General features: G+C 41.0%; 55 protein-coding genes and 3 pseudogenes (2 of these 58 only partly in view). 13 read left to right on the top strand and 45 right to left on the bottom strand.

The genetic code is table 11. The features are described 5' to 3' along the window. The 4 genes in view from EEL30_16585 to EEL30_16570 are tightly spaced (at most 14 nt apart) and all read right to left on the bottom strand, a layout consistent with a single transcriptional unit that may run on beyond the window. Positions 1-282, bottom strand: partial view of a hypothetical protein gene (locus EEL30_16585; GenBank protein QDX93772.1) — the 5' portion only. 435 nt of this gene lie to the left of the window's left edge; the window shows 282 of its 717 coding nt (coding positions 1-282); it begins with the start codon at positions 280-282; its stop codon lies off the left edge, out of view. Positions 283-292: 10 nt separating this feature from the next. Further along, complete coding sequence (locus tag EEL30_16580; GenBank protein ID QDX93771.1) at positions 293-637, bottom strand: NADH:quinone oxidoreductase; 345 nt, start codon at positions 635-637, stop codon at positions 293-295. A gap of 14 nt (positions 638-651) precedes the next feature. Continuing rightward, a complete protein-coding gene (locus EEL30_16575) occupies positions 652-951 on the bottom strand; it encodes a (2Fe-2S)-binding protein (GenBank protein QDX93770.1) in 300 nt (99 codons plus the stop codon). Between the two features lie 11 nt (positions 952-962). After that, on the bottom strand, positions 963-1,151 hold the full coding sequence (locus EEL30_16570) for a DUF2768 family protein (protein QDX93769.1): 189 nt from the start codon (positions 1,149-1,151) through the stop codon (positions 963-965). A gap of 125 nt (positions 1,152-1,276) precedes the next feature. Between EEL30_16570 and EEL30_16565 the strand changes: the two genes are divergently transcribed. Then, positions 1,277-1,849 carry a hypothetical protein gene (locus tag EEL30_16565; GenBank protein QDX93768.1) on the top strand — a complete coding sequence of 191 codons (573 nt, stop codon included), beginning with the start codon at positions 1,277-1,279 and terminating at the stop codon, positions 1,847-1,849. Between the two features lie 133 nt (positions 1,850-1,982). Here the strand turns inward: EEL30_16565 and EEL30_16560 are convergent, their stop codons facing one another. From EEL30_16560 to EEL30_16490, 15 genes are all read right to left on the bottom strand, one after another. Beyond that, positions 1,983-2,246, bottom strand: coding sequence for a hypothetical protein (locus EEL30_16560; GenBank protein QDX93767.1), 264 nt, complete (start codon positions 2,244-2,246; stop codon positions 1,983-1,985). 84 nt (positions 2,247-2,330) lie between these two features. Next, complete coding sequence (locus EEL30_16555; GenBank protein QDX93766.1) at positions 2,331-3,365, bottom strand: NAD(P)H-dependent glycerol-3-phosphate dehydrogenase; 1,035 nt, start codon at positions 3,363-3,365, stop codon at positions 2,331-2,333. A gap of 12 nt (positions 3,366-3,377) precedes the next feature. Beyond that, positions 3,378-3,983, bottom strand: coding sequence for a glycerol-3-phosphate 1-O-acyltransferase (plsY, locus tag EEL30_16550; GenBank protein ID QDX93765.1), 606 nt, complete (start codon positions 3,981-3,983; stop codon positions 3,378-3,380). 18 nt (positions 3,984-4,001) lie between these two features. Next, the gene (locus tag EEL30_16545) at positions 4,002-5,315 is read right to left on the bottom strand and encodes a ribosome biogenesis GTPase Der (protein ID QDX93764.1); all 1,314 of its coding nucleotides are present in this window, start codon (positions 5,313-5,315) and stop codon (positions 4,002-4,004) included. A 55-nt stretch (positions 5,316-5,370) separates the two neighbouring features. Further along, complete coding sequence (locus EEL30_16540) at positions 5,371-5,553, bottom strand: hypothetical protein (protein ID QDX93763.1); 183 nt, start codon at positions 5,551-5,553, stop codon at positions 5,371-5,373. After that, entirely contained in the window at positions 5,550-6,464 is a 915-nt protein-coding gene (locus EEL30_16535) for a hypothetical protein (GenBank protein QDX93762.1), read from the bottom strand. Before EEL30_16535 ends, EEL30_16540 begins: the two co-directional genes overlap by 4 nt. A 6-nt stretch (positions 6,465-6,470) precedes the next feature. Next, positions 6,471-7,127 carry a hypothetical protein gene (locus tag EEL30_16530; protein ID QDX93761.1) on the bottom strand — a complete coding sequence of 219 codons (657 nt, stop codon included), beginning with the start codon at positions 7,125-7,127 and terminating at the stop codon, positions 6,471-6,473. A gap of 176 nt (positions 7,128-7,303) precedes the next feature. Beyond that, a complete protein-coding gene (gene rpsA, locus EEL30_16525) occupies positions 7,304-8,485 on the bottom strand; it encodes a 30S ribosomal protein S1 (GenBank protein QDX93760.1) in 1,182 nt (393 codons plus the stop codon). Positions 8,486-8,663: 178 nt separating this feature from the next. Further along, positions 8,664-9,257 (bottom strand): 1-acyl-sn-glycerol-3-phosphate acyltransferase, encoded by a 594-nt coding sequence (locus EEL30_16520; GenBank protein QDX93759.1) that lies wholly within the window; start codon positions 9,255-9,257, stop codon positions 8,664-8,666. Between the two features lie 14 nt (positions 9,258-9,271). Next, positions 9,272-9,922 carry a (d)CMP kinase gene (locus tag EEL30_16515; protein ID QDX93758.1) on the bottom strand — a complete coding sequence of 217 codons (651 nt, stop codon included), beginning with the start codon at positions 9,920-9,922 and terminating at the stop codon, positions 9,272-9,274. Between the two features lie 120 nt (positions 9,923-10,042). Beyond that, on the bottom strand, positions 10,043-10,228 hold the full coding sequence (locus EEL30_16510) for a hypothetical protein (protein ID QDX93757.1): 186 nt from the start codon (positions 10,226-10,228) through the stop codon (positions 10,043-10,045). Between the two features lie 33 nt (positions 10,229-10,261). Continuing rightward, complete coding sequence (locus EEL30_16505; protein QDX93756.1) at positions 10,262-10,945, bottom strand: glycosyltransferase; 684 nt, start codon at positions 10,943-10,945, stop codon at positions 10,262-10,264. Positions 10,946-11,058: 113 nt separating this feature from the next. Next, positions 11,059-12,435 carry a germination protein YpeB gene (gene ypeB, locus EEL30_16500; protein QDX93755.1) on the bottom strand — a complete coding sequence of 459 codons (1,377 nt, stop codon included), beginning with the start codon at positions 12,433-12,435 and terminating at the stop codon, positions 11,059-11,061. A 30-nt stretch (positions 12,436-12,465) separates the two neighbouring features. Next, on the bottom strand, positions 12,466-13,014 hold the full coding sequence (locus tag EEL30_16495) for a spore cortex-lytic protein (GenBank protein QDX93754.1): 549 nt from the start codon (positions 13,012-13,014) through the stop codon (positions 12,466-12,468). 295 nt (positions 13,015-13,309) lie between these two features. Next, entirely contained in the window at positions 13,310-13,984 is a 675-nt protein-coding gene (locus tag EEL30_16490) for a protease PrsW (protein ID QDX93753.1), read from the bottom strand. 88 nt (positions 13,985-14,072) lie between these two features. On the opposite strand from EEL30_16490, the gene EEL30_16485 reads away from it, so the two are divergent. Continuing rightward, the gene (locus EEL30_16485) at positions 14,073-15,044 is read left to right on the top strand and encodes an asparaginase (protein QDX93752.1); all 972 of its coding nucleotides are present in this window, start codon (positions 14,073-14,075) and stop codon (positions 15,042-15,044) included. Positions 15,045-15,128: 84 nt separating this feature from the next. Here EEL30_16485 and EEL30_16480 read toward each other — a convergent pair whose 3' ends face one another. Next, positions 15,129-16,418 carry a Glu/Leu/Phe/Val dehydrogenase gene (locus tag EEL30_16480; GenBank protein QDX93751.1) on the bottom strand — a complete coding sequence of 430 codons (1,290 nt, stop codon included), beginning with the start codon at positions 16,416-16,418 and terminating at the stop codon, positions 15,129-15,131. Positions 16,419-16,701: 283 nt separating this feature from the next. Here EEL30_16480 and EEL30_16475 point away from each other — a divergent pair, with 283 nt between their 5' ends. Further along, positions 16,702-17,451, top strand: coding sequence for a PIG-L family deacetylase (locus EEL30_16475; protein ID QDX93750.1), 750 nt, complete (start codon positions 16,702-16,704; stop codon positions 17,449-17,451). A 71-nt stretch (positions 17,452-17,522) separates the two neighbouring features. Here EEL30_16475 and EEL30_16470 read toward each other — a convergent pair whose 3' ends face one another. From EEL30_16470 to EEL30_16445, 6 genes are all read right to left on the bottom strand, one after another. Next, positions 17,523-18,116, bottom strand: a complete 594-nt coding sequence (locus EEL30_16470) for a genetic competence negative regulator (protein ID QDX93749.1) — start codon at positions 18,114-18,116, stop codon at positions 17,523-17,525. 583 nt (positions 18,117-18,699) lie between these two features. Further along, positions 18,700-19,605 carry an NAD(P)/FAD-dependent oxidoreductase gene (locus EEL30_16465; protein ID QDX93748.1) on the bottom strand — a complete coding sequence of 302 codons (906 nt, stop codon included), beginning with the start codon at positions 19,603-19,605 and terminating at the stop codon, positions 18,700-18,702. A 68-nt stretch (positions 19,606-19,673) separates the two neighbouring features. Next, positions 19,674-20,456 carry a LysM domain-containing protein gene (locus EEL30_16460; GenBank protein ID QDX93747.1) on the bottom strand — a complete coding sequence of 261 codons (783 nt, stop codon included), beginning with the start codon at positions 20,454-20,456 and terminating at the stop codon, positions 19,674-19,676. A 22-nt stretch (positions 20,457-20,478) separates the two neighbouring features. Further along, positions 20,479-21,069 (bottom strand): CPBP family intramembrane metalloprotease, encoded by a 591-nt coding sequence (locus EEL30_16455; GenBank protein ID QDX93746.1) that lies wholly within the window; start codon positions 21,067-21,069, stop codon positions 20,479-20,481. Then, entirely contained in the window at positions 21,066-22,688 is a 1,623-nt protein-coding gene (locus tag EEL30_16450) for a RecQ family ATP-dependent DNA helicase (protein ID QDX93745.1), read from the bottom strand. The genes EEL30_16455 and EEL30_16450 overlap by 4 nt, the downstream gene beginning before the upstream one ends. Then, positions 22,673-23,785: a hypothetical protein gene (locus EEL30_16445; GenBank protein QDX93744.1), complete on the bottom strand. Its 1,113-nt coding sequence runs from the start codon at positions 23,783-23,785 to the stop codon at positions 22,673-22,675. Before EEL30_16445 ends, EEL30_16450 begins: the two co-directional genes overlap by 16 nt. 105 nt (positions 23,786-23,890) lie before the next feature. Between EEL30_16445 and EEL30_16440 the strand changes: the two genes are divergently transcribed. The 6 genes from EEL30_16440 (at position 23,891) to EEL30_16415 (ending at position 30,364) form a co-directional block, all read left to right on the top strand. Beyond that, positions 23,891-24,817 carry a hypothetical protein gene (locus EEL30_16440; GenBank protein ID QDX93743.1) on the top strand — a complete coding sequence of 309 codons (927 nt, stop codon included), beginning with the start codon at positions 23,891-23,893 and terminating at the stop codon, positions 24,815-24,817. Between the two features lie 113 nt (positions 24,818-24,930). Then, a complete protein-coding gene (locus EEL30_16435) occupies positions 24,931-25,140 on the top strand; it encodes a ferredoxin (GenBank protein ID QDX93742.1) in 210 nt (69 codons plus the stop codon). Between the two features lie 780 nt (positions 25,141-25,920). Further along, positions 25,921-27,075 (top strand): alanine--glyoxylate aminotransferase family protein, encoded by a 1,155-nt coding sequence (locus tag EEL30_16430; protein QDX93741.1) that lies wholly within the window; start codon positions 25,921-25,923, stop codon positions 27,073-27,075. Next, positions 27,068-28,657 carry a phosphoglycerate dehydrogenase gene (locus EEL30_16425; protein ID QDX93740.1) on the top strand — a complete coding sequence of 530 codons (1,590 nt, stop codon included), beginning with the start codon at positions 27,068-27,070 and terminating at the stop codon, positions 28,655-28,657. Before EEL30_16430 ends, EEL30_16425 begins: the two co-directional genes overlap by 8 nt. 132 nt (positions 28,658-28,789) lie before the next feature. Then, positions 28,790-30,070 (top strand): hypothetical protein, encoded by a 1,281-nt coding sequence (locus EEL30_16420; GenBank protein QDX93739.1) that lies wholly within the window; start codon positions 28,790-28,792, stop codon positions 30,068-30,070. 15 nt (positions 30,071-30,085) lie between these two features. Next, on the top strand, positions 30,086-30,364 hold the full coding sequence (locus EEL30_16415) for a hypothetical protein (GenBank protein QDX93738.1): 279 nt from the start codon (positions 30,086-30,088) through the stop codon (positions 30,362-30,364). A gap of 128 nt (positions 30,365-30,492) precedes the next feature. On the opposite strand, the gene EEL30_16410 is transcribed toward EEL30_16415, so the two are convergent. From EEL30_16410 to EEL30_16335, 16 genes are all read right to left on the bottom strand, one after another. Then, the gene (locus EEL30_16410; GenBank protein QDX93737.1) at positions 30,493-31,758 is read right to left on the bottom strand and encodes an MFS transporter; all 1,266 of its coding nucleotides are present in this window, start codon (positions 31,756-31,758) and stop codon (positions 30,493-30,495) included. 114 nt (positions 31,759-31,872) lie between these two features. Further along, positions 31,873-32,541, bottom strand: a complete 669-nt coding sequence (locus EEL30_16405; protein ID QDX93736.1) for a hypothetical protein — start codon at positions 32,539-32,541, stop codon at positions 31,873-31,875. Positions 32,542-32,597: 56 nt separating this feature from the next. After that, entirely contained in the window at positions 32,598-33,734 is a 1,137-nt protein-coding gene (locus tag EEL30_16400) for an HAD family hydrolase (protein QDX95794.1), read from the bottom strand. A gap of 42 nt (positions 33,735-33,776) precedes the next feature. Beyond that, complete coding sequence (locus EEL30_16395; protein QDX93735.1) at positions 33,777-35,555, bottom strand: HAMP domain-containing protein; 1,779 nt, start codon at positions 35,553-35,555, stop codon at positions 33,777-33,779. Beyond that, positions 35,556-36,269 carry a DNA-binding response regulator gene (locus EEL30_16390; GenBank protein QDX93734.1) on the bottom strand — a complete coding sequence of 238 codons (714 nt, stop codon included), beginning with the start codon at positions 36,267-36,269 and terminating at the stop codon, positions 35,556-35,558. 143 nt (positions 36,270-36,412) lie between these two features. Continuing rightward, on the bottom strand, positions 36,413-37,639 hold the full coding sequence (gene ccsB / locus EEL30_16385) for a c-type cytochrome biogenesis protein CcsB (protein ID QDX93733.1): 1,227 nt from the start codon (positions 37,637-37,639) through the stop codon (positions 36,413-36,415). 18 nt (positions 37,640-37,657) lie between these two features. Continuing rightward, positions 37,658-39,319 carry a cytochrome c biogenesis protein ResB gene (locus EEL30_16380; GenBank protein ID QDX93732.1) on the bottom strand — a complete coding sequence of 554 codons (1,662 nt, stop codon included), beginning with the start codon at positions 39,317-39,319 and terminating at the stop codon, positions 37,658-37,660. Positions 39,320-39,340: 21 nt separating this feature from the next. Continuing rightward, on the bottom strand, positions 39,341-39,874 hold the full coding sequence (gene resA / locus EEL30_16375; protein QDX93731.1) for a thiol-disulfide oxidoreductase ResA: 534 nt from the start codon (positions 39,872-39,874) through the stop codon (positions 39,341-39,343). A 124-nt stretch (positions 39,875-39,998) separates the two neighbouring features. Further along, positions 39,999-40,751: an rRNA pseudouridine synthase gene (locus tag EEL30_16370; protein QDX93730.1), complete on the bottom strand. Its 753-nt coding sequence runs from the start codon at positions 40,749-40,751 to the stop codon at positions 39,999-40,001. 243 nt (positions 40,752-40,994) lie between these two features. After that, entirely contained in the window at positions 40,995-41,528 is a 534-nt protein-coding gene (locus tag EEL30_16365; GenBank protein ID QDX93729.1) for a spore maturation protein, read from the bottom strand. A gap of 14 nt (positions 41,529-41,542) precedes the next feature. After that, positions 41,543-42,133 carry a spore maturation protein gene (locus EEL30_16360; GenBank protein ID QDX93728.1) on the bottom strand — a complete coding sequence of 197 codons (591 nt, stop codon included), beginning with the start codon at positions 42,131-42,133 and terminating at the stop codon, positions 41,543-41,545. After that, a complete protein-coding gene (locus EEL30_16355) occupies positions 42,126-43,301 on the bottom strand; it encodes a D-alanyl-D-alanine carboxypeptidase (protein QDX93727.1) in 1,176 nt (391 codons plus the stop codon). The genes EEL30_16360 and EEL30_16355 overlap by 8 nt, the downstream gene beginning before the upstream one ends. A gap of 86 nt (positions 43,302-43,387) precedes the next feature. Beyond that, the gene (scpB, locus tag EEL30_16350; GenBank protein ID QDX93726.1) at positions 43,388-43,972 is read right to left on the bottom strand and encodes an SMC-Scp complex subunit ScpB; all 585 of its coding nucleotides are present in this window, start codon (positions 43,970-43,972) and stop codon (positions 43,388-43,390) included. Beyond that, entirely contained in the window at positions 43,962-44,723 is a 762-nt protein-coding gene (locus EEL30_16345) for a segregation/condensation protein A (GenBank protein QDX93725.1), read from the bottom strand. The genes scpB and EEL30_16345 overlap by 11 nt, the downstream gene beginning before the upstream one ends. Before the next feature lie 32 nt (positions 44,724-44,755). After that, entirely contained in the window at positions 44,756-45,433 is a 678-nt protein-coding gene (locus EEL30_16340; protein QDX93724.1) for a site-2 protease family protein, read from the bottom strand. Positions 45,434-45,603: 170 nt separating this feature from the next. Beyond that, positions 45,604-46,116 carry an HD domain-containing protein gene (locus EEL30_16335; GenBank protein QDX93723.1) on the bottom strand — a complete coding sequence of 171 codons (513 nt, stop codon included), beginning with the start codon at positions 46,114-46,116 and terminating at the stop codon, positions 45,604-45,606. Between the two features lie 580 nt (positions 46,117-46,696). Between EEL30_16335 and EEL30_16330 the strand changes: the two are divergent. The 3 genes and pseudogenes from EEL30_16330 (at position 46,697) to EEL30_16320 (ending at position 50,264) form a co-directional block, all read left to right on the top strand. Further along, positions 46,697-47,911 (top strand): annotated as a pseudogene (locus EEL30_16330) (transposase). Between the two features lie 201 nt (positions 47,912-48,112). Beyond that, positions 48,113-48,796 (top strand): isoprenylcysteine carboxylmethyltransferase family protein, encoded by a 684-nt coding sequence (locus EEL30_16325; GenBank protein QDX93722.1) that lies wholly within the window; start codon positions 48,113-48,115, stop codon positions 48,794-48,796. 126 nt (positions 48,797-48,922) lie between these two features. Beyond that, positions 48,923-50,264 (top strand): annotated as a pseudogene (locus EEL30_16320) (transposase). 85 nt (positions 50,265-50,349) lie between these two features. Here EEL30_16320 and EEL30_16315 read toward each other — a convergent pair. After that, positions 50,350-51,539 (bottom strand): annotated as a pseudogene (locus EEL30_16315) (IS3 family transposase). Between the two features lie 223 nt (positions 51,540-51,762). Between EEL30_16315 and EEL30_16310 the strand changes: the two are divergent. Beyond that, a complete protein-coding gene (locus tag EEL30_16310) occupies positions 51,763-52,410 on the top strand; it encodes a YHYH domain-containing protein (GenBank protein QDX93721.1) in 648 nt (215 codons plus the stop codon). Between the two features lie 196 nt (positions 52,411-52,606). Here the strand turns inward: EEL30_16310 and EEL30_16305 are convergent, their stop codons facing one another. Both EEL30_16305 and EEL30_16300 read right to left on the bottom strand, forming a co-directional pair. Next, positions 52,607-55,702 carry a cyclic peptide export ABC transporter gene (locus tag EEL30_16305; GenBank protein ID QDX93720.1) on the bottom strand — a complete coding sequence of 1,032 codons (3,096 nt, stop codon included), beginning with the start codon at positions 55,700-55,702 and terminating at the stop codon, positions 52,607-52,609. Positions 55,703-55,720: 18 nt separating this feature from the next. Then, positions 55,721-57,671: the end of an amino acid adenylation domain-containing protein gene (locus EEL30_16300; protein ID QDX93719.1), read on the bottom strand. The gene runs 2,552 nt beyond the window's last position; 1,951 of the gene's 4,503 nt are visible here — the last part of the coding sequence; the start codon falls outside the window, past its right edge — the gene reads right to left on this strand; the stop codon is at positions 55,721-55,723.

The raw sequence follows: 57,671 nt of genomic DNA, 5'->3' as shown, positions 1-57,671 counted from the left end.
TTTTTCAAAAGCATTAGCTGGGGCATCAGGCATATACTTAGGAACCAATCTGGTAAAATCCACTTCATATTTTTCAAAGTAAGGCGTCGATGCATCCTTTGTGACAATAGGTAAAATGCCATCTTGTTCCTGAAGTTGCTCAACCGCTTTTTGTGTCTGCTCTACATACATAGGGTGAGGCACTTGATTTTCGGATTTTCTATCTGCTGGGTATAAGCAACCGCTTACGAAACTCGAAACCAACAGTAAAACAGCGAAAAATCTAATCTTTTTCTGAATCATGCTGTTCCTCCTACCACTCTTCCTCCTCAAGGCGTTGACGCTCCAAGGCTTTCTCTACAACTGATTTCCATTTAGACTCAGGAACACGAATACAAACATCCTCTTCTGTCACACGCGTCTGACAAGCTAAACGTATCCCCCGCACTTGATCACGCTCAGATAGCTTACGTTTTTCGCTAGCGGAGAGCGGAGTGACATTGCCCTGTTCAATCGTAATTTTGCATAACATACAAGCAGCATTCCCATCACAACGGGTAGGTATGGCTACACGAGCTACCCGGGAAAGCTGCAAAATGGTTTGCCCAGAACGTGCTTTTACGGTTTTTTTACTTGGATAAAATGTTACTTTTGTCATGCTTGCTTCCTCACTTAGTATGGGGCATGCCATATTCGTATGGTTCCCTCTTCCTTCACTTGGATTTGGCACCCTAAACGAAAATGCTCCTGACGCTCTGCTTTCTTCAGACGTAGCTTCTCTTCTTTTGTGATTTCATTAAGAAATTCTGCCCCCTCCAAAACTTTGGTGCGGCATTGTGCGCAGATTCCGCGTTCGCATGCATGACCCCATTGGATTTTATTTTTTTTTGCTAATTTTACAATAGTCATATTTTTTTCGATAGGCACTTCATGAGAAGTCCCTAGCTTAGTAACTAATGTCATTTCTTTCATTCTATCATCTCCTAGACTAGCAACACGATTAAAATCATACCAAACACAAGCAACAGCATGAGAAATGCCAAGATTTTCAGAATGATACCTAGGAATGTCCCCGCTTTTTTACGTGAGAATAATAAGAGTAAATTGCACACAAACATAAGAAAAATCGCAAGAAGCGAAATATTCATTTTAGTCATGGGGTCAATGTACATATTCTTTTGCGTCCTTTACTTTTTCTTTTTAGCCTGATTATAGCATAATTATCCGGGTCACGAACCCATTTAAGAGCAGTGGCATATGATATTGAGATAATCCACGCCCATTTGGAGGGAGTTGCATGAGTAAGCGGAAATGGCGAAATCCTTACGTCACCATTAATAAAAAACCTTCTCGTCCGAGTGCCAATAAAGCCAAAACAAAAGCCAAAGAAGCTGTAACTGTCGCTGTACAAGAACCAATCGTGCCAGAAGTTCCTCAAAAAAAGGGAATTTTATCAAAACTGCCAACACTGGATGTTCTCAGTAACCTTGATCTGCGAACTTCTGTCACAAAAGTGAGAAGTAACATCAGAGGAATCAGCACGACAATTCGCCAAATGGAAGATACAATGGAGTCGATCTTTGGTGCGATGGAGATGTTGGAATCATTCGGGAAGATAAACAAGACAGAGAGCAGTGAACCAGCGAGTGTAGCAACCCCTAGCAAGCGAAAAAAACAGCAACAAGAGTCTGCCTTCCTCTTTGAAGACGAGGAGGAGAGTGAAGAGGAAGGTCCTGTCAAAGAAAATGCATCCAACCCATTTAGCGGACTAGACATTGGACAATTGTTGGGGTTGTTACAATCTCCATTGGTGCAAAGCCTTCTGACGCAATCCTCAAGTGATTCTGGCAAACGAAAAAAAGAGGGGTAATCAGCCCCCTCTTTTTTTCTTGCTTGGTTAGAGCAGCCATGTCCCTGTAGAGCCATGATTGTTCCTATTTTACTCTATGTGATTGTGTAAGGCTGGGAACTAGCGTAGCGGCCCATTTGTTGATAAAAGGAGCCTATTTCATCTTATCAAGCATGCCAGAGAGGTCATCGGGATTAAAAGAACCATTTTGAACCATTCCCATGATCTCCTCTTCCTTTTCCGGACTGATAGCCACTCCACTCATCATGGACACCATCTGAATCAACTGGCGTAGCTTCTGTTCGTCTTGAATATCCTCTTTATTAAAAGAACTAGCAAGCTGGAACAGCTGTGATTGATCTACGTTAACCTTGCCCGTTAACTTGTTTAATAAGCGTCTAGATATTCCATTATTCATGTTTTAACTCCTCCTCATACGTCCCAATGATTACAATGGGAACTCTCTTTAGTGTATGAGGCAGGAGCAAAAATGGTGTAATGCCTATTTTTCTTTATAACGAACGATATCTTCTAGCTCAAGTCGACGACCTCGCCCCATCAACTCTTCAACTGCTTGACGTGGGGAGCAATCTCCAAAGAACACATTATAGAATACATTGGTGATTGGCATGTCTACGCCTTCTCGCTTTGCTAGAGCTTGCGCAGCCTTGGTGGTCCGCACACCTTCTACAACCATTCCCATATGAGCAAGTACTTCATCGAGATTTTTTCCCTGACCTAGCATATAGCCAGCTCGCCAGTTGCGACTATGCTTACTGGTACACGTCACCACCAAGTCACCTACTCCAGCAAGCCCAGCAAACGTCAAAGGATTAGCCCCCAATTTGACACCTAAACGTCCAATTTCAGCTAAACCACGGGTTAACAAAGCAGCTTTTGCATTATCCCCATATCCTAATCCGTCGCTAAGCCCAGCTCCAAGTGCAATGATATTTTTCAAAGCACCAGCAATTTCAGCACCAATCATGTCAGGATTCGTATAGACACGGAAGTAGGAGTTCATCAAAATATCTTGAGCTTTTAGCATGCTGTCTTCACACTCAGAAGCTACAACGACTGTTGTTGGTGATTTTTGAATCACTTCTTCAGCGTGACTTGGTCCTGTCAATACGACAATGCGATCTCCAATCTCCTTTGGTACCTCTTCTCTGATCACTTCTGACATGCGTTTCAAGCTCTCTAGCTCAAAACCTTTCGTCGCATGAATGAGCGTCACATTAGGGTCCAACCACGGAGATAATTGTTTTACTACCTCTCGCATCGCTTTTGAAGGCAACGCCAAGATAATGCCCGTCTTTCCGGTCACAGCTTGTTGTAGATTCGTTTCTGCCACAATCGTATCAGGTAACGTAATTCCTGGTAAGTATTTTTCGTTGGTATGGTTTATGTTGATTTCATGTGCATTTTTTTGATCACGAACCCATAATGTCACGTGAAAATCATTCGCTGCACAGACGGAAGCTAGCGCGGTACCCCAACTGCCCGCTCCAATCACTGCTATGCGTTTGGTCAACATTCTTCCCTCCACTCAGCTTAGTTTCCTATTCGATTTATCACCAAGTTTGCGTTCTGTTCCGTTCCACAAATTAACAAGGTTGGAATAATGCCGATAATAAGCCAATGCAGGAATCGCCAAGGTAATCCAAAAAACATAAATGTCCTGTTTAAAAAACCAAATCAATACAGGAAATAATGTAACAAAAAGCAATGATCCCACAGAGACATACTTGGTAATAGCAATACAAATAATAGTCAGAATCGTACAAATCAAAAATGCTAGTGGCGATAAGGCCAGAGCTACCCCAACTGTTGTAGCAATACCCTTTCCACCGCGGAATCCATAAAAAATTGGCCAATTGTGGCCTACGATCGCTAAAACACCAGAGAAGGCGTACGCCACGGCATTCCCATCGGTAAGCCAATGGGTAATGAACATTGCTAGCACTCCTTTTAACAAATCCAATAGCAAAACAACGATCGCAGGACCTTTACCGAGAACGCGGAGCGTATTAGTCGCTCCAGCATTCCCACTACCGTGACTTCGGATGTCGATACCCGCCATTTTTTTTGCTACTAAATAACTAAAGCTAACGGAACCGAGCAAATAACTGATGACGAGAGAAATCAGCACCATCATTGCATTCTCCACTCCCTATGTTTTCTTACGGGTTAAAATACGGATTGGCGTTCCTTCAAATTCAAACGCTCCACGAATTTTATTTTCTAAATATCTTTCATAGGAGAAATGCATTAACTCAGGATCGTTTACAAACACAATAAACGTTGGTGGTTTAACAGCAACCTGTGTCGTATAATTAATTTTAAGACGTTTTCCTCTATCTGTCGGCGGAGGAGCCATGATAGTTGCGTCCGTAATCAAATCATTTAATACTGACGTATTCACGCGCATAGTGTGGGAATCTGCCACGGCATTTACTTTTGGTAAAATGGTATGAACGCGTTGTTTTGTCTTAGCAGAAACGTAAACAATCGGTGCATACGACAAATACTTGAACTCATCGCGGATCAGTTCCGTAAAGCGTTGCATTGTTTTATCGTCTTTTTCCAAGGCATCCCATTTGTTAACAACGATGATAACCCCACGACCTGCTTCATGTGCATATCCAGCAATTTTCTTATCTTGCTCGATAATGCCTTCCTCTCCGTTAATTAAAACGAGTACGACATCGGAGTCTTCAATCGCTTTAAGCGCACGCATCACGCTATACTTCTCCGTGCTCTCGTACACTTTGCCTTTTTTACGCATACCAGCTGTATCTACTAACACGTACTCCTGACCATCACGTTCAAAAGGCGTATCGATAGCATCGCGTGTTGTTCCGGCTACTTCACTAACAATAACTCGCTCTTCACCCAATATTGCATTGGTTAAAGAAGATTTTCCTACATTTGGACGACCAATAATGGAAACGCGGATCACGTCATCGCGTTTATCCTCTTCACCCATAGGAGGAAGGTGATGTAAAACCTCATCTAGCATATCACCTAGTCCAAGACCATGTGACCCTGAGATCGGGAATGGCTCTCCCACTCCAAGCTGGTAAAACTCAAAAATATCATTACGCATTTCAAAATTATCCACTTTATTGACGGCTAATACAATTGGTTTGCCTGTTCGGTTTAGCATGCGTGCTACGTTCAAGTCAGCATCCGTCACTCCAGAGCGTACATCTACGATCAAAATGATGACATCCGCCTCATCGATCGCCAATTCCGCCTGATAGCGCATCTGCGTTAAAATTTGATCTGTCTCGGCAAACTCAATTCCACCTGTATCAATAACGTGAAATTCACGGTTCAACCATTCACCTTTTCCATATAAACGGTCACGTGTAACACCTGGCTTGTCCTCTACAATAGCAACTCTTTCGCCAACCAATCGATTAAAGATCGTTGACTTACCCACATTCGGGCGACCAACGATTGCAACTACTGGTAATCCCATACTACACAACACTCTCTCTCTGCTAACTTATTTCATCTATTAATCATACCATATTCTACTTGTGCCTAACAATGACCAGGATTTCTGGTGTAATTTGATGAATCATTGCATCTGTTATTTTTTCTAGTGTAAACGCGATATCTTGCATCTCCTTGCTATCCTTTGCAAAAAAGATGGGAGCTCCACCTGCTACATCCCCTTTTCTCGTTGTAATGATTGCCAGAATGCCAGCACTCATGATGAACTCCCCTTTGGCTGATTGACCTTTGCTTCACTAGGCATACGAATGGCACTTTCGATAACAGGCGTATTTTCAAGTACACTCTGTCCTTTTTTTACTCCCTGCTCATAAGGCAACAAAAAGACTCCCATGCGACCAGTTTTCAGATCACGCTTTATAAGAGGAGTAAGAGATGGTTCGCCTTCGTCTGAATAAATCCCTAGTATGGTTGAGGCATCGTGCATAATCGCCTGACGCTGGCCTGGATGTGAAATAGTTACTTTCGCATTGGCATTCTTAGGAATAAGCACATAACCTACACCACGTTCCCTGATAATCTCTTGAGCCTCTGGAGATCCCACGTTCATCATGTATATGTCATCTACATATAAATCCACGCCATCTAGACGAATGGTAGCAGGCTCTACATCCGCTAAGTATTTCAGGGACTTTCCCGATTTGAATATGCGAGAAATCAACAAGGTGAGCATACCTACTATTACACCTCCGTACCAGTTGAACAGTACGGTTGCAAACGTAGTACAAAATGCAGAGAAAATAACCAGATAATTACGCCCTTCAAATACCATGGCGATCCCTTCAATATAACTACCACCGCGTGGAACGAGCTCGTGTTTATCTATTTCCGTCAATGTCGCTCGCTCCATGTTACGAACATCCCTAAATTGTTGGGCGGCAAGGGCTAGAAACGTAATAGCCGTGTAATCCTCCTTTAAAAAGGATGGTACAGCAACCGCACCCAATCCGGAGGCGATAATCCCAAGTGCTACATGGATTAGCTTACCATGAGGATAGGTAGGATATTGGCGGTAATCTGTCCGAAGTAAATACAGTCGTGTTACAATTCCAGCAAAAATCCCAATTAAGAGGGGAACGACATACTCATTAGAAAGCAGTTCTTTGATCATCGTTGTTCACCTGTTCGTAGGAGATTTGGACTTAAATCGAAACATAGGGGCAATCCGTGTGCGCAAGAGCAAGCCCGTCTTCTGTACCAGTTGACAAACCATATAACAACCTGTCCACATAGCAAATGACGTCCAAAATAAATCTTGCTGATATTCTCCCCCAATGACGCAACGCTCGGTCAGTGATAAAAATGAAGCCTGATAGAACGCATCTGATAGTGGCAATGCAACACAAAGTAAAAACCAGTGATAGATAGCATGCCTTGTCATAATAAAACACAAAATTACACAAAGTACCGGTAAAATTATCACTTCATCAATGAATAAAAGTACCGGGTCCCAAAAAAATAATTTACGTAACAAAATAAGAGAAAGTGTCAACAATACAGCACTTGTCAACATATATTTCCGCCGTTGTTTTTTGAGAAAGTACCATAATACACCTCCCATCAATATTGGGAGAAGCATCCCGCTCACATTTACTTCCACAGGGATTACATAGAGTCTCCACTCACTGTAACTAGTAATAAGAAAAGCCGTTAGTACCAGCAATGCAGTTGAACGCTTCCATCTCATTTGATGTAAAAACTGATCGGTAATTCCCATCCACACCACACATAGTAGCGTCCACTCTACTATCATGGCTACTGTTCCATCATTCATCTGACAACACCTTCATTAGTTAACATAGGCTTAATAGGTAGTAATCCTAGTATGACTCAGATGCAGGTCTAGTAACCACATTTGGAAAAATCTACTAAAAAAGAGGCAAACCACTACATTAATCTAATGATTAATGCGGGCTTGCCTCTCCCTATTATTTATACGGTATTACAAGCTTATTTCAGCTTGTCTCGTAGGTCGCCGAACAAATCGCCCAGCGTCACACCCATACCTTGTTGATTGTTATCTTGTGTATATTGTTGCAGTTCTTTACGAGATACACGTTCTGCCTCTTCATCACGATCTTCTTCAACCGCACGAATACTCAAGCTTACACGTTGCTCAGCAGGGTTGATTTCAAGGACTTTTACCTTAACCTCTTGCCCTTCTTTTAATACCTCGCTAGGTGTTTTTACACGGCGATTTGCGATTTGTGAGATATGCACCAAGCCTTCTACGTGAGGAGCGATTTCTACAAATGCACCAAAGCCTGTTAGACGCTTCACCGTACCGGTAACCACGTCACCCTTTTTGAACTTCTCAGCAACATCATGGTAAGGACCTGGTTGCGCTTCTTTCATACTCAAGCTGATGCGCTCATTTTCCTTATCCACTTTCAAAACCTTCACTTTTACCTTGTCGCCCTCTTTTACCACATCAGCTGGCTTATCTACATGCTCCCAAGCTAGTTCAGATACATGAACAAGTCCATCTACGCCACCAATGTCAACAAACACGCCAAAGTCAGTCAAGCGTTGTACGGTACCATCAAGGATATTTCCTGCTTCGATGCTTTCCAGTACTTTGCCTTTGCTTAATTTGGCTTCCTCTTCCAAAACAGCTTTATGAGAAAGGATCACTTTGTTCTTTTCTTGATCCAGTTCCATAACCTTTAGAGTAAGCGTGCGTCCTTTGTAGTCGCTAAAATCCTCTACGAAATGACGTTCTACCATAGAAGCAGGGATAAAACCACGTAGACCTACATCTACTACAAGTCCACCTTTTACTACGTCTTTTACTTCAGCTTCAATTGTTTCTTTGTTCTCTTGTTTCTTAGCTAAGTCTTCCCATGCTTTTTGGGCATCGATTGCTTTTTTAGAAACAACGAGCTCTTCTTTTTCCTCATTCAGTTTTGTTACTTTTACAGTAAACTCATCGCCTTCTGAAACTACATCAGAAGTTTTTTCTACGTGAAGACCAGAAAGCTCACTGATTGGGATAAGACCATCATATTTGTAGCCTACATCGACCAATACTTGTTTTTCTTCTACCTTTGTCACTTTTGCCTTCACAATGTCCCCTACGGACAGAGTTTGAACATCTGTTAGACTTACGTTGTTATCTGTGCCATCGACCATTGAACAAACCTCCTCGAATGCCAACATTGACATGTAAGTGTTATTGAAGCCAATCTGTGAACAAAATATATCAAACCCCGCCAATGGCGTGTGGTCTTCCAAAATTCAAGCAGGTGAGAGTAGCTATTAGTATATGATGATACTGGAAAAACCATACAAATTCCACGTATCCAACTTACTACTGTTGATGAGCATCTTTCAATTTTTGAATTTCGCTCATAATCACCTGCGTTACCTCGCGCATAGTTTCACTACTGCTTTTAGCCTCTCTATACTTCGAGAGGTCTATCGGCTTTCCATACACGACTTTTACCTTATGGAACAAACGATATGGTCCAATTACTGCTACAGGAACGACATCTGCCTGTGATTTGAGCGCAAACATTGCTATTCCTGTCTTCCCTTCTCCTAATTCGCCGGTTTTGCTTCGCGTTCCTTCTGGAAAAATACCAAAGACTTTTCCTTGCTCCAGAATTTGTAACGTAGCACGAATGGCACCACGATCATTCCCACCACGCTTAACAGGAATAGCGCTGAAGCTTTTCATCACATAGGACACAACGGGAAGCTTAAACAATTCTTCTTTTGCCATATAACAGACTTGTCGCTCTATTCCACATCCTAGCAAAGGCGGATCCCAATTGCTAATATGGTTGGAACAAAGAATAACAGGACCTTCATCGGGTACATTCTCATATCCAATGGATTCAAAACGATATAACCCCTTAAGAGCAATACGGAATGCACCTCGAAAAAATTTATAAAGAATCAATATATTTCACCCAATCATTTGCATAGCGCAAGAATTTTACTGACAACCTCATCAAGTGGCATTCCAGTGGTATCTAACAAGATAGCATTTTCAGCCTGCTTAAGTGGCGCTGTTTCTCGCTCCCGATCGCGTTTATCACGCTCTGCAATTTCCTTTTGTAATTCAGTTATATCAGGGTGCTCTCCTTTTGCAACAAGATCACCAAAACGACGTGCAGCTCTTTCTTCAATGGAAGCAGTCAGAAATACTTTCACTTCGGCTTCAGGTAACACATGCGTACCTATATCACGACCATCCATAACTACATTTCCTTGCTGAGCCATCTCACGTTGCAAAGTCAGCATCGTAGCACGAACTGCTGGATAACTGGCCACTACAGAAGCATAATTACTTACTTCCTGTGTACGAATTTGGTGAGTGATATCCTCATGATCCCAACAAACACGTTGACCTTCCTCCGTACGCTTTAACTCAATCTTGGCTTGTTGTAACAGACTAACAACAGATTCTTGATCTTCAATAGCTGTGTTACTCTTTAAAACAGCCCAAGCTAAAGCTCGGTACATCGCTCCCGTATCAATATAAACGTACTGTAATGTAGCCGCAACTAGTTGGGCTACGGTACTTTTCCCTGCACCAGCAGGTCCATCAATTGCAATATTCATTATGTAAATTCACCTACTAGAGTTTAAATACGTTAATAATGAAGAAAAGCCTCGAGCGAAGACAGTTCGTCGAAGCCAAGCTATGGTACATTGTACCACAACAGCCTACATGAAGCAAACTTAGCGGATAGCAGGAATGCCTTCCAATCGTTCAACGCGAACGAGATAGGGGCGTATTGAACTCCATGACAAAATGGTTTGGGCCAGCAGTACGGAAGTAATAAAAATAATAATAGCTCTAATTAGAGTTTTCTCCAGACGACTGGAAAGCGTTACAAACCGGGCATCAAACGTTGATTTTTTCATGGAGTAGCGCTCCTTCATGTTGATAGTCAACTGTTATTCAACTATACCTTTTTGCCTTATTTCCAACTGGCGTTCATAACAAACACGAACAATTTTAGCTCGATCTGCTTCAGATATGGCTACAAATTGCAAAGATATCCAATTGAAATCACTCAGTTCTTGTTCTTGCACGCGCGCCACCAGTGCTGTGGCAAAGGCATGACTAACAGAACCAGTTTTGGAAGGCAAACTAATCCACATTTCAACTTCCTGCTGTTCTTGTAAAATGTGGGCTTTTGGACAAGCAAATGCCAGACCCCCACCACTAATATCCAAGGACTTAGCCAGGATTTTTTGTTTCCCTCTGATGTTTGGATAGCTAACAGATACCTCAAAGCTTGCAGGTACTCGCAAATAACCTCTACGTTGTGTACGAACGATCTGTTCCTTTTCGACCTTTTCCAACAAAAGCATCGGAATGTTTTCTTGCTTCGTACCCATAATTTTTGTTACAAAATCAAAGCGTGAACCATCTTGTCCAACATACCATACTGAACAAGTCGTTCCAATTGGAAGAGTCTTTGTTCTACCTGTTTCTTCGTCAATGGGTAGTTCAATGGCAAACGTTTTTTCTGAATAATCTGCTAGCCTTGTCTTGTACACTTGCTTGTTTTGCTCTTCTGATAGGGACGCGAGAGATAGACGCATCACTTGTCCTACTTGAGGCAGCACACTCACTCTTATTTCCTCCCCTTCTCACCCTCTTCCAACATTATACACACGCAGATATCCATACAGCAAACAAAGAAGTTTGCCCGTAGACAAACTTCTTTGTTCCCTCACTTATCCTCTTATGCATTTTCGCCTTGTTTTGGCATATTTTGTTCGCCTATTTTCATTTTTATTACATCCTCTTCTTCGCCTGTCTGCGCATTGATATAGATCATGTAGACATCATTCTCAAATTGTCCAGAAAACTCATACGCCAATACTTCTTTCCCGTTATTTTTACCCTGAATCATGGCTAGTCTAGAGTCAGTAATCTTAACATGTGGATTTATCATTGTTCTTGCTCGCTGGGCGGAGACTTTGGCTTTTGGAATGATGCGTTGCTTATGGTTAAATAAATATTCAACAGCATGGAAGCCATTTACATCTCCGTTATCAAGTGCGACTTTGACCGTTACGGAATCAGGATAGATGAGTACGTCTTCCACTTTTGGCACAAACGTAAATACCCCTAACCCTCCGTATGTATCTCGTTCCGTTGCTGCCATTTCACCGTACCCTTTTTCCTTCAGGAACTTCTTAGCACTCTTTTCCGCTTGATCCAAGTTAATTTTTACTTGTTTGACTTCCCGCTCGTTTAACAGCCAGACGACTTTTCCACCTTTTTTAGTAACATCCATATTAATTGGACTGGCATTATTTTTAGTAATGCGGATGCTGTAAGCGTTATATTGCATACCTTTTCCATTCTTTTCAACATCGACCTTGTCAGCCGATGCCATTTTTCCAACAAATTTTTTAGCAATGTCTCTCGCTTGCTGTTCATTAATTGTTTTTCCCGATATGCCCTTAATGCGTTGCTGACGCTTGGTTTCATTATTGTGTACGGTCATCCCCCATTCCATTTCAGGGAATTCCTGTACTTTTTTGTCAATGGTTTTAAATCCGTCAATGATGGTGTTATCACCTGGCTGCTCCTGTTTAGCAAGTGCCGTTTCCACATCCATCCAGCGCAATTTACTATCGAGAACCTTTGTTTGCACACCAGTCAACTCTTTTTGGATTTTTTTAGAGTTCTGATACAGTGCATTTAACGTTTTGTACTCTTTTTCGTTTAATGGATGCTGATTTAAATCTCGCACCGCTACCTCATAAGAAAAATCAGCTACCTTGGACAAAAACTCTTCCGTGCTATTAAATGGCATTAGAGTCAAGGGAAGTTGACCTACGTCATTTTGAGAGGTATAAGCTAGACGCCACACATTAGTCAGGCACGGAGCCAACTGCTTACGCGTATTTAATACAACAGATTTCCCTAATTCATCATGTAGTTTGTTAATATGAAAGTTCAAATCGTGAAAGGCCCTTTGATATTGATTTTCCGCTTTGATCAAGATACTATTCTTCTCATTATGCTCCTGATAGCCCCAGACACCAACACCGACCATTCCAACTAAACATACCGGAAACAGCACACGCGAAATTGCACCATAAACCATATCTAGATCCTCCTTCTTACGTTGAATTGGTTAGCGACAGAAAATATGTTTACCGATCTTTTTCACCTGAGGACGACCCCATATCCATTTGGATGTAGCCGTTTCTGGATTAAAATAATAGGTACATCCTTCTGTTGGGTCCCATCCTTTCAAAGCATCCTGTACCGCTTTTTTCGCATTTTCATTCGGCTCTAAGTAAATTTGTCCATCTGCTACCGCAGTAAAGGCACGAGGTTCAAAAATAACAGCGGATGGCGTATTGGGAAACGATGAGCTTTTTGTGCGATTTATGATAACAGCCGCAATCGCTACTTGCCCGATATAGGGTTCCCCCCGCGCTTCTCCAAACACAGCATTTGCCATTAACTTAAGGTCATTACCAGATAACTGTGAGGCTGAAAATGTTTTTTGTGCCGCAGTAGCAGCAACTGGTGTCGCTTGAGATTCAGCAGGTTGTTCTGTCTGTTTCTGCACCTCTTGCTGTTGATTAGTAGCAAGTAAAAAATAGAATGCCGTACAAATAACCACAACCGTGCTTGCAACCATAAGCCTCCATATTTTGACCTCATTACTCCTCATGTTTATTTCCTCCTTCAAACCGCTAAATTTCCTTTCCTCTTTGTATTGTTCGTGAGGGAAATCATGTTTATACAAAAAGAAAGAAGAGACCAGTAAATACCAGTCTCTTCATTCCCCCAAATGGGTAATATCAAATTGTTCCTGATTGTCGCAGATACATTGCTTAAAACCTGTGTCCACTTTTCCTTCTATACCTGGGCGACCACGCAAGATAAATTTTTCGCCACATTGGTTGCATCTTATCAGTATTTTAGATCGTTGAGTTTTGAACAAATACAGTCGCCCCCTCATAACTCTAGTGTGGACGATTCTGCATATTTTTAGAACTGATATCGTGAGCAAGTTCTACCTTTTTCATTCCAAACCACCAAAGTAGCGCCATGAACGGCACGACCATAAACAACCAATAATCAACCGACAGAAAAATAAGGTTGTAAATTGCGTGATAACACATCGGTAGCATTAAAGAGGCAAATAATAACCATAATGGTTTTTCATTCGCTTTTGCAAATTTAGCCCTACCCATGTAATAGCCCATATATATTCCAAATAACGCATGGCTAGAAACTGGTAACAGCGCGCGCCACATGGCAACCTGCTTTCCATTAATCACGAGATACAAAAAGTTCTCAAGCGTCGCAAAACCAAGGGAAACAGCCACGGCATACACAATGCCATCGTATGGCTCATTAAATTCAACATGTTTATAAGCGGTGTGGAACACGACTAACCATTTAAAAAATTCTTCCACAACCGCAGGTGAAATTACCGTGTTAAACCAGACGAAATCAATACCCCATTCATTTTGAAAAATATATTGCAACACCATTACAGGAAAGGCAAGCAAGATACCAAAAATAAAAGAGCGTATCACCATTGAAATTGGCTCCGGCTCTAAATTATCGCGCAAATAAAAATAACACAGCAAAGCAAGTCCTGGCGCCAAAGCTGCACCAATTAACGGAATCATATTTCTTGTTTGCTCCTTTACATAGGCTCCCTATTCATCGTACCATGAAAGATAATATATGAAAACCCGCAACAGGAGAGATATCCCAATGAAAAAAGTGCTAGTGATAAATACAGGCGGTACCATTGCAATGTCAGTAGAAGAAGGCACAGAAAGCGTGAAACCACTGGACGAACATGTCCTCGATGATAATCTTCCCTATTTAACTAAACATGCTGACGTTGTGATGAAAGATTTCGTTAACCTACCTAGTCCACACATGACACCAGCTATTATGAATCAACTGCGGGAATTCATTGAGCATGAGCTGTTACAGGATACTTACGAAGGGCTAGTTATTACTCATGGTACGGATACCTTGGAGGAAACAGCGTACTTCCTTGACCTTACCCTGCCAGTAACTGTACCCATCGTCGTGACGGGGGCGATGCGATCTAGTAATGAACTAGGGGCAGACGGACCTGTCAACCTAATTTCTTCCGTCCGCACCGCCATTGACCCAAGCAGTCGTAACAAAGGTGTACTGGTTGTCTTTAATGATGAAATCCATGCAGCACGACATGTAACTAAAACACATACATCAAATGTGGCTACCTTTCAATCTCCCTCTTATGGACCAATTGGTACCATCTCAAAAAAAGCTATTCAATATCACCACGCTCCCCTTTCACGCGAATTCTATGAAGTTTCGCATGCAAATGGCAATGTACCGCTTATTAAAGCGGTTACAGGAATGGACCCTGCGTGGTTAAGCTTTTTATTAGATCAACAAATTGATGGAATGGTGATTGAAGCATTTGGTTTAGGTAACCTACCACCAATGATTCTTCCCGTACTAGAGGAGCTGTTACAACAAAATGTTCCTGTTGTCGTTGTTTCTCGTTGCTACAACGGACAGGTACAAGATCTCTATGGGTATGAGGGCGGCGGAAGACAACTAAAAGAAATGGGCATGATCTTTTCAAATGGCTTAAACGGACAAAAGGCTCGATTGAAGCTGTTGGTAGCTTTGCAACAAACCATTGACTCAACAAAATTGCAAAATTGTTTTGATCACTAAGAGCTTGCAATTACATGTAGAATCAAGATCATAAGTTAAAAAAAGCCTTCTTGGCATTAAACCAAGAAGGCTTTCCATTTAACTTTATACCCATCCACGGAAACGAGATGCTTCCGCCATTTTACGGGCTCCCACCATGTAAGCAGCTAGACGCATATTTACACGACGTGTTTGAGAAGTTTGGTAGACGTTCTCAAACGAACGTACCATCACGCGTTCTAGTTTCTCTTCAACTTCTTCTTCTGTCCAATAGTAACCTTGGTTGTTTTGTACCCACTCAAAGTACGATACCGTTACACCACCAGAGCTAGCCAGTACGTCAGGCACCAATAGAATGCCACGCTCTGTCAAGATTTTGGTAGCTTCTAGTGTGGTTGGTCCATTGGCCGCTTCTACGACAATAGGAGCTTTAATGCTGTGAGCATTCTCAGCTGTGATTTGGTTTTCGATCGCAGCAGGAACGAGAATATCGCAATCCAATTCCAATAATTCTTGATTGGAAATGGTGTTGGTAAACAATTTTGTCACAGTACCAAAGGAATCGCGACGATCTAATAAATAATCAATATCCAAACCATTTGGATCGTATAGAGCGCCGTAAGCATCAGAGATACCTACCACTTTAGCACCAGCGTCATGCATAAATTTGGATAAATAGCTTCCTGCATTACCAAACCCTTGTACAACCACACGAGCACCTACAAGATTGATGCCTAGCTTCTGCGCTGCTTCACGAATGCAGATGGTTACCCCTTTTGCTGTAGCTGTTTCACGACCATGTGAGCCACCTAACGAGATAGGTTTACCCGTAATGAACCCCGGAGAGTCAAACTCACGAATGCGGCTATACTCATCCATCATCCATGCCATGATTTGTGAATTGGTAAATACATCTGGAGCCGGAATGTCTTTAGTTGGTCCAACTAATTGACTCACAGCACGTACATAACCACGGCTTAGACGCTCCAATTCCGGGAAGGACATTTCGCGTGGATCACAAATAATCCCACCTTTTCCTCCACCATAAGGTAAATCAACAATTCCCGCCTTCAAGCTCATCCATATAGAAAGCGCTTTCACTTCATCCTCTGTAACATCAGGATGGAAACGTATTCCGCCCTTTGTTGGACCAACAGCATCATTGTGTTGAGCACGATATCCTGTGAACACTTTTGTATCGCCATTGTCCATGCGAACTGGGATGCGAACAGTCAGGACTCGCAAAGGCTCCTTTAACAGTTCGTACATCGACTCTTGGTAACCTAGCTTTTCAAGCGCTTCCTTAATCACCGTCTGCGTCGAAGCTAAAAGATTCAAGCTTTCTTTTTGTTGCGCAGTCTCAGTGTTGTTGGTTACCATTTCGTGATTCCCCATTGTATAATCACCTCAAAAAGTTATGTTCGGTAAATCCATCGTTCAGTATACACGCTCAATTCCTGAAAGAGAAGCAAAAATTCTGCTTTTTCCTTATTTATAAAAACTTTCTAGAAAAAGCGGAAATTCTCTCTTCTCACTAAACTTTTCCTACAGCCAAAGCATACTCTTCTTTTGCTAAATTGAAAAGGGTTACGCGCTCATTAATGTGCTTCTTTTGTATTCGAATAAGGGAAGCTGTGTCATAATAACAATAGAAAAGGCTGTTAGGAGCGTGAATTTGTTGACACAAAAAGGAATTCTACTGATATATGCGCATCCAGACGATGAGACATTTGCCTCCGGTGCCACGATTGCATTTTATAAGGACCAAGATAACGTTCGTCAATCCCTACTCTGTGCCACGCGAGGTCAGGCAGGTAAAGCTGGAACCCCTCCTCTATGCACACCAGAGGAGTTACCATCCTATAGGGAAGCTGAATTACGCCAAGCCTGTGACATCTTAGGTGTGGATCGAGTTGCCGTATTAGATTATGAAGATAAACTAGTAGGCAATTCTCCTATAGAAGAGCTTGCTGCCCATATTAAAGCGATGATTGATGAAGAGCAGCCACAAATTTTAATTACTTTTGCTCCACACGGGATATCTGGTCATCCCGATCATATTGCCATGTCTAAAGCTACTCAGTATGTCGTTGACCACTTGTTAGAGGATACTTCTAGTGTTCGCAAGCTGTATCATGCCACCATACCATTATCAGCTCCTTTTACGAGCAAAAACGGGACAACTACCAATGGAGATTCACTGGAAGCCATTACAACTATCATTGATCAGCAGACATACAGAGACCAAATAGCTAAAGCATTATTAGCACATAAAACACAACATTTATCTGTAGAGCGTGTATTTCCAGGTATAACTGCTCATGATTATAAAAACGTGCCAACCACTAATTATTATCTATTAGCATGGCACAACTTGCCGAACTATCAACCTATACAAAAAGAAACCGACTTATTTGCCGGTCTCTAAAGTTGGAATGAGAGTAGAAAAAAGAAGGACACCGTACAACTCAAGTACATAGGTGTTCTTCTCTTTTTTCATTAACGAAAATATCGGGCTATTTCTTTAACCGCATCGTCGGGCATGATTGCCTTTCCGTATTCTTCCAACACATATACGGTAATAGGATTCGCCTCGCCATATTCCGATAAGATGGCAATCAGATGCTGGTAACGCTCTTGTTCAAGCTCTACGTCTTCTAATACAAGGTAGTATTTGTTCTGATAAGAATATAAGCTACCTCCATATGTTAAGAAGGCGTTGATACGGTGAGCTACCTCCACGACATGTTCAAAATCGCGGAAAGCATATATGATTAAGTCACTCTCTTCTAAAGTGACTTCCATTTCGTATACATCATCATCTTCATCATCTTTTTCTGTAGTGATTCCTGTTTTGCCACGAGTGACAATGACTACCATTCCTTGGGCAGGTAAAGCAAAAACTTCTACAGCGACTGGACCAGATATTTCAAATCCAAGCTCATCATAAGCCTGCTCCATCATATCATTAAACAGCTCATGAACTTTAGGAATGTCACGCCACATGTCTTCCTTTTCAATACCTCGCTCCGTAAGATCATCAAAGGTTAAAAAAATTCTTATCTTGTCTTGGCCAAGGCGTTCAACTCGCATGACTGTCCCTCCTCACCATCCAGTCCTATTACAACGTATGTTAAGAAGCCTGTAATTGTTCCGTACATACATCTATAAATAGAATACTCTGGCGTACAAAAATATCTGTTTTATTCTTACTAAGACAAACTCCCCTTTAGCTACAATCCTGCTGTAATAACGTTTCGTTCATTCTTTTATCATACCACATTGTGAGACAAGAACATAGATATTGAAGTTTTTCCTATGACTCTCTTTCCGACAGATATCATCTAATCTAGAGGAAAGCTGAAATATTCTTGTCAAATATTGCGCTTTCCCAGGAAAAGATAGACAACGTGACAAATCATTTACCTACCTATACGTAATATTCTAGCAGTTCATTGCACGGAAAAGAGAATATCCCTATCTGTTATGTATCTATTCAAAAGCAATGCATCATGCTCAATCTGAACTCATACTCCACAATATGCATAGGACAAAAAAAATGACGTTACTGCTTCCAGAAAACTTGTGAGCTTTTCCCGACGCTTGACTATCATCGTTGCTCATTCAAGTACGGAAGATCATAACGTCTCTAAACCTGCCTATAATCATGTTATTCTTACGTAAGTTCTAACAATCGTTTGTGTATCCAAATAGCAGCTTGCGACCCTTCCCCCATCGAGATAGTTACTTGCTGGGAATGCGCATTGATGTCTCCTGCTGCCCAGATATTACGGTGACTCGTTTCCTTAGTTCGCGGGTCTACCTGAACATGACCTTGGTTCAAAAGCTGAATATGAAAAGCTTGTAATAAGTCTGAATTCACATGCGCTCCGGCAAAAGCTAAAAACCCTCGTTCTACTGTTATCTCTTCACCCGAACGTAATTTTACAGATGACAAGAAGCCATTCTGCTGTTGTAAGGAGAGAATCTCTTCATATCTGTAGCATTTCCCCCATTCTTTAGCCATTATTTGATCATCTTTATCTAGTAATGTTAGCGAATGATTGATGACAACAATATCATTTGTGTAATACGTCAATTCCTTTGCCATTTGCAAAGCTTGCTTACCAGATCCAATGACAACTGTACGCTTTTTTTGCACTTCATAGCCGTCGCAATCAGGACAAATGTAAATAGATTCGCCTAGACATTCAACCAAACCCGCAATGGCTGGCAGGGGATCAGTAATTCCCGTTGTAATCAGCAATGTCTTGGCCATAAAGGACTCCTCGTGCTCCCGTGTGGTTACACAGAAGACATGCTCCTGATTCTGTTCACAAAATGTAGCCTCACCTTGAATAAACGTAGCACCAAAACGTTTGGCCATCTGTTCGCCTTGCATTCTTAGCTCCATTCCACTAACACCCTCTGGATAACCCAATATGTTACGGTATTTGCGAGCTAAGACCGATCTTCCCGTTTTTTTATCAATAACCAATACCTTATGTAAGCTTCGCGAGAGCTGAATGGCGGCTTGTAAGCCAGCAATCCCGCCTCCAATCACGATAGTGTCGTAAATCATGAGTACCTCCTAACAGTTTCTCTCTCTAGAGTAACCATTTTAGGCAGTTTACATGATTAGCTTTTTTACTAATCCACAGGGATGTATAGTGTTTTTCCTTCAAGCAACGGTGCTTCGGTATTAAGTCCGTTAAAATTTGCGATCCGTTCTACTCCGTTGTTGCTACCGTAGTAGGTACGGGAGATCTTATGCAAATTATCTCCCTTTTTTACTTTGTACAATTTGCTTTTTATTTTTTTTTCAGATTTGATTTCTGTCTTAGCTGCTTCTGGTTTGTTTGATGGTTGAACTGTAGCTGGGCTCGCCTTCTTGTCAGCAGATGTGTTATTTGCGGGCGGGGTGGAGTTACCAGCAGGTATAGTAGTGCCTATTCCCGGCGCTGGCTTACTTGTTGCTATAGGTTCTTGGTTCCCCAGATTCTGCTGAATACCCGTTATAGCTAGGTTTGACTGATCCGTTCCTTCCCTATTTACAAAAGGTTCGGAACTTGTAGCTGGATTTCCTGTTCCCGAAGCGACTGCATCTTCTTGAACATGATTTTCGGTATAGCCTACAACCGATTGAGCTGAATTCATTTCCTTACATAAGAACCAAACGCCCACTACGACCACAGCACCGGCTAATGGAACAATCCACTTCCATCCCCCACCACTTGCGAGTTTAGTCGACGCTTTCGGTTGTTCACCACGTACTTCTCTTTCACTATCCATTGTTTTCTTCTCTGTGCTTACTTGATTTAATTGCTTTTTTGGTGCTTGTTTTCTACTTTTCATCCTTGTTTTTCTTGGTGGTAAGCCATGCAAGGATTCCTGTTGCTCTTCCATTTGCTTACCAACATCTCGACGTGCCATCTTTTTTCCTCCCTTTTTTCCATCACGTATCTTCATGTGAGTCTGTAGGCTTTGAACCGTATTTTAAAAATAGTGCAAGAACGAAATTGATAGTAGCATGAGCAAACATAACTGTAATCAGACTATTGGTCCAAGTAAAAAGTACACCTAGCAGATAGCTTGTCAGAAAAACCATCCCAATTAGAATAGGTTTTCGTAAATATCTAAAATGAATAGCGGTGAAGAATAAGCTTGTCCAAATATTACCAAACAACTCATATACTACACCCCGAAAAAGCCATTCTTCACTAATTCCAACGGCAACACAGAGTAAAAACGTGGTGGGAATGGGCAACGTACGAAAAATTCGTTCATTCATCCCACCATCATCTACCCAGTTGGGTGGTACTGTCTTTTCAATAACGATATTACTGACCACGACAAAAATAACCAGAATAGCTGCATATCCGAAATAAATAGGTTTTATAGAAGAAAACAGTTGCCACAGTTCCATATTGGTATAAACAAACCATGAGCTTACTAAAGCAATAAAGAGAACAATGCCTTGTGTAAGCCATAGATTTAGTAGTAGCGTACGGTCATCCAACTGATCTACTTTGTTGTTTTTATTCACAAGGAAGTCGCGCCCCTCTCGTCCGGTTGTCTGTACGGCAACAATCGCTCCAGGGCTTCTCGTAGATTCCAAGCTGATTCTTGGACTAGCCTTTCCGTCTTTGTAGATTCTAGATAAAGGGTGGTGGTGATCCCACAGGCTCTACAGCATGATTCTGGTTTGTCTATCAGCCTTTCTCCAAAATAGGCTAGCAATGATTCACGATAACAACCAGTTGATTGAATCCACTCCTGCATATTACCCAATTTCGCATATTTTGAACGCTTCACTAGCTGGATTCGTTGCTTCATGTCAGCAAGGATTGACTGCGGATCATGAGGTTGTAACCAGTAGGTATATCCGCTTTTTCCTTGTTGAACGCGACTAACAGCTCCTGCCTCCTGCGCATAGTAAAATAAAAACCTCGTTACATTTTCACCGATCCCAATGGCCGTAAATAGTTCCTCATGGGTTATTTTTTGTTCATGGCCAGCACTCGCGGTAACAGTAGAAGCAGATACATGAAAAGGGGCCCGAAGCAATTCCAAAAATCGATTAAGCTCTTCATCTGTTGGATATTCATTTTGGAAAAGGCGGTGATGAATATGCACATCCTCCTCCTGTACGTAAAGACAAGCATATCCTGGTTGTTGATCACGCCCAATACGTCCAACTTCCTGCGTGTAAGCCTCTACGCTTGCTGGTAAATGATAATGGATAACAAAACGGATATCCGACTTGTCTATTCCCATCCCAAACGCATTTGTAGCAATAATCACATCCAGTTGATTCGCGATAAACTGCTCTTGAATTAAAATACGTTCCATCGGGTTCATTCCGCCATGAAAGCCACTTACTCGCTGAATACCTTCCTGTTGACATAACAATACGAGCTGGTCTACAGCCTGCCGCGTGCTACAATATATGACTCCCGGTTTTTGGCACTCGCGTATCTGAGTAAGTAATCGTTCTTTCTTGTCGACATCATCATTTGTGAGGTATAGATCATAAGCGATGTTAGAGCGGTTGACACTGAGACGAATCTGATTGTCCATCGAAATATCAAATAAGTGAGCAATCTCTTGCGCTACGCTATAAGTGGCAGTCGCCGTCACAGCTAATACAGGAGGCTGCCCCAGTGCTTTGATCAGAGATGGCAATTTTAAATAATCTGTACGAAAATCATGTCCCCATTGTGATATACAATGTGCCTCATCAATCGCTACAAAGGACACACCCCGTTTTTGAAGTAGACGGATGATGGCGGGTTGTTGAAGTTTTTCTGGAGAAATGTAGACAAGCTTGTATTTACCCGCTTCCAATTCATCTATTACAAGACGAATTTCGTCGCGATCCAAGGAACTATTTATGTAAGTCGCTAGCCGATGTCCGTTTTTTAACAGTTGCTGGACCTGATCGACCATCAAGGAAATTAACGGGGAAACCACTAGTGTGATGCCGGGAAACAGATAGGCGGGGACTTGGTACGTAAGCGATTTCCCCCCACCTGTTGACATGATGCCGAGCACGTTTTCACCCTGTAAGATTCGACTGATAATCTCTTCCTGTCCAGCACGAAACGTGGCATGACCAAAGTGCCGTTGTAAGATAAGACGAATTTTCTTCATATTTGTTTCCATGATGACGCTCCTCTTAGGGCTAAAGCTAAGCGTATCTGCAAATAGCTGTAGTTATGACCCAATTCATCCTTTAATAAGCGCAAGCGTTTCGTTTGTAATCGATTGCTTGCTTCTTGCACGAATTGAATTTGTGGATTGCTTACCCAACGCTCATACTTACATGGTAAAGCCATTAAGGCCATTTCAATCAAATGGTCCTCTACGGTATTTAACTTAATAGCACGTCTGGTAGCAATTTCATCTAGTGACATGTCTTTCTGTAGCATTTTATATGTTTCCCAAGCGCTCATACTGATTGGTGGCTTTTGTGCTGATTGAAGCTGACATAGTTTTTGTAACAAAACATATTGTCCAGATTCGTTTTCTTTTACCTCACAATACATGCTACTCCAAAGTGAAAGCAATTTTACTTCTGTCAGAAGTACTGATTCGTGAAAATAATAGGCAATTTGTCGAGAAGTGAGACCTACTTGAGAAGCTCCTGTCCATTGCAGAAAAAACTGTTGTTGCAAGCTTGGATCAAGTTTATCCATAACCAAAAACAGTTCATTTGCCAACCCATCCAGCCAAGCAGCTCGATCCGCCGTTTCTAGCAACAATTGCTTTATTCTACGTTGAATCTCTTTATTTTGCACAATCGGGGAAAAATGAGTGTTGTCATACAAAAGCTGTGAGATAGTCTGAACCATGAGTAACACTTGCAAGCGAAACAAGGTTGCTTCCTCTGTTATCAATATCCCATTAATTCCAGATAACCAACGTTCCAATTGATATATTTCTTTTTGTTCAGATAGGTGTTCATAACCAGAACTAGTTAGTTCAAAGCTGGATGTTATATTCTTTTGCGATGTGTTAGTCGTTGTGACCCACTCTTTTTTCAAGAGATTTTTCATGATTTGCTCCCATAGCCCTCTTGAAATCCAAGGAAAAAGCCGATAATAAGAATGGAGGTTAAAATTATTCACATCCTGCCATACTTGATTAGCTTTCCGGCCTTTTACCATGTAGTAGAGAGATTGTGGAGTTCGTTCCCCTTGCAATACAGCTAGTCCATTTAAAATGAGGGCTTCTAAAAAGTGGAAATCTTGTTCCTCCATGGATCAAAGTTTCTCCTTCACGTTTGGTTACTCTATCTTAAATTCTATCATTCTAAACAAAGACAAAATGATTGTAATGTTTTTGCTTTAGACGGAGGGATACTTATGACAAAGCGTTTGTCCAAGCACGAATACATCGTTACATACATGATTATCTTATCATTAACTTGTCTGGTTGTCGGTTTTTTTTGGGGAGCTAACGTGGTTCAATCTAAAATGAACCAACAACTAACCCAACTCCAGCAATTGACCCAACAAACTCACAATCAGGAACAGCTCATTCGAGAAAAGAAGCTATACCCCGAGCAAGATTTCACCAATTATTACTACAGTTTTTATGAACCACTCAGCACTTTTAAAAATGATTATTTTTATTATGTAGCCAACTTACAAGGAAAAACAGCGGTAGAACAAAAAGGTGTTCATGACCAACTCAAACAAGTGGTACAAGCTAAGATTAAACAGCTAGAAACAGTCTATATCGGAGAAAATTCTCCGTTGTTGGTTGCGTCCAGAAATCAATATTTAGATAGCCTACACACCTTACATAAGAGTCTAACTCAAGCTATGGCAGATACAAAAGGCAATGAATACTCCTCCGAAGACATTGCAGCCTTGCGTCATACCATACCGTTTCAATCCGAATATCTACAAGCCCAAACGAAATTTTATCAAGCCATTGCTATGTGGGAACAAATTTATGTACTTCAACACTCTATCGGAGATGTTGATGTTAATTCATTGACATTTGCAGCATGGGATACACTTCCCTTCCATTATCGCAATTACATTTCTGCCCGATATATGGAAAACATCAGAACCATGCCTCAATTCTTCCCTCATGATTTGACGGCATCTATCGACTCTCGTTTAAAAAATAAAGAGACAGTGAAGTTGGGCTGGCAAAACATCTCGTTTGGTGTTAATGTATTGATTGCAAGCAATGGAGTACATGCTGGAGACTTTGTACAATTAAACAAAAATCTCTATCCCGTCCTAACATTGCCCGAAGTGCCGATTTATAATAAATAATCGTGTTCTCGGTACATATTTAGACGCGATTCATTCTTGTAATCGGCATAAAGTAATTATACAATAATTGTGTAGGCTGGACGTACTATCAAGGGGCAGGAGGTGAAACCATAATGACTACATGGGTAGATAAAGATACCTGTATTGCGTGTGGAGCCTGTGGCGCCACAGCTCCTGACGTATTTGATTACGATGATGAAGGTTTGGCGTTCAACACGATTGACGACAATACAAACACTGCTGAGATCCCTGATATCTTACACGATGATGTTCGTGATGCAGCAGACGGTTGCCCAACTGACTCTATTAAAATCGATGGTTAATCGATTGCAATCAAATAAGGAAGTTTAAAACCACTTAATCACTGCTCGAGCAGTATAAGTGGTTTTTCTTCTGTTTAACTCTTGTTTTCCCCCTATCAATCTTCTTTTTTGTGCGCTACGCACACCCCCTAAAAACCGAATGTTTGTCCCTAACATTTTTCATTTCAGCACACTCTCCTTCTCTTTTTCACATCTCATTTTCATTGATTTTCCCCATTTGTCTCCCTTATCCCAATTCTTCTTCCTATTTCCTTCCGTTTACAAAAACCGTACATTCATGGGTTTTTACCCTTTTATTTTTTTACCTCTTCCACTGATTCACGAACAACCATGCTACCACTTTAAAAAACGTTCTTTCTTTTTCTATTTTTCTGCTTGACGCTACTGTTGTACGGTGATAAAGTAAATTCTAACTTTAACAGCTACATACGAAACAACGTTGACGAAGAGATGCTTTTACAGGAAATCCCCAGAGAGCCGGTGGTTGCTGCGAACCGGTGATTCCTTTGAAAGATAAGCACTTCCGAGTTGGCAAACCCAGCCCGCTTGCGGTCGTAGGTTTGAACGGATGATCCGTTATCTCTCAGGTCTTGTTACCTGGTAAGGTTCTTTTTTGCGAAAAGAAGAACAAATGAGGGTGGTACCGCGAATCTAACTTCTCGCCCCTCACTACATGATGTATTTGTAGTGGGGAGGCTGAGAAGTTTTTTTATATGCTAAAAAAGCAAGATTCTAGGCGTAAATAAATGAAATAGAGATATTTTTAGGAGGATGAGAACTATGTTCGAAGAGAAAATCATATTACGTATTCCAGGTCCTACTCCGATTCCCCCACGTGTGCAACAAGCCATGACCCGTCCGATGATCGGCCATCGTAGTGGGCAATTTTCTAAGATTCTATCTGATGTAGCTGAGAAAATAAAACCTGTTTTTGGCACCACTCAGCAAGTGTACGTACTAGCAGGAAGCGGTACAAGCGCCTTGGAAATGAGTGTAGTCAATACCTTACAAGCCGGGGATGAAGCAATCGTGACTATTAGCGGTGCTTTTGGCGAACGATTCGCAAAAATCTGCGAACGTTACAATATCATAGTCCACCGTTTAGAAGTTGCTTGGGGAGAAGCTATTACCCCCGAACTCTTACAAGATTTTCTAACCCAGCATCCCATGGCAAAAGCGGTTTTTGCCACCTATTGCGAAACGTCTTCTGGTGTTTTAAATCCGATTCCTGAGCTATCACAGGTCGTCAAGACACACAGCAACGCTTTATTTATTGTAGATGCGGTCAGTTGCTTAGGAGCTGTACCTTGCGAAATGGATGAATGGGGTCTAGATATCGTCGTAACAGGTTCACAAAAAGCATTCATGCTACCTACCGGACTTGCTTTTATTGCAGTAAGTGAACAGGCTTGGAAACGTATTGAACAAATCACCCCACAAGCCTTCTATCTTGATCTAAAAGCATATCGCAAAAGTATGGCAGAGCAAACAACGCCTTATACTCCGGCTGTATCACTCGTGTTCGGACTAGAAGAAGTGGTAGCAATGCTTGAAGAAGAAGGACTTCCTCAGGTATTTGCCCGGCATGAGCTTATGAAAGAAATGACACGTGCTGCTATGAGGGCATTGGGATTGCCGCTAATGACAGATGATGTGTACGCCTCTCCAACTGTTACATCCGTAGATCCTGGCGATTTATTCGATGCTGAGGAACTACGTAAGATATTGCGCACCAAGTATAATGTGATCATTGCTGGTGGACAGCAGCATGTAAAAGGTAAGATATTCCGCATTGGTCATATGGGTTATTGTGATCCACAAGATATGTTAACTGTTATTGCTCTCATTGAAATTGCCTTAAAACAGATTGGTTATGAAATTACATTAGGCGCTGGTGTATGTGCAGCTCAGGAGGTGCTGATTCAACATGGATAAATTCAGAGTATTAATAAGTGATCCACTAAGTGAACAGGGTATTGTGCAATTGCTGAACGCTCAGGATGTGATCGTTGAACAAAAAACAACTTTGTCCCCAAGTGATTTACTTGGGATCATCGGAGAATACGACGCTTTACTTGTGCGAAGTCAATCACAAGTGACGGCTCAATTAATTCAAGCGGCTAAGAAACTAAAAGTAATTGGTCGCGCAGGTGTTGGCGTTGACAATATAGATATTAACGCTGCAACGGAAGCAGGTATTGTCGTCATCAACGCACCCGATGGTAATACGATTTCCACTGCTGAGCATTCCTTTGCGATGCTAATGGCAGTTGCTCGTAACATTCCACAAGCTCACAAAAGGCTAGTTGATGGAACATGGGATAGAAAAAACTTTCAAGGTGTAGAGCTCCACAATAAAACCTTAGGAATTATCGGAATGGGGCGCATTGGTTCCGAAGTTGCAAAACGAGCAAAAGCTTTTCAAATGAACGTGATTGGTTACGATCCTTATCTGACAGACGAACGTGCCCAGAAGATTGGCGTAACAAACGGTACTGTCGATGACATCGTTACACAAGCAGACTTTATCACCGTGCATACCCCATTAATGAAAGAGACTAAACATATTTTAAGCGACAAGCAATTTGCTAAAATGAAACCAACAGCTCGTGTCATCAACTGCGCACGAGGAGGAATTATTGATGAAAAAGCTTTATTGCATGCTTTAGACAACGGACTGATTGCCGCAGCGGCACTTGATGTATATGAAGAGGAGCCTCCTGTCAATAATCCATTGGTAGGTCATCCACGAGTTGTTACAACTCCTCATTTGGGCGCCTCTACTGTAGAAGCTCAAGAGAACGTTGCCATTGACGTTTCCGAAGAGTTACTTAAAGTACTGCGTAACGAAGCCTTCAAAAACGCAGTGAATCTACCTACTGTCGACGCTCATCTGATGGAACGCGTACAACCTTTCTTTACACTGGCAGAAAAATTGGGACAATTCTTGGCACAATTAACGATCGGAGCTTTACAAGAAGTTAAAATTACCTATAGTGGTGAATTGTCAGAGATGAGCACCTCTCCCCTCACTCGCACTATTTTAAAAGGGTTATTGGCTTATCGATTAGGTGCCGAAGTTAATTACATTAATGCACCCTATTTAGCAAAAATTCGCGATATCTCAGTTACTGAAGAAAAATCAACAATTTCTCGTGGCTTTACAAGCTTAATTACCGTGACACTCCGCTCCAATCTGGAGACACGAACCATTGCCGGTACCCGCTTAAATGGCTTCGGTGACCGAATCGTCAAAATTGATCAATCTACCATTGATGTGCAACCTTATGGTTATCTATTGTACGTTCAACACCATGATCGTCCGGGTGTTATTGGCTATGTTGGCAGCGTGCTGGGTCAAAATGGTGTCAATATCGCAACCATGCAGGTAGGTCGTAAAGATGTTGGTGGAGATGCTATCATGATGCTTGCCGTTGATAAACCACTTAGTGCTGAACTGTTAGATGAACTAGGTCAATCCCTAGAAATCTCTAGCGTAACGCAAATTGAGTTGTAACATGTAAGAATCAGAGTAAAAGTATAGATTTCCAAACGAACAGCCAAACTGGTAGAGATTCTGCCCTTTTGGCTGTTTTTACCCAATAAATAGACTCAAGTAAAAAACGTAAAATGATAGGAGGATGTCATCATGGGCAGCCAAGCTTATCTTGCACTTACGTTCTTTTCACTTACGTATGCATGTATCATCAGCGAGAAAATTCATCGAACGATAATTGCGATGGTTGGTGCTGTCCTGCTGATTATAACAGGGATCGTAAGTCAGGAGCATGCACTGCATTACATTGATTTTAATACACTCGGACTTCTCATTGGCATGATGATCCTAGTAGCAATCACATCTAAAACCGGCGTTTTTACGTATATGGCTATTAAAGCTGCAAAATTGGCAAATGGCAGGCCAGCCACGATTCTCATCTATCTTAGTCTAATTACAGCGCTGGCTTCTGCCTTTTTAGACAACGTAACCACTGTATTACTGATTGTTCCCATTACTTTTAGCATCGCTCATTCCCTTAGAGTAAACCCTATTCCCTATCTGATTAGTGAAATTCTGGCGGCTAATATCGGAGGTACAGCAACATTAATTGGTGATCCACCTAATATCATGATCGGAAGTGCTGTTCCAGAGTTAGATTTCACGGCTTTTCTGACAAACTTGGCTCCTATCATTGTAGTAATCATGAGCGTAACGCTTAGCTTCTTGTATCTCATATATCGTAAGCAATTAGTAACAACCCCAGAGCTACAAGCAAAAATTATGGAGTTGAATGAAAAAGAAGAATTGACTGACACTCGCTTATTAATCAAATCCCTTACTGTGTTAGGTCTCACAATCGCTGGTTTTGTTATCCATGACCTGGTAGGTTTAGAAACGGCTACCATCGCCCTAACAGGTGCTTTCTTCTTATTATTGATAACCGGTGAGAATTATCTAGAGGGCGCTTTGTTACAAGTAGAATGGACAACCCTGTTCTTCTTTATTGGGCTATTTATTTTGGTAGGTGGATTAGTCGAAACAGGAGTAATTGATTTATTGGCGAAGAACGTAATGTCGCTCACAGGCGGAGAAGCTATGAGTTCAGCTTTTCTCATTCTCTGGTTAAGTGCTATCGCTTCAGCTTTCGTCGATAATATTCCATTTGTAGCCACCATGATACCTCTGATTAAAGGGTTAGGTCATTTGGGTATACAGAATATAGAACCTCTTTGGTGGAGTTTATCACTCGGAGCATGCTTAGGCGGAAATGGAACAGTTATCGGTGCTAGTGCTAATGTCATTGTGATCGGTCTGGCAATGAAAGATGGTTACCGTATTTCTTTTCTAGGTTTCATGAAAGTCGCATTTCCACTCATGCTCCTCTCTATTTTGATGGCCAATCTCTATCTGTATCTCATTTATTTTATGTAAAAGGAGGAAAAAACCATGATTACGTATACGTATAACGAAACATTCATACACATTGAAGAAACGGAAAACGAGAAAGACGTCACCTTTCGTGTAGTAGTAAAATCGGAGCTTATGCGCGACCGCGTTAAAGAATTGCGTAACTATCTAAACAGTGACAATGATTATACAGACGCTTTATTTTACACGGATCAACAAGGCGTCTTTGAAATTATCGTCCGTAATGATTCCTATTTGAGATTTTTAACAGAAGCCTTCCGCTTTCATTGCTTGGAGTCTTTGAGGTGGAACGAATAGTACGACCGCAAAAAGGTAATATCCAGATACAAAAAAGATAAAAGCCAAGTGCTTAGGAATAGAATCCTTCCCTTGGCTTTTTTGGTTTTTTAACATAAACTTTACCAATACGAAAATTTTGTTTTTGTTTACGTTTTCACTCGGTACCTTCTCATCTTACGCATAGAACCAGAGCCATCATCTTCTTTTTTTGTTGTTTTCTCCGATGGTTTAATAGCAAATAAGGAGAGAATAGCTGCCACTAAACAGATTCCCGCTACTGTCAAAAATAAAACGCGATGCGAAAATGTAATCAAATAGGCAAAGATTGGCGGACCAAAGGCAACCCCAACGAACCGAGCACTATTATACAACGACGTAATGGTTCCTCGCTCTTCTTTTTCAAAGCGTTTTGTAAGTAAAGCATCTAGACTTGGAAGCGTCGCACCAATTCCAGCACCACTTACACATAAAAGGATGATTAACAGATAAATGCTCTGCGACTGAGCAAAGCTAATCCAGAGCATGCTGCCCAACAAGAACAACATGCCCGAAAAAGAAAGCCATTTCATCAATGTCTTATTTTCTCCAATAACTCTCCCCGTCAAGTAGGACACAAGGCACAACGCGGCTAATGGTATGGCTAGAATAAGTCCTTTTTTTATTCCTTCCCATTTATACTGATCCTCTAATACCGACGATAAATGAAAGAGAACTCCAAATAACACAAACATGGAGATACATCCAATTGCAAAAACCGCATATAACCAGCGACCCTCTGCATGAAAAATGGAAAAAATGGACGCTTTACATTCTTGAAAGCTTTTTGGTTTTTGTCTCTCTTTAGGAACTTTAACAAAAAAAGCTACTAACAAAAGAGATACCAGACAAAAAATAGGTGTCGCAAAAAAGGGTAAATACCAGATCAGCGATGCTAACCATGCGCCTAAGACAGGAGAAAGTACTTTGCCAAAGGTATTGGATGTTTCAATAATACCTAGACCAGAGCTAACTTCCGTTTTATTACGAAACATATCCCCAATCAACGGCATAACAATGGGAAAAGCTCCAGCCGCCCCTACTCCTTGCAAAGTACGACCAACTAGTATCATCATATAAGGATTAGCCATCTTCCAAGCCGCCCATCCTGATAGCAAACCACCCAGACCAGCAATAATTAAACTAGGTATGATAATTGTTTTTCTACCAATGCGGTCTGACAAAAAACCTGCCAAAGGAATAAGTAAAATAGCTACCACAGAATACGTAGTAATTAGCATACTGGCTTGTAAAGGAGAAATTCCCAGTTTCTTTTCCATAATTGTCAATACTGGTATGAGCATGGAATTACCTAATGTCATTACAAGGGGAATTGATGCAACAGAGATAAGATCCCACGTTTTTTTGTCTTCCATATTAGATTAGCCATTTACCTTTCCGAACACGGATATAGAATGATCACATACTTTCATTTACTATTCCTTTCATAGGAGGTTAGTTATTAATGGTAAATATTGGATGTATATAGTTTACTTTTTCTGTTGATATCTTTGAGAACACCGACATTCTTGCTGGTATTCTTTCTTTGAGATATTACGCTTTTTAGAGATCCCTGCCAGAGAAACTAAGTCTATTCGATCTCGTATGACTAGTATTACGGCATCATAAGGTGGATGATGATACTCCTTGCCATACGTCATCACTTGTACTGTCACCTCAAAAAAAGGTATGTTACTATCTCCCAGTCGTTTAATCGCTACGATTTTTTCACAGCCAAACTGTCTTTGCAGGGTCTCTCCTATGAGATTTACATAACGATTAATGAGTGCTCCTTCCAATAATTGCTCACGATACTCTTCCTTGCAATTGGAAATAGATGCAGATTTATCGATTGCAAGTCCTGATGAATTAGAAGGATGAGAACCTTTGGAAGTGCTTAAAATACACAAGGTACTTGAGATATCCAAACCACTTGCTACATGATTCAAAGAACTGGAATCCTTACAACCACTGGTAGCTTTAAAACAACTTAGGGTACCCACTATACAAGCAACCCCCAAAGCTAATACTACTTTTTTACCTAAGCCCGTTCGTTTCATCTTTTCATCACCATTTTTATCATATCCACAAAAAGAAAAGGGCATGTAAAAACAACCGTAGTTGTTTACATACCCTTTTACAAATTGATGATTTATCATACATTCCACATAGCAGTCTGTTGTGCTATGACACTAACTTGATACTACTATTTCCATCAAAACGCAATCGTAGAAATCTCACTTACATCACGCAAAATAAATTCTGCATTTTCTTGTTCAAACTTCTCTCGCGCTTCTTCACCCGACAACCCTGTCAACGTAGCGGCAAACTGACAACCAATCGACCTAGCTGCCATAAGATCAGCAACGGAATCTCCAACAACAAGCAGGTTCTCACGTTCTTCCTGCGTTAATTGGCAGGAAAGTGCCGCCGTCACACCGCTCCCTCTCGTCAAATAACCTTGAAAGTAGCAGTATGGATGTGGCTTGGAGAGTGGAGCGGCTTCTGGGTATTCCTGTTCAGCTCCCAATACATGCGAAGCCGTTACAATACAATCTGGCTCAAAGAAATCCAGAATCCCTAGTTCTTTGAGCGGAACATACGTTTCAATAGAAGGACGTCCTGTGCCTATCCCTAAACGATAGCCACGATCACGTAAGCCCTGTAGCACTCCTTGAATAACGGCTGGATCCACGATTGGAATTTCGTCTGACAAAAACCCTTTTTTCCCTAACTGATGCGCTGTTCTACCAATGGAGTCAGCGATCAGAGCGTCACCCAGATACCATTCTTGGAACGTCTCTTGGCAAAGCTCCCACAGTGAGCTAGTTCGTGCAAAAATACTTGTTTTAATTCCACACTTGTCATAAGCAATCTGGTTTAGATACAGCAGCATTTCGCTCTTCTCTACATTTCCTTTTGAAAAATCTGTAACAAAAGCAGAATAATCAGGAGAAAAGGAGAGCTTTTCCGATCTCAACAAAGCTTGTATGTTTCTGATCTCTTCTCGACCAATTTGATTTGTCAACAACACACGAACTTCTTCTGGTTTCGTTTCTTTCAATTTTGAAGCAAGACAAATAAGTTGGTAAGAGACAACCAAGTACACCATATCCCAGTTCGAGTTAATCCCTTGCCCTTTCATAAAGGCCAGCACTTGGTCATCCGCAAAAACATCAGAACGTACACGTCTAATCTCTTTTTCGACAGGAGCAGGTACAAAAACCTGTCCCTCTATCCCGATATACTTCTCGCTAAACAACATTTCCCAAATCGTCAGAGCAGAAGCATCAAAATATCTCTCTTCGCTTAGGAAAACACCATCCACATCGAACAAAATCGTTTTGCTCATCCCAAAAAAACACTCCATTCTCTCATCCATCTTACTCTCTATCTATATGGTGACTGGTATTGTAATGGTAAAAGTTGTTCCCTCTTTCATCTTGCTTTGAACAGATATTTTTCCGTTATGGGCTGCTACAATATTTTTCGCAATAGCTAGTCCTAGGCCAGTTCCAGCTCTACCACGTGTTCGTGCCTTGTCTGCTTTATAAAACCGCTCAAAAACAAATGGTAAATCCTCCTGAGGTATGCCACTACCCGTGTCAATTACCTCAATAGTTACTTTCCCTGCATCCTCATCCTTTATACGAACAGTAATAAGTCCACCATTTGGAATGTGACGAATAGCATTGTCAATTAAATTGGTCAGCACTTGCTCCATTTTGTCTGGATCAAAAGAAATCAAACGATAATCCGTTTGCATATCGAGCTTAATTTCGACATTGCGCTCTGCTGCTCTGTTCGCGAACTTACGTAATACACGTTCAAAATAAGGGAGAAGTTCCGTTATTTCCTCATGAAGCTCTACATGTCCCGCTTCCATACGTGCCAAGCTTAACAATTCATTCACTAGCTTAGTCATCCTCACAGACTCATCATAAATAATTTTAGCTAATTCTTTATGTTCCTCTGGAGTGGACGCAATACCATCTACAATAGCTTCACTATACCCCTGTAGCATGGACAAAGGCGTTCTCAGTTCATGCGAGATATTTGCCACAAAGTCTTGACGCAATTTATCCAGTTTCCGCTCTTTAGTCATGTCCCGCAGTACAGCGACAGCTCCTCGAACTTGATTGTGATCGTATAGCGGTACCATCACAACAGACCAGAAACGCCCTTGGGCTTCGAAATCTTCCATTACTTCTTGTTCCGTGATCAACATTTTCTGATACAGTTCTTGAATAGGCAGGGGACGTCCTTGATTTTCATAGGCCCAATCCCGGGTAAAATCTTCTGCCTGAGGGTTAGTCAATACGACCTGACCCTTTTGATCCATCATAATTACACCATCGATCATACTACGCAAAACCGTTGCCATCTGCTCTTTTTCATGAGACAGCGCATTAACTACATTACGTAGTTTCAACGTCATGACATTAAATGCTGCCGCTAATTCTCCGATTTCATCTGTGGAACGAAGCGGTATCTCTGTATTAAACTCTCCTTCAGCGATACGCTGAGCAGATTGTTTAATCTGACGCAACGGTGAAGTGATACGTGAGGATAAAAAGAAAGCGAACACAGTTGTTAAAATAAAACCAATGACACCCACCACAAAAATGAGTTGTCTAATCTCCAGATAAGTACCATTCACTTCTTCGATGGCCTGATATAAAATAAGTGCCGATTTTTGTTTTCCATCAAAAGAAAAGGGAATAGCCATAGCCAGAAACTGTGTGTGTTCAGGACTTTCTGGGCCTTTGTCTCCAAAAATCAAACGATTTGGTCCTACTTGTTTCCCCGTAAAAGCATCAGATATGGGGAATCCCCCACTGTTCAATAGCTTATCCAAGGTAATGTACGGCTGTTTTTCATTAGTCGTTTCATGAACAAGAACATGTTTCTGCTCATCCACTACAAGTAGACCTGTATGGTACACCGTCAAAATTTTTGAAGCCATCGTCAGCATTTCTTTCTGATCACGCACAGTCTCCAGACTAGCAGCAACTTTTGTTCCAAGAAGAGCCAAATCAGCCGACTGCTTTTTCAGATAATAACTACCAAAGGATTGAACCAGCAGTAAGCTGAAGATGGTAAGTACCACCGCGAATAACGCTATAATTGTCATCCAAAGCTTTCCGACAACACTTCGCAGGATATTATCCACCTATTTAGGAACCTCTAGTTTGTAACCTACGCCCCAAACGGTTGAAATCATTTGAGCCGCGTCAGGAGATACTTTATTTAGCTTTTCCCGCAGGCGCTTAATGTGTGTATCCACGGTTCGCAAATCTCCGAAGAAATCATAGTGCCAAACGTCTTTTAGTAATTCTTCTCGTGTAAATACTTTATCTGGAGATAATGCTAAATAATGCAACAACTCATACTCTTTTGGGGTAAGGTTTACTTCAACACCATTCGCTGTAACCTTGTGAGCATCATGATCGATCGTTAACTCTGGAAAAACCAGAATAGAATGACTGGATACCGTATCTGTTTTTAAATAAGCAGTAGCAGAAGAACGACGCAAAATCGCTTTTACACGGAATACGACTTCACGTGGACTAAACGGTTTTACTACATAATCATCAGCGCCAGCCTCGAAACCATTTACTCGATTGGTTTCCTCTCCTTTAGCGGTCAGCATGATGATTGGCGTTGCTTTTTGCTCCCGAATTTTTTCACATACTTCAATCCCGTCCATACCAGGTAACATTAGATCCAGCAAGATAATATCGTAATCTTGATTTAGGGCCTTATCTAAGGCTTCCTCCCCATGCTCTGCCTCATCAATATAGTAGTTCTCTCTTTCCAAATACATCTTTAACAGGCGACGGATTCTTTCTTCGTCGTCTACGATGAGGATTCTTTCTTTCTCCAACCAAATCACCTCTGCTACAACATTGAAATTAATAGTTAAATAAACATTACAACCTACCTATCTAAAATAGCCTATACGTCTTGATAGTACAAGTAAAAAGCTGGCGAGCTACCAGCTTTTTTAATTGTCAGCAAACAGTACAGCTAAGCGCCTGCATAAGAGTGCAAGCCTACGATCACCAAATTTACTAGGACGAGCGTTATTAATATAATAACAAACCCTAGTACTGCCATCCAAGCAGATTTTTCGCCAATCCATCCTTTTGACAGACGCAGATGCAAATAAACGCTGTAAAAGAGCCATACAATCAGTGCCCACGTCTCTTTTGGATCCCAACCCCAGAAACGACCCCATGCTTCGTTTGCCCAGATCATGGCAAAAACAAGCGCTCCCAGAGTAAAAATAGGATAGCCAATGGCAATAGCACGATAGCTAATTTCATCGATTAGCTCTGGATCAATGTCATCCAAGGATGGTTGAATAGCAGCTGCAATACGCTTACGTAATAACAGTCGAATCAAACCGTAGAACACGACTCCTGACAATACTGACCAGATCATTGTATTGAATTTACGAGCTGCATCCTTACCATGCATAAAGGACGGTGCTTCAAAAAACGGCTTAATTGGACCCTCTTTGATGATTTTATACTCTTGTGGTGCCACAATAGCTGGCAATTTATACTCGACCTGCTGCATATTCTTAACAACAGCCGGCTTATTATCGTCATAGACAGGGAATTCAAACGTCGTTCTCATACCTGGTGACGAAAAGGATGCCGATACAACAATAAAACCAACCATCATTAAAACAACACTGATGGAAAATTCTAACCAAAACGTACTAGCTGACTTTTTGATTTGCGGAATGGTACGAATTAAATACATGAGCCCCGCAGCAAATCCAATTGCCAAAATTCCTTCTCCAAGTGCGGCTGTGGTAACGTGAATCTTTAGCCAGTAGCTTTGTAACGCTGGAATAAGTGGCGTCACCTCTTTAGGAAAAACACTAGCATAAGCTAACATAATAGCTGCTAGCGGCATCGCGAACGCGCCAAGAACTCCCAACTTGTAGATATAATAGAGCAGTAAAAATCCCGCTACAATACAGATCGACAAAAAAGAGATAAATTCAAACATGTTACTTGTAGGAATACGTCCAGATGCAGTCCATCTAATAATAAACTGTCCCAGATGACATAAAAATCCAATCGCAGTGATCCACACGCCAATCTGTTCATATCTTGCCTGATGAGCCTTAGCATCCCTGTTAGACCAACGTTTTCCAGTGATTGCTACTGCAAACACAATAGTAGCTATCAAATACAATACAAAGGCGATCAATAATAGATTGCTACTTACCTGTATCAATCAAGAGAACCCCCTTCTCTACGTTTTCTTCTTCGGTTTTTGTTTATCTTGTTCAAGAATGAGTTCCAATGGTAACTCCAATTGTTTCACCAGATTCTTTGCTTCCTGTTGTAAGCCAAACCAGTTTTTATTGGTGTGACCGGCGAGATACAGTTCGTTATTTTCAACATGCAACCAAATCCGACGATGTTGCCAATAGAAGCCCATGACAAGCCCAATCATCGTAATGAAAGCCCCAAAGTATATCACGGGGATCATGGTATCTTTACGCACCAATAAGCCACTTGAATCAATGATGTCAGGTTTATGTACCTCTAAGATAAAGCGAGGCGATGTTGTATTTTCAATAAAACCACCTGCTACGTACGCTAATCGTTCGCTTTCGTTAGTCTTCGTATCCATGATCTCCAATGCTACCATTGGATTGTTTGGTAAAGTTGTTTTGGTCGTTGGTAATCCATCTTTACCTAACTCAAAATCTGGGAAGTAATCCATGACACGGACAACGTAATGATCACCAATTTTCAGTTCCTTTTTAGGCTCATACAAATCAATTTTGATCGCGCCAATTTTCTTTTCCTTCTCTTTGGCATCGTATAAGTCGAAATTGAGTGCGCCCAACATTTGTTCCCTACGGTCTAATTGATACAAAAGAATGCCCTCGTAATTCATTGGATGGTTTACGGTGATTGATCCCCTCTTGACTTCCACCAACTTGGGCTTGGCTCCAGCTAATCCTTCATTCTCATTTTTGTATAAAACAGCATCAGTCTGGTAGTTCTTCGCTATTACTTGTCCCTCTTGTAACGGAAGATCTTCAGCAAATTCATCCTTTGTATAATATTCAGTCTTATAATCTAGATTTTCAATATAGAGCTCTGTTCCTGGTACTTTTACAGTTTGCCCTTCGCGTACCCAAACATTATCCTCCAAGAAGAATTGAGGTACACCACGCAGCAGTACGCCCAACAGGAAGATTATAAGCCCAATATGATTCACATATGGACCCCATCGGCTAAACCTTGCTTTTTCTCCTAATATGGAGTTGCCTTCACGATATACGCGATACCCTTTTTTCTTGTACCAGGCCAGTACTTGCGTTAGTTTTTCTTCTACAGAAACTCCCTCAGAAATTAATGTATCCGCATGTAATTTTTGCCCTTTATAAAACGAGAGATGCTGATTAAGCCGTGGCTTATTCAAAGCTTTGTACAATGGTATTACCCGGTCTAAACTACAAATAACCAGCGATACTCCTATCATAACTAACAGTGAAACAAACCACCAAGAACCATACATTTCATGAAAACCTAAGGCATAATACACCTTGCCAAAAAAACCATACGTTTGTTCGTAAAATAAAGCTTTGCTCGGTTCATCTAATAAAGGGACTGGCACATATTCCAACTGCGGCAGAATAGTACCAACACCCGCCATCACCAAGGTAATGATTATTATGATGATTGCGATTTTTACAGAGGAAAAGAAGTTCCAGACTTTATCCACCACCGTGGAGGAGTAAGTCTGGGAACGACGCGCCATCCCTTCATAACGCATATCAGGAAACGCTTTCTTTTCATCCGTCTCTTTAACGGGGTGTAAAAGAGGTATACCGCAGGATTCACACAAAAGCGTTCCCACCGGGTTGGTGTGTCCGCATTCACATTTTCTTTGATCCATGTACGTGTCCTCGCTTACGGTTTAGTTTGTCTGAACAGGTCTAATTTTTTCTAGCATGGAATTTATACTCTTTTCGTTCATTTGTCCGAACATGATATCCCGGACAATACCGTCCTGATCAATATAAAAAGTAGTCGGCATTTTTCCAATATTATACACTTTGGTAACTTCTTTCTGCTTATCCATCAAGATGGGAAATGTGGTTTTCACCTGTCGGACAAACTGCTCAGCAGATACTTCCGACTCCCCCACGTTTACCCCTACGATCACAATATTTTGATCCTTGTTGGCAAGCCATACTTTTTCTAAGTCCGGCATCTCATTTCTACAGGGCTCACACCAAGAGCCCCAGAAATTAAGGATGACTCCTTTTCCTTTTAAATCAGCTAATGTCATAGGCTGTCCTTCCAAGCTTTGCAAACTGAAGTTAGGTGCCTTGTCCCCTTTTTTAATTTCATTTGGCTTGGCAAAACTTGTGTACACAGCAAAAACGAGAGCAACTAATAAAACTCCCAAAATGGCAACTCGCATGGATGTTCTTTTCTGTTTATTCACATTTGCTCACCTGGCTTTGTTCAGAATCGTTCCAATTATTACTCATTCTCTTTCTTTATTATAGCTTGCCGCTATTTTAAACGAGTTGGATATTTTGAACAACTTTTGAACGATGTGCAGTTCATCACAAACGTCTGTTCGTTTTTTTCTGAACTTGTTTTAACTCGCTCTGCAAGCGTTCTACTTCCTCCTTTTGTAAAAAGCGATAGGAACCTAGGCCGAGATTACCTAACATAAGGAAACTAATGCGAATTCGTTGCAACGTAACCACGGGATGTCCGATTGCTTGACACATTCTCCGCACTTGACGGTTGCGGCCTTCATGGATGGTCAACTCAAGCAATGTGCGATTTTTATTGGTATCCCGTTCCAAAATTTTCGCCTTCCCAGGAGAAGTCATTCCGTCCTCCAATTTGATACCCTTGGCTAGACGTAAAACACTTTCCGATGTAGGAATTCCTTTGACCCAAGCACGATATACCTTGTCCATCTCAAATGACGGATGCGCCAAGCGATTAGCCAGTTCACCATCGTTCGTCATAATAAGTAGTCCCGATGTATCAAAATCTAAACGCCCCACTGGATATACCCTCTGTGGAATTTGTTTGATCAGATCACGAACGGTTTTACGTCCTTCTGGATCACTCATGCTCGTAATGACTCCCGTTGGTTTGTGTAGTAACACATATACATGCTCTTCTTGTGCAATAGACTTGTTATCGACCAGAATTTGATCTACGGAGGCAGTCACTTTGGTACCTAACTCAGTTATAACTTGGCCGTTTACTTTTACTCTACCTTGCTTAATCAGTTCTTCACAGCTGCGACGTGAGGCGACACCCGCTTGGGCAAGCACCTTCTGCAAGCGTTCTTCCATAAAGATCACCCCTCACACATTCTACCTATTTCCGGCAAGTAGGACAAGAGTACGGTGGACAAAGAGTGTAGGACCGCCATACATAGGCATCTTATTTTAGTCGAAAAAACACAAAAAAGCTTATCTAATAGCAAATAATGCCCTCAAACAGCGAACTAGGTATCGTTTCTAGATAGGAGTCCTACAGGTACCTTGGCTGTTCTTAGGCATATTTTCTTTTATTTTATTCGTCTTGTTCATCATTCAAGCAAAAATATAGCCAACAACTACTAAAGAAGCCACTACTCCAATCAAATCAGACCATAGACCGACTTTTAGCGCATACAGTCCATTTTTGATCCCCACTGCTCCAAAATACACTGTCAGCACATAAAAGGTCGTATCTGTGCTTCCCTGCATCGTGGAAGCAAGCCTACCAATCATAGAATCAGGCCCGAATTGCGCAATCAAATCTGTCGCAATAGCAAGCGAGCCTGTACCTGACAAGGGACGTAGCAAAGCCAGAGGGACAATTTCAGAGGGGATATGAAAAAGACGTAGCAAAGGATGCAAGACCTGTAACATCATTTCTAACGCTCCTGACTCACGAAATAACGTAATGGCCACCATCATTGCTACTAAATGAGGTAATATTTTGATGGTTGTGACAAGTCCTCCCTTAGCCCCTTCTATAAAAGTGTCATAGACTTGCACTCTTTTATACCATCCGTAGGTTAGAACAAAGGAAATCAAAACAGGAATCGCCCAAAGCGATACGACATTTATCAGTGAGTACAAGCTAGCTCCCTCCTTTAGCGGGACTTGCGCTTGTAGCGCAGACGGTAGACACGATCAAGCAATAGAGCAAACGCTGTTGCAAAAAAAGAAGAAAGCAGTGTTGTACCTACTATTTCAAAAGCATTAGCAGAACCATATTGTAAACGAATGGCGATCATAGTGGTAGGAATGAGTGTGATACTAGCCGTGTTTATGGCAAGTAAGGTGCACATAGCTGGGGAAGCGATTTCTTTGTGTGGGTTTAACTTTTGGAGCTCCTCCATTGCCTTAAGTCCCATCGGAGTAGCCGCGTTTCCAAGCCCGAGGATGTTAGCGCTCATGTTGGAGAGAATGTAACCAATGGCTGGGTGTCCCTTTGGCACATCGGGGAAAAGCTTTTGCACAATAGGAGATAGCCAGATTGAGACTAGATGTAAAAGTCCAGATTTTTCGGCAATTTTCATGATCCCCATCCAGAAGATGAGGACGCTGAGGAGACCAAAACAGACCGTAACGCCTGTCTTGGCACCTTCAAATACAGATTGACTAATGATTTCCATACGTCCGTTCACAGCGGCAACGATCACACTAATAATTATCAAGAACAACCAAATGATATTAAGCATCAGGTAATCCTCCCTTCAACATGCGGGAGACCTGCTTCCAAAATCCATTGGGTATAGATGTTTTTTGAAAAGTATCCTTTTCCGTCCTTTCTTGTAACGTAAGCGGTATTTTGCCGATTGAATCCTTCCCTAAGTAAACCTCAACAAATCCAATATGCTCATTCACATCTTTTTGGCCTACCTGCTTATGAAACAACCAGACCTTTTTACTCACTTTTTGCGCTTCTCCTGCTCTGAGTGGATATACAAAATCAGCTAACGAAACCAGCTCAACTTTCCCTTTGTCCTCTAGCTTAATGGCTTGGGGAGCATCCCATTTTTCGCCTTTGTGAATTAAAGACGTTTCCTCGAACTGTTGAAAGCCATAGTCAAGCAGTGTAGCATGGTCATTCCAATCATCTGGTGCATTAAGCGTAATTACTGCTACCTGTCGGCCAGCGCGGCTTGCTGACGATGCCAGACAACGCTTAGCAAGCTTGGTATAACCAGTTTTTACACCATCTGCTCCGTTGTAGAGATGAAGCATTTTATTTTTGTTTTGCAGCCTACGATCCCATTTCTCGCCTTCCCACGAAATACTTTTTACTTTTGTGGAGACAATCTGCTGAAACTGTGGGTTTCGTAGAGCATAGGCAGATAATTTAACCATATCAACCGCTGTCGAATAGTGCATATCACTATTATCTAATCCATGTGGGTTCATAAAATTACTGTGATTCATGCCAATATACATGGCTTTTTCGTTCATCATTGTGGCAAACCCTTCAATCGAGCCTCCCACCTGCAAAGCAATCGCCGCCGCCGCATCGTTTCCAGAACGGAGCATCAAGCCGTATAATAACTCTTCTAGGGTCAGCTTCTCCCCTCTTTTTAGATAAATAGAGGAGCCTTCCACTCCTATGGCTTTGTCTGGAACAGTAACGACTTTCTTTATATCGGTCGCTTCAATAGCTACAATGGCCGTTAACGTCTTGGTCAAGCTGGCAATTCTCATTTTCTTGTTACCATTTTTCTCGTACAAGATACGTCCTGATTCAACATCAATGACTGCAGCTGCTTCCGCCGAGATCTTAGGTGCTTTCGATGCCCAGGCACGAGGTTGTGGGCCTAGGTAGCTAACGCACAAAAGAAAAACGACGAGTACGCCGATTATTCGTTGGTATTTCATAGTGTCCTCCCCATGCTTGGTTTACAATGGTTTGTACCAAGTATATGGAGACAAGACCTATGATATACCCTAATCTTAATCGGGTCCTAGTCGTTTCCAGTAGTTTCCTTCCCGCGAAACAATTGAGCCATTTCCTCATCATGTTGATCAAATGAAAAATCAATTGGCGGCTCTGGTAAATCTGTAATTCCTTTCAATCCGAAATACTCCAGAAATTCCTTGGACGTCCCATATAAGATTGGTCGCCCGATACCCTCTGCTCGTCCCATCTCTTTAATCAAAAGCTTGGACATCAGGGTATGTAACGCTTTTTCACATTTAACTCCACGAATTTCTTCTATCTCAGAACGAGTAATCGGCTGTCGATAGGCAATGATGGCTAAGGTTTCCAAAGCTGCTTGCGATAAGGATGAGTGTGTTGGGGAAGTTGCCAGCTTTTCAAAATACATCATATGTTCGGGCAGGGTTGTTAATTGATAAGCTTTCGCCACTTCAACAAGCTGGATTCCTCTGTTAGATCGGTAAAAGTCTGCTTTCATATCTTCTAACAAATCAATGACAACTTCTTCAGTTACCTCAATTATTTCCGCAATCTGCTTTGCATCTATCCCCTCGTCACCGGAGATAAATAATAGACCCTCAATCACCGATTTTAATTTATCATAATCCATGTCCCGTTTCTCCTTTTCCCTCACTGATCAGGATGTCCGTAAATAATTGATTTTGAACACACGTGATCGCCTTCCCTTTCATCAATTCCAGTAGGGCAAGGAACGTTGTCACAATCTCGGTGCGAGAAACGTTTGTAATAAACAACTGTGAGAAGCGGACATGCCCTCCTCCAACCTTAATGAGCTGACGAATCTCTTTCATTCTATCCTTAATGGAGATTTCATCCCTTGATACTTTGGCTATCGGCTCTTTTGTTTGCAATCTCGCAAACAATTTTTCTAAAGCATGAAGCATGTCAAACAGGGTCACATTGGCAACTCCCGGCTCCTCTTCACGCACATATGGCGTTAAATCTTCTGCCGGACGAGTGAATACCTGACTGCGCCCCGTTTCCATTTCACGTAGTTGTTCGGCCACGCGCTTGAACTTTTTATACTCCAATAAGCGTTGTACCAGTTCATCTCGAGGATCTTCCTCTTCTCCATATTCATCGTGCAATGGATGAAAATGAATCTCCTCTTTTTTAGGAAGTAACGTTTTACTTTTGATGGCCAACAGAGTAGCGGCCATGACTACGAACTCACTAGCTACATCCAATTGAAGCTCGTGCATTGTATGAATGGTGTGCAAATACTGTTCAGTAATCACCGCTATTGGTATATCATAAATGTCTACCTCCGCCTTGTCGATCAAATGCAAAAGCAAATCAAGCGGCCCTTCAAACGAATCCAATTTAATACTGTATGACAACGCTAATCCCGCCTTACTTCATTGCATCATGTTTATAAAAAAAGCTGAATGACCACATATCGTGTTATGCTTTCAATCCAAGACAGCACAATCTGTAGTGGTATGCTAAGTAATCCTCGCAACGGTGGCAAGAATACAATCAACAATAACAACCATGGTCCATATAGGTCTAATTTATCAAAGAATCCACTACATTTTTGCGGCAAAATATAGCGCAAAATTTTAGAACCGTCTAACGGTGCAATCGGCAACATATTAAACACCAGCATAGCGCAGTTAATGATAATACAGTACTGTAAGGTTAAGTCAACCGCTTCTATACCTTTAGCAGGCCAAGAAGCCATCATCTCTGCCCAAAATGGTGTCTGAATATAAAACCACAGGAACGAAAAGAAGAACGCTAACACAAAGTTCACAAACGGTCCTGCTGCTGCAACATACACAATTCCTAGACGTTTATTTCCTCTAAAATTGTAAGGATTAAATGGGACAGGTCGTGCCCAACCAAATGGTCCAAATAAAATCATCAAGAGACCAAATGGATCTAGATGCGGAATTGGATTAAGTGTTAAACGCCCCTCATTTTTCGCTGTGTTGTCGCCTAATCTATAGGCAGCAAACGCATGCGCCCACTCATGCATGGAAAAAGCGATCACGAACGCAATCACCCGAAAAGGGAGCGTATTTAGATCAAATTGAAATAAACCCATGGAGCCCTCCTTCATTCTCTGTTTCTTGCACGTGCCTCTATCCTCGGTCTATCGTGCAAAAATACGCTATTTTATTAGAATAACAGCCTTCAAAGAATGACACAAGTACAAGCAGTTTCATTCAGAAATATCCATGTCAAATCTATTCCCACTAAAAGCGAACACCGTTTCTACAATATCTCTTTCCCTTCTAACTGCTTATCGTTATCTATATTACTTTCTTCTTGTGAACAATCTTCCTTTGAATTTTCCATAGGTGTGCTTTCACCCTCTAATTCTTTCAATGCGCGCTTATATTTTTCTATCCGTGCTAAATCTGCCTCCGTAGGTTCCGGTATACGAGTTACATCCAAATTGTCTTTGATATCTGCAATCTTGACAGCTCGGGCCAACTGATTCTGTTTGACCTTGATAATGTAGCTGTCATAATTCTCTTTGGGATTTTTGGTTAGAATCATAACCGCTTCTACAACTTCCTTTGGAAACCCCGTTTCACGTAAATCATCTGCGGTTACATCGGTATCTTCTAATACATCGTGCAAAACAGCTACCGCTCTCGCTTCATCCGAAGACATGTACATCATGACGCGCAAAGGATGCAAAATATAAGGTTGCCCCCCTTTATCTTGTTGATTAGCGTGTGCTTTTGTTGCTAGTAGGACAGCTTCTACTGCCATATTCATGTTTACTTCCTCCTTCGTAGCATCATTTTTGAGCCGGATTTGGCCGGATTTGGCAATATGCTGGCGCAATTTTAGGGATAGATCTAGTCAGCTTCCCTCACACCATGAGAACCCTGATTATCAAGAGAGGGAGCTTATTACCACGTTTTACCAAATGATTCGATAACGGTATACTAATAACCAATCTAACAAAAAAGGAGTTGGGAAGAACCCATGGCACTAACAAGTACAGACCGTAGGAGACTAATGCTAGAGAACGACCTGCACTCCCTCATTATGTTGGAAAACTCGCAAGGGCTAAGTTCTTATGAAAACTTGCTCTTACAAAAACTAATTAAAGAATACCATGAGATGAATTACGAGAGTACAAAATAAGAAACGAACAACTATTCATAATATGAAAAAACAAAAAAAAGAGGGTATCTCTCCCCTCTTTTTTTTTGTTTTTTCTCTAACGAATCAATTTCATAAATCAGAGCCCTACGGGGTCAAGGGTTTTTGAGCATAGAAAAAGGAGTACCTCCCCAAATCTCTAATAAGTTAAGTGCGATCTAAACTTAAGAGGTGGTGGTGACTCCCAGTGTCTATTATAAAACAAGGAAGCCTATTTGATATACAAGAATTATTCGACTTAGAACCTCCCAAACGTTTTGAGGCTATTTTCTCTACTCTTGACATTGAACCGATTCTTTTCTATATTTCCAAAAAATCGATCTATGGAGCTCCTACTGAGTTGAATTATGCTCCCATGCTGTATTCTCTGGTCGCTCGAATCGTAGAACGGATTCCAACTGTGAAAGATTTGCGGAAACGTTTAAAACATGACTTTATCTTTCGAATGGAATGCGGTTTTCTATTTTGTGACAGTCTTCCTTCCGAGGCATCGTACTCTCGTCTGGTTCATAAGCTTTCTGAAACAGCACACCTCGAAAAAGTCCAAGACAAGTTACTCTTGCAAGCAATTCAGGAAGGGTTCATATGCGATGAAGCAATTGCCATCGATGCAACCCATTTTGAATCCCGTGATCGCGGTGTGGCAAAAGAAAAAAAGACGAAACAGAATTGAAAAAACGCGGACGTAAATCAAAGATATCTACGACAAGCAAAAGAAAGAAAAGGAAGCCCAGAAGTCCTTATATGAAAAAACCATTGCAGCTCAACTGGATGTGACGTTGGAGGACCTACGGTCCCAATTTTCTCTCAAACCTGATTGGGGAATTAAGAAAAATAGTGATGGAAAGAACATGTTTTGGTTTGGATACAAAGCTCATCTTGCAGTCAGTACAAAAAGTCAATATATTCTTTGCTCCCTCATGTCCTCTGGAAGTATGAACGATGGGAAAGCAGCGATACCTTTGTTGAAAGGAATTCAAACTGTCCTGCCCAATCACATGCGATATGCAATCATGGATGCGGGATATGACTATGTCCCGATCTATCAACAAATCGGACGAATGAATGCACAAGCGATTATTGCTTACAACAAGCGGAATGAAGGAGAAATGATTGGGTTCGATTCACATTTTGCGCCAACTTGTCTGAAACCGATCTTCGAAAGTACACCGCGCTAGCCAGAGGAACAAAAACGTGGGAAGAACTCTATGACCAGAGAACAGCTGTGGAGCGAGTACATGCTTATTTGAAGGAGTTTTTTCAGCTAAACAACGTCCGATATCGCACAGGAAAGAGGGAAAAAGTCCATTTTGATTTGGTAACTCTTGTTTATAATGCATCCAAGTTAGCAGTGGATCGAATTCGTAAGGAACTGGCAAGTAGGATGAAAGTAGTAGCTTAATTTTTTCAAAAAAACAGCATTGATCCCGTAGGGATAGTCTAATCATTTTTGAAAAAAGCCTTTATGAAATTGATTCAATTTGTAAAATATAGTAAAATAAAGTTAACATAGTTGTTTAGTTTTAAAAGGCGCTTAGGAGATGGTAAATCACTTCAGATACTCGTTGGGGAGACTTCAAAAAAATTTATTGGAGGCATACCAATGATTAATGTGAAAATACTAACAGCACAAATAGTAGGCATGTTTGTCGTTTTTGCTCTCGCTATGTTTCTTTCGGCTGGAACTGTCGCGTGGCTTGCAGGATGGGCTTACTTGTTTTTATTTTTTGGCTTCGTGTTCGCGTTAAGTGTATGGTTAATCAAGTACAATCCTGATTTACTAACTGAACGCATGACGGGAATCGGAAAACCCGATCAAAAAGCATGGGATAAAGTGTGGTATGTACTGATGAACGTATACTTCCTTGCCTGGCTGGTCTTTATGCCGTTAGATGCTGTTCGATTCCGCTGGTCGCATGTACCGATGGGACTCCAAGTAGCAGGAGCGATTCTTCTCTTATGTTCGTTTTACTTCTTCTTTCTCGTATTCCGAGAAAACTCGTACCTGTCCCCAGCGGTCCGTATTCAGAGTGAACGTAAGCAAACAGTAATATCCACTGGTCCCTACAAGGTTGTGAGACATCCAATGTATGCCACGGCCATCATCTATTTAATAGGTACGTGTCTTTTGCTTGGGTCATGGTATGGGCTGCTTACAGTTCTTGTTATTGTCATCGGAATGGCATGGCGGGCAGTACAGGAGGAACGCACATTGCTATCAGAACTACCTGGCTATAACGAATACATGTCAAAGGTAAAATACCGCCTGATTCCTTATATTTGGTAATTGAATCAATTTCATAAATCAAAGCCCTACGGGCTCAAGAGTTTTTTAGCATAGAAAAAGGAGTACCTCCCCAAATCTCTAATAAGTTAAGTGCGACCCAAACTTAAGAGGTGGTGGTGACTCCCAGTGTCTATTATAAAACAAGGAAGCCTATTTGATATACAAGAATTATTCGACTTAGAACCTCCCAAACGTTTTGAGGCTATTTTCTCCACTCTTGACATTGAACCGCTTCTTTTCTCTATTTCCAAAGAGTCGATCTATGGTGCTCCTACCGAGTTGAATTATGCTGCCATGCTATATTCTCTGGTCGCCCGAATCGTAGAACGAATTCCCACTGTGAAAGATTTACAAAAACGACTAAAACATGACTTTATCTTTCGAATGGAATGCGGTTTTCTGTTTTCTGACAATCTTCCTTCCGAGGCATCGTACTCTCGTCTCGTTCAGAAGCTTTCTGAAACAGCACACCTCGATAAAGTCCAAGACAAGTTACTGTTGCAAGCGATACAGGAAGGGTTCATAGGCGATGAAACAATTGCCATCGATGCAACCCATTTTGAATCCCGTGATCGAGGTGTAGCAAAGGAAAAAAAGACGAAATTATAAAAAAAACGCGGACGTAAATCAAAAGCAGAAAAAGAAATCTATGACAAACAAAAGCAAGAAAAGGAAACTCAGAAGTCCTTGTACGAAAAAACCATTGCAGCTCAACTAAATGTGACGTTGGAGGACCTACGGTCCCCAAGTTCCTATCAAACCAGATTGGGGCATTAAGAAAAATAGTGAAGGAAAGAACGTATTTTGGTTCGGATACAAAGCTCATCTTGCAGTCGGTACGAAAAGTCAATATATTCTTTGCTCCCTCATGTCCTCTGGAAGTATGAACGATGGGAAAGCAGCGATTCCCTTGTTGAAAGGAATTCAAACTGTTCTGCCCAATCACATGCGATATGGAATCATGGATGCGGGATATGACTATGTCCCGATTTATCAACAAATCGGACGAATGAACGCACAAGCGATTATTGCTTACAACAAGCGGAATGAAGGAGAAATGGTTGGATTCGATTCACATTTTGCGCCAACTTGTGTCCGAGAATGCTCTTATCGTTACGACAGTTATGATAAGAAGTACAAAACGTTGAAATTTGTACGGCCAAAAGAATGTAAAGACTGTCCATTGAATCAGGATTCTCTCTGTCAAAAAGTCTATAAAATTAAGGCTGAAACCGATCTTCGAAAGTACACCGCGCCAGCCAGAGGAACAAAAACGTGGGAAGAACTATATGACCAGAGAACAGCCGTAGAGCGAGTACATGCTTATTTGAAGGAGTTCTTTCAGCTAAACAATGTCCGATATCGCACAGGAAAGAGGGCAAAAGTCCATTTTGACTTGGTTACTCTTGTTTATAATGCATCCAAGTTAGCAGTGGATCGAATTCGTAGGAACTGGCAAGTAGGATGAAAGTAGCAGCTTAATTTTTTCAAAAAAACAGCATTGATCCCGTAGGGTGGACTTACCCCTGTCAAGTAGACAGCATTAAAAAAGCCTAAGCAGCCAGTGTGTTCCGGTATTCGACTGGGGCACACTGATTTAGTTTTTTTTGAAATCGTTCATGGTTATAAAACCATATGTACTTTTCAATGGCTTAAAAGAGCTCTTCATCTGTTTTACACTCAGAAAAGTACAATGTCTCTGTTTTGAGATGAGAAAAGAAGGATTCTATGCAAGCGTTATCGAGGCAGTTTCCTTTGCGAGAGTGGCTGCCTCTCACGCCAAAATCCCTCAGTCTCTTATTGTACTGCTTAGACGTGTATTGGAAGCCCTGATCAGAATGCAGGATGGCTTCCTGCACGTCTCTTTGTTTTGCTAACTGCTCCAGAGTATCTAAAACAAGTTTTAAATCATTCCGATGAGAAACCTTCCAGGCAACAACTTCGTTGTTAAAGAGATCTTGGATTACCGATAGGTAATAAAATCGATCGTTCAGTGCTACAAATGTAATATCTGCTACATACAATTGATTTGGTTTTTCGGCTGTGAACTTTCGATTAAGTAAGTTAGGGTTAACAATGGATGCAGTTTTACCAAAAAAGCGCCTTTTCTTACGAATGATGGACTGAATGTTCATCTCCTTCATCAACCGATATACCCTCTTGTGATTCACAATAAATCCTTTCTTTCTCAATGCAATTCGCATTCTTGGATAACCGAAGTATGGATGCACACGATGAATCGCTATCATATGTTCCTTTATGAGTTTATTATGTTGTTGCCTTTTTGCACGTTCTTCTTGCGTATGTTTCCACTTGTAGTAACCAGCGCGGGAAACTTTGGCTATCTCCACTAACCAAGTAACAGGGTACTTCCGTACCAACTGATCAATAACCGCAAACCGAGCTACTTTTGAAACCCACCCTCCCCGTGTAGATTTGGATAACGCTTTTTTAAGTATTCTACCTGCGCTTTTAAATAATCTCTTTCCTCCTCCACGTTAGTGAATTTTGTACGTGGACGCCCTATAAAAGGATTATCTCTTTTAGATGTTTTACCTCGTTGATCCTCTAAACCATCTCCGTCTCGGTATTTCCTGACCCAATTCTTGATCTGAGTAGGACTAGGCACTCCCAATTCTTTAGCAATCGCTTCATAGCTGATCCCTTTTTGTTCGTAAAGAGCAATAGCCTTCTGTTTAAATTCCATCGTATATCGTTGAAATGTTTGTCCTTTTTTAGCCATACGAAAAATCCCCTCCGAGGATAGTGTAGCACCCACCGCTAGGTGGATGGGCTTTTTACACTGTCTACTCAAAGGGGATAATACCAGGGATAGTCTAATTATTTTTGGAAAAAGCCTTTATGAAATTGATTCTAACAATAATAAAACAGCAAAAATTCATAACTTTCCATTTTATGGAATTGTGCTATGATAAATGTCAATATTATATTAGGAGGGATGTTCTATGAAAAAAGCACTACTATTCCTTTTGTTCGTAACCATGCTAGCTATTCCATTCCAACAAACATCAGCTCATCCAGGTCGCACAGACAAGAACGGCGGTCATACATGTCGTACCAACTGTGAAAAATGGGGTCTTTCCTACGGGGAATATCATTATCACAATGGGGGAGGTTCTAGTCCAGCAAAAAGTGCATCTCCTGCCAAATCACCGGGTAAGAACTCTACTCCAGCCGCTAAACCCGCTGTCAAAGCTACCCCAGTCGTACAGAAAAAAACCATCATAGCAGTCGACCAAGCACCAGTCTATAGCACCCCAGCGACTACAGCTTCAGTTACTACCAACCTCTGGTATGGTTATGAAGTAAAAGATAAAGGCGGTTTCACGGATTTTGCCTCCATTGACCAAGGCTATCTATCTAAAACTTTGCTAACCCAATACAATGTTATTACCCCCAAAAAGGTACGTATACAAGCTGACAAAGGCTATTTTTATGCAACACCATCTACTGAAAGCAAAGCACGTGGCTCTGCGTCACTACATGCAGAAGTATCCGTTGTAGGAGAAAATCAGACTTGGTACTTTGGTTCTAGTAAAGATTCGAATGGTAAAGTCATTGTTGGATTTGTTTCAAAGAGTATCGCGTACTAGCTCTTTCTCTCCACCTATGACGTATTCCTGTTTTTGTTAAAAGAATTTCCATGACAAGAACGAGTATTAATCAAATGAAACATGCTTATCTACATCCATCATTCTTATTGTCCAATAGAGAAGAGACTCATTTTTTCCATGCACGCTAAAAATGAGTCTCTTCTGAATGTATTACCAGTCGAATACATGAATTACCTTAAACACTTACAACAGCTTGCACCATTTGTCCCGCATCCATCTTAATCACTTTATCAGCTATGTGGAAGTATTGATCATCATGCGTGATGGCAATAATACACTTCCCTTTTTGTTTCATGTCTGGCAATAATACTTGATAGAAAAAGCGTCTATATTCAGGATCTTGGTCAGCAGCCCATTCATCGAAAAGGCAAATAGGGCGATCTTCGAGATAGGTAATTAAAAGAGCAAGACGCTTTTTTTGCCCAGTTGAGAGTCTAGTTGTGCTAAACATCCCGTTTTCCACTTTCACCTTTTCATGTAATTCTAAGACTTCAAGATAATGTTTTATCTCTTTATCATGACGCTCTGAATCAATACCATATAGACGATCAAATAGATGAAACTCGCCAAAAATCGCAGAGTAATACTGATTTAGCTTCACATGCGAGACCTTGCCTCCGTTTATGGTAATTTCTCCTCTATTGGGAGCATACAAACCGGTCAGTAGCTTCGCGAGTGTTGATTTTCCACTTCCGTTTCCGCCAGTAATAAAAATGATTTCTCCCGACGCAAACTCAAAATTAATAGGTCCTACACTAAAGCTTCGATCATCTGCATTTTTATAATCATAAGACACATCGGTTACGATCATCTTAATCGGCTCCTTGATGTCCTGTGCCGATTCTATTTTCTCTTGCTCTGGATCTTTAGCTAAATCTAAATCTTTGATCATTTTGTTAATGCGTTTCCAACTAATTCGAATCATTACGATTTGTGGGAGTCCATTTAATAAACCGTTAACAGGTCCTGTCATGTATAAGAAGACAAATACATAGTTACGAAGCATATCAGCATTCATCTGTTTAAAAATTTCTGGAAAAATGAACACTACACAACCAATTACGATAATAAACAGTAATTCCCCAATGATAAACACGTTAGCAAATTTCAGATCGCCCTCAGCACGTTTGTCACGGTATTCTGCACAACTCTCTTTAATTGCAACATGAAAATCTTGACGTTTTCCTCTATGCAATGTCAGTTCTTTAAAGCCGCTAGTAAGATCTGTGATAAATTTGAAGAAAACGTTTTGAATATCACGCGTTTTTTCCCACAGCTTGTTTGCCTTTTGTCCGATAAAATAGTAAAACGCTGCTACAAGCCCGATAATAATCAGAGAAAGTACAAACGCATAAAAGTTCATAACCCCCAGATAAATAAAGCAACAAATTAGCGTAATTAAATTAGTCACACTCGTAATAATAACGTTGATTGCTCGACTGATCACTTCTGTGTCATTGTTGAGTGTGGCCTGAATACGACCTTGCTCCATCTCTTCCAAGCTGGTATAGCTAGTCTGAAGTAATTTCTCAACCAGTTCCATCCGCTTTTCATAAACTAATTGGTTGGTCAAGGTAACAAGACGAGAACGGAGTAGCTTTTGACTTACAACATACATAAAAATCCCCATTGTAAAGTAGAACAGTAAACCGTTAACCAAATTATTTGTTCGTGCAAAGGATTCATTAATAATGAAGATAATAAAAGCATTTCCAAACCCGCTAACAATGCTTAACATCGTCAAAGAAAAATAGATATTTTCCTGTTTTTGTTTAGAAAACAAGAGAAGAAGCGAGTAGCAAAAATAGAGAACAAATGTTAGCACAACTCCATACACAGCAATCATGACAGTCTCTGGAGTCCAAACTTCAATAAACTCCCATGTCATTTCCATAAATAGAAGATTTGGTAAATAGAACAAGGATATTGCGAATAAACTCAATAAAAGTAAATGAAAGAGCAGCCCCACAATAACCTCTTTCCCCGTTATCTGAAACTTTCGTTGCTTCTTCAATGTTTGAATAAACATACGTCCTAGTAAGAAAAGGATCGCCAAACAAATTGGAACAAGCACGCAAATAATGGAAAAAGACAACTGATCTAACTTTTTATACATGTCTGAATAAATAGGAGGTACATCTTTTCCCATAAGCAAGTTCATGATTCCCTGCCCAATATTAGCAGTATAGTCACTGTTCATATTTGCTAATACAGCTACCCCAATTTGCTCAGTCGGACGAAACACCATAAACGAACTAAATGTTGGATTGCTCCCGGAGTGTGAGAGTTCCCCATCCCCTTTTTGATAAACCTCCCAACCAGTAGCATATGATGACCCGCTGCCATTAGGTCTCACCTTTCGATCTGGCTCATGAGAAGCTTTAATTAGAGCTGGGTTGAAGCCACCTATGTCAACTGTGCCTACTTGTATTTGCATCCATCTAGCCATATCTATTCCGTTACTTATCATATAGCCAGCTGGTGTATTTCCCCGGAAGCTAGGCGGGTTATATTTTTGTGGTTCCGTAAACCCCATCTTGTAACCAGTAGCCATTTGAGCTTTGTTAACGTTTTGTTCGCCAACATATGTGTGTGGAAGATCAAGAGCTTCTAGGATATTTTCTGTCATATATGTCTCAAAAGATTGATTGGTAACCTTTTCGATCACTAGCCCTAACACATCGTAATTGATAGTCGCATATTCGTACCTTGTACCAGGTTCACGATTCAGTTCTTGGGTAAGTAGTGTTCGTACCGTCTTCTCAAGTGCGCCCTTGTCATTTCCCTCAGGAATGAACCCTATCGACTTGAACGGAATTCCACTCGTATGATGAAGTAATTGACGTAATGTTATCGGTTGAACCTTTCCTTTATAGGAAAGGTTCAACCATGGTAGATATTTTGTCACAGGATCGTTCAAATCAATCAGCCCTTTATCAGCCAATTGTAAAATAGCAAGGCCAGAAATAGCTTTACTATTTGATCCTAATTCAAACAGCGTTTCAATTGTTACAGGCTTTTTGTTTACTATATCAGCATAACCAAAACCTTTTTGGTAAACCGTTTTGTCTTTTTCAACAATAATGACTTGTAAACCTGGAATCTTCGACGTATCCATTTGCTTGGTAATGAATTCTTCCATTCTCTCGATTTCCTGTGTAGATAGTAACATAGTAGCAGCACTTATCTGATTCACTGGAAACACCAAGAATGTAAAGGAAAGCACCCATGTCAAAAACATGGGTAGGCACAACGATTTTGTAACATTCATTTTATATCGTTTCCTTTCTTAGCTGAATAAATCATCAAGATCATCTTGTGTGAGATTAACGGTAGTAAAATCAGAAGGAGTAAAATCTTGTATCTCTTCTGACTGACAGCAATGATTGAGAATATGGCTTGTATTAGTGATGATATTATCCAGAAAATGCTGCATGGCCACTTGATTATGCTTACTTTTATTGTACGTAAGAGAAAGCTGTAATCTTTTCTCTTTGATCATAGCGTTAATTTCGATTAAGCAAGTCATTGCATTTTGTAAAGAAATGTCTGGTCCCGTTTCCTCATGTGCCAAAGAAAGATACTGATTGTCTAATTGATTGTCTACTTCCCCCAGAAAGTTAAAGCGAATACGCTTTTCCTGAGATTGACTGAACTGCCCTGCCAGATAGGTAAGAATTCCAAAGTCTATCCCCTTATTAGGTACCTTTCTGATCTGTTCCTTAAGATGTTTAATGACGTTGGAGATATCCCCTTGAGGAAGCTGTAACCTAAGTGGATACATAGAAGTAAACCACCCGATGGTACGAGTCACATCTATATCAGAAAACAACTGTTCTCTTCCATGACCCTCCAATTCAAGCGTGATTTCTGTTTTACTGGTCAAAGCAGCGGTTGCTAGACTTAATCCCATAATGATAAGCTCATGAGAATGTGTTTGGTAAGCTCGATTGGCGTTAAGCAACAGTTGGTCGGTAGACTCTCTAGTTAATTCAGCACTCAGTGTCTCGCAATTTTCTAGGCGCTCTTCAACTTCACTTTTTGAATTTGATGTGGGAGAATCCAAGGCTTCCTTCCAATATTCCTGATACATCAAAGCTTCTGTTTTACTGTAATGGTCTAGCTCTTCCGCCCATTTCTGCATAGAGTGAGTTTTTGCTGGTAAATGTAGATCACGACCTTCTTCCAAGTCGCGGAAAAGTTGTCCCATATCTTCTAATAAAATTCTCCAAGAGACTCCATCTACAACTAAGTGATGTGCCGTAAGTAGTAATCGAGTCTCATCCTTTCCTAACAGGAACAAAACGGCTTTAAACAATAATCCCTCTTCTAAATCAAAGCTTCTTTTAACTTGCTCCCCAATTTGTTTCAGCTCTTCAAGCTGTTTTTCGGAGGAAATTTCCGACAGATCAACCGTTTCAATCTCAATCATATGAGTTAGATGCTTTTCATTATAAAACAGCACATTTTCCTTCGTATCATAGTTAAGTCGCAATGTATCGTGATGATGAACAATTTTTGTAAGTACCTTGCTTATTTGTTCTGCAGTAAATGCTTTTTTTAGTTGAAGGAGGACAGATTGATTCCAATGTGAAGCCTCGGTTAGATTCTGAGAGAAAAACCATGAAGTGATTGGTGTGGGCTTTATTGTTCCACTCATGGTTGTTTGTGGAGCCGTTGGTTGTTGATTCATTGCAAGTGCAGCCGCAAGTTCATGAATCACAGGAAATGTCATTACATCTCTCACAGTAGCCCCGAGATTCATCTGATTTAATTTACCAACTACTTGAATGGCTTTGATCGAATCTCCACCAAGAAAATAAAAATTTGAATCTAATCCTACCTCTTCTATTTGTAATACCTCTTTTATAACTTTCATCAATATTTCTTCTGTATCATTTAGCAGTTGATCTCCTGCACGATTAGTGTTGTTATCAACAATTGGGTCGGGAAGCTGATTGCGATCAATTTTTCCATTTGATGTTAACGGCAATTTGTCAACTGTAACAAAGTACGTTGGAATCATATAAGAAGGCAGTTGATGTGTTAGCTTTTGGCGAATTTCTGGAATGGACATTTTTTCATCTGCAATTATATATGCACACAGATACTTATACCCGTTCTCCTCTACTCGATCAATGACCACCGCTTCTTTAACAGATGTGAAACTGGTCAAGCAGTTCTCGATTTCACCTAATTCAATACGATATCCTTTCATTTTTACCTGATGATCTATTCTT

This window comes from Brevibacillus laterosporus, assembly GCA_007833815.1.
Taxonomy (GTDB): Bacteria; Bacillota; Bacilli; order Brevibacillales; family Brevibacillaceae; genus Brevibacillus_B; species Brevibacillus_B laterosporus_D.
Note: the sequence above shows the minus strand (reverse complement) of the source record. Positions and strands in the feature narration are given on the sequence as shown.

Bases quoted from the DNA above. Each gene is read 5' to 3' on its own strand.
- EEL30_16510 (QDX93757.1), bottom strand. From the start codon at position 10,228: ATGAAAAAATCAACGTTTGATGCCCGGTTTGTAACGCTTTCCAGTCGT.
- EEL30_16450 (QDX93745.1), bottom strand. From the start codon at position 22,688: ATGGAAACAAATATGAAGAAAATTCGTCTTATCTTACAACGGCACTTT.
- EEL30_16405 (QDX93736.1), bottom strand. From the start codon at position 32,541: ATGATAAATCATCAATTTGTAAAAGGGTATGTAAACAACTACGGTTGT.
- EEL30_16535 (QDX93762.1), bottom strand. From the start codon at position 6,464: ATGATCAAAGAACTGCTTTCTAATGAGTATGTCGTTCCCCTCTTAATT.
- EEL30_16355 (QDX93727.1), bottom strand. From the start codon at position 43,301: ATGAAATACCAACGAATAATCGGCGTACTCGTCGTTTTTCTTTTGTGC.
- EEL30_16515 (QDX93758.1), bottom strand. From the start codon at position 9,922: ATGAATATTGCAATTGATGGACCTGCTGGTGCAGGGAAAAGTACCGTA.
- EEL30_16440 (QDX93743.1), top strand. From the start codon at position 23,891: ATGACAAAGCGTTTGTCCAAGCACGAATACATCGTTACATACATGATT.
- EEL30_16530 (QDX93761.1), bottom strand. From the start codon at position 7,127: ATGAATGATGGAACAGTAGCCATGATAGTAGAGTGGACGCTACTATGT.
- EEL30_16540 (QDX93763.1), bottom strand. From the start codon at position 5,553: ATGAGTGCTGGCATTCTGGCAATCATTACAACGAGAAAAGGGGATGTA.
- EEL30_16380 (QDX93732.1), bottom strand. From the start codon at position 39,319: ATGGATCAAAGAAAATGTGAATGCGGACACACCAACCCGGTGGGAACG.
- EEL30_16565 (QDX93768.1), top strand. From the start codon at position 1,277: ATGAGTAAGCGGAAATGGCGAAATCCTTACGTCACCATTAATAAAAAA.
- scpB (QDX93726.1), bottom strand. From the start codon at position 43,972: ATGGATTATGATAAATTAAAATCGGTGATTGAGGGTCTATTATTTATC.
- EEL30_16470 (QDX93749.1), bottom strand. From the start codon at position 18,116: ATGCGAGTTGAACGCCTTGGCCAAGACAAGATAAGAATTTTTTTAACC.
- EEL30_16460 (QDX93747.1), bottom strand. From the start codon at position 20,456: ATGGCACGTCGAGATGTTGGTAAGCAAATGGAAGAGCAACAGGAATCC.
- EEL30_16425 (QDX93740.1), top strand. From the start codon at position 27,068: ATGGATAAATTCAGAGTATTAATAAGTGATCCACTAAGTGAACAGGGT.
- EEL30_16490 (QDX93753.1), bottom strand. From the start codon at position 13,984: ATGATTCCGTTAATTGGTGCAGCTTTGGCGCCAGGACTTGCTTTGCTG.
- EEL30_16485 (QDX93752.1), top strand. From the start codon at position 14,073: ATGAAAAAAGTGCTAGTGATAAATACAGGCGGTACCATTGCAATGTCA.
- EEL30_16430 (QDX93741.1), top strand. From the start codon at position 25,921: ATGTTCGAAGAGAAAATCATATTACGTATTCCAGGTCCTACTCCGATT.
- EEL30_16480 (QDX93751.1), bottom strand. From the start codon at position 16,418: ATGGGGAATCACGAAATGGTAACCAACAACACTGAGACTGCGCAACAA.
- EEL30_16400 (QDX95794.1), bottom strand. From the start codon at position 33,734: ATGAGCAAAACGATTTTGTTCGATGTGGATGGTGTTTTCCTAAGCGAA.
- EEL30_16410 (QDX93737.1), bottom strand. From the start codon at position 31,758: ATGGAAGACAAAAAAACGTGGGATCTTATCTCTGTTGCATCAATTCCC.
- EEL30_16310 (QDX93721.1), top strand. From the start codon at position 51,763: ATGAAAAAAGCACTACTATTCCTTTTGTTCGTAACCATGCTAGCTATT.
- EEL30_16305 (QDX93720.1), bottom strand. From the start codon at position 55,702: ATGAATGTTACAAAATCGTTGTGCCTACCCATGTTTTTGACATGGGTG.
- ypeB (QDX93755.1), bottom strand. From the start codon at position 12,435: ATGGTTTATGGTGCAATTTCGCGTGTGCTGTTTCCGGTATGTTTAGTT.
- EEL30_16575 (QDX93770.1), bottom strand. From the start codon at position 951: ATGAAAGAAATGACATTAGTTACTAAGCTAGGGACTTCTCATGAAGTG.
- EEL30_16360 (QDX93728.1), bottom strand. From the start codon at position 42,133: ATGCTTAATATCATTTGGTTGTTCTTGATAATTATTAGTGTGATCGTT.
- EEL30_16420 (QDX93739.1), top strand. From the start codon at position 28,790: ATGGGCAGCCAAGCTTATCTTGCACTTACGTTCTTTTCACTTACGTAT.
- EEL30_16340 (QDX93724.1), bottom strand. From the start codon at position 45,433: ATGGGTTTATTTCAATTTGATCTAAATACGCTCCCTTTTCGGGTGATT.
- rpsA (QDX93760.1), bottom strand. From the start codon at position 8,485: ATGGTCGATGGCACAGATAACAACGTAAGTCTAACAGATGTTCAAACT.
- EEL30_16580 (QDX93771.1), bottom strand. From the start codon at position 637: ATGACAAAAGTAACATTTTATCCAAGTAAAAAAACCGTAAAAGCACGT.
- EEL30_16555 (QDX93766.1), bottom strand. From the start codon at position 3,365: ATGTTGACCAAACGCATAGCAGTGATTGGAGCGGGCAGTTGGGGTACC.
- EEL30_16545 (QDX93764.1), bottom strand. From the start codon at position 5,315: ATGGGATTACCAGTAGTTGCAATCGTTGGTCGCCCGAATGTGGGTAAG.
- EEL30_16495 (QDX93754.1), bottom strand. From the start codon at position 13,014: ATGAGGAGTAATGAGGTCAAAATATGGAGGCTTATGGTTGCAAGCACG.
- EEL30_16325 (QDX93722.1), top strand. From the start codon at position 48,113: ATGATTAATGTGAAAATACTAACAGCACAAATAGTAGGCATGTTTGTC.
- EEL30_16445 (QDX93744.1), bottom strand. From the start codon at position 23,785: ATGGAGGAACAAGATTTCCACTTTTTAGAAGCCCTCATTTTAAATGGA.
- plsY (QDX93765.1), bottom strand. From the start codon at position 3,983: ATGGTGCTGATTTCTCTCGTCATCAGTTATTTGCTCGGTTCCGTTAGC.
- EEL30_16570 (QDX93769.1), bottom strand. From the start codon at position 1,151: ATGTACATTGACCCCATGACTAAAATGAATATTTCGCTTCTTGCGATT.
- EEL30_16415 (QDX93738.1), top strand. From the start codon at position 30,086: ATGATTACGTATACGTATAACGAAACATTCATACACATTGAAGAAACG.
- EEL30_16370 (QDX93730.1), bottom strand. From the start codon at position 40,751: ATGGAAGAACGCTTGCAGAAGGTGCTTGCCCAAGCGGGTGTCGCCTCA.
- EEL30_16560 (QDX93767.1), bottom strand. From the start codon at position 2,246: ATGAATAATGGAATATCTAGACGCTTATTAAACAAGTTAACGGGCAAG.
- EEL30_16465 (QDX93748.1), bottom strand. From the start codon at position 19,605: ATGATTTACGACACTATCGTGATTGGAGGCGGGATTGCTGGCTTACAA.
- EEL30_16335 (QDX93723.1), bottom strand. From the start codon at position 46,116: ATGAATATGGCAGTAGAAGCTGTCCTACTAGCAACAAAAGCACACGCT.
- EEL30_16435 (QDX93742.1), top strand. From the start codon at position 24,931: ATGACTACATGGGTAGATAAAGATACCTGTATTGCGTGTGGAGCCTGT.